Here is a 56457-nt window from a genome sequence, read left to right on the forward strand (position 1 = left end):
CTGCGGTCGCTCATAATTAACGCGGGGTGGAGCAGCCCGGTAGCTCGTCAGGCTCATAACCTGAAGGCCGCAGGTTCAAATCCTGCCCCCGCAACCAAACATACGACGATCATCAAAAACCCCGCGGCTCAAAGCCGCGGGGTTTTGTCGTTTCTAGAGCAGAAATGCTTGCTTCACAGAGTTTGCAGAGTGAGATCGATCGCATCGTGTCGATCGGACCCATCAATGCGATGCTTGTTGAGTTATGCCTCGTGAGCGCTTTAAAGCTTGTGCAATTATTATAGTTCTCACGGCCCGCATTCTGGTGCGTCTGGGCTCATGAACGGCCGGGTCCGTAACTGCGCCAAACACGTAGATCGCATCGCGTTCTGGTAGCCAGGTCGGTGACACAGGTAACCTTCAATTCGCCCGGTAGTCTTCAAACTCCCAGTAACCGTATCGCCCGAGCTTGAGAGCAATATCCTGCCAGTCCGTCCCCATAGTTCTTTCACATAAAGCTGAAATAAGCTTGGAAACCGCCTGATAATCGTATTCGGCGACGATCAGCATGTGACGAGCAAAAATCGATCCGTCCGTTAATAGTTCTCTAGAAATCCATTTTGGCGTACAAACCTGAAACCCAAACACGTCGCCAGCATCCTCACCTTCAGGTCCTATAGTCGCCTGGACGTAGTAGCCGAAGTCGTCTTCTTCGTCCGGCCAATAGGTTTGCGGATCGATATCTGAGGTCATCAAGCTTTTTAGTTGAGCGCGCATCGTTAATCCGTGAAGTTCTAGTGCCGATTGTATGTCCGCTTATTCAACCGAACCCAAGGGCAAAATTTGCCTGAGTCCTTTAGATTAGTTGCGAATGTGCTGCCGGTCCATGACATCGCTTAAGATCGCGTTGCTGAAAGCGATGAATGAGGATTGGGGTTCGCCCTCATTGGATGCTTGGCGCTTGCGCCCGAATATGCAGCATGGCTTGGACGCCTATCGCTGCGGAAGCGGGGGAGTCACTCTCAGTCACCAGCACGTCGTCGGCATGGCGCGCGTATAGCTTGATTGCTAAGTTCTACCGACGTTAATGACGCGTCCAGCGCAGTCGCCCAACATCATAGCCTAACGATCGTGCTCTGTTCGCCAACATCTTCCGAGTCTGTTCCGAAGGCTTTGCCGTGCGGGTCAAAATCCATAAGTATCGGCCTGAAGGTTCACCCACAATCGACCAGGAGTAGTCGGCGGCGTGATCGAGGACCCAGTAGTCGCCATAGAACGGACCGAAGAAAGAGACTTTCAGTTTGGCGTTGCCGCTGTTGGGGACGATCTTGGCACGGCCTTCTACCGCCTTCTTGGCGCCATCAGGGCTGTCTTTGCGGCAGGTGTTGATGACCTTGATCATTCCATCGTCCCGCAGGGAATACTGAGCGGTTACGCCCTCGCAATCGGTTTCGAAAGAGTTCTCATAGCGGGCGAGTTCGAACCAGTTGCCGAGATATCGGTTTAGTTGAACGGTTTTCGTCGGTTGAGGAACTGATGTGTTGCCGACCGGGCCGACTGTGCTGCAGGCAGCAAGGAAGCCACTGGCGATGAGGGGGAGGAATGATCTGAGTTTCATCGGCGGTTAATGTGGTTGCGCACCAATAGTTCCCGTGGCGGGGGAGACTGTTCAGGTCATTTGCTGAACGTCAGCCTGCTGGTAACCTTATGTATCCAATTCCCAAAGGATGCGCGACTGAGATGAGACATCCGAGATCGAGGGGCGTTCCCGATCAGCGGCCGAAGGGCGACTCTTGGATTTGAATGAGCCACGTTGCTGAGACATACCCCTGCCTGGGCGAACTTGTACGGTTTGGCCCCCGAGCGGTCGTTCTTACCTCCAGGACCTTATCCATCCTATCGGCTGATTTGCCGATATTGTCATATGCCCTCCTGCAGCACGTTATTCAGCAATACCCTTAGAGAAGCCCGGCGAATTGGTGCCGAAGAGGTTGAAGCGGGATTTGTCCATGCCTTCCTGCTTGTATCTCACCTTGGCACCGGCAAGGGCGGACTCGAATTCCTGTCCGGCCGCGAGTTTTGCGGTGAGGTCCTTCATCGGGGTCCGGTCGCCGGTCAGCATATGGATGACGGACAAGGCCCTCTCGCTCAGGATTTGGCGGGAGAGGGGAGAACCGAAGTTGAGCTTCAGTCGAAAATAGGTCCACCGACCATCCTTGTTGCCGCGGATCTGGATGAAGAGCGAAGGGGTGCGTCCCGTCTCTGGAAATTCCAGCAAGGAGTTACATTCCCAATCCCCGTTGGGCATCTGGGTGAAGGTGGGGGCTGCTTTTTGCGATAGATCCGCAAGCGCCTTGCAGCGAGTGGCGTCAAAATTTCGGACCGGAATTCGGCCCGCCTTTGCCACGATCTGCTGGAGTGGAGCGGGCTCCGTCACGCGCGCGGTTCGGGTATCGTCCATCGTTATGCCGACAAAGGATAAGAGGGCGACGACGAGCATTCTCAAAGGCTCCGATTGAAGGGGTGTGCGGCGGAAGGTGGCTGAGCGGACCGAGACTGCGACCGTTCAAGCTGGTCGCACTCTTTCAGCTACGCTTCCTGCGCTTTCGCTCCAAGTTTCGTCGCATGCCTTTGTCAAAAAACCAACAGGAGTTTGACGAACAGGCTCCACTCTCGCCTGATCCATCCCGATCAGGGGCTGATTGGCAGGTTCAACCAACGACAATAGGCCTTTTCACGCCAGCGCCATCACCCGTGATGGAGGGCTCGCTGCAAATCGCCGATGCGTTTGACGCGTTGTCTGCGGTTCGAGCCGTCATTGTATGAGAGGGACTGGAGCATGAACTCGGTCATGGCGACGAGCTGGAGCATGCTGTCACTGCCGTTCTGGTTCAGCGGGATTGTCAGGCAGATGTCGGCGCTTTCTGGACCCCACTCATAGAAGCGGGTGGTGATGAGGACCGTTTTGTATCCGCCGCGTTTTGCCATCTTGGCAAGGCGCTGAAGGGCGGGGAGATTGCCGCCGCAGTCGATCAGGATCAGGAGCGTGCTGTCCGGCTCTTCATCCATCAGTTCGATATAGGTCGAGCCGTCGCTTTGCAGATAGTGGACCCGCTCGCGACATTCGAGCAGCTTCATATAGAAGTAGCGGCACAGGCCGAAGCTTTCCGCCGATGAGGCGATAAAGACGTTCCGGCTGTCCTGAATGGCATCGAGTGCGGTCTTCCACACGGACTGACCGGCGAGATCGTAAACGGCCTGTACGGCCTGGATCTGTTGCATCATCAGACCCGAAAGCGGGGTCTGCCGTGGCTCCTGGCTCTCGGCTTGAACGGCCGGTGATGCGGTGACGCGCTCCCGCAGATGTTCGCGAATGTCGCTCAGCTGCCGGTAGCCGAGAGATCGAAGAAACCGGCCAACCGTCATCGGGCTCAAACCCAGCTTTTCTGCCAGCGTCGCAGCCGTCTCGAAGGGAAGCTCGTTCATATGCTCCATGAGATATTTCGCGATGCGCCGCTCCGCCGGCGTGCCGGACTTCATCAACCGGGACAGATCGATCAGTAGCTTTTCCAATAACGCCTCGTTACGTTTCTATCGGACGACGATACAGAGCTTGGCAGGTGGCTGGTGGTCGCACGTGCTTCGCGACACACTGTACCCGCTTCGAGGGCAGAATACTATTTCTTCCCCGTTGTTTTTCATAGTTTAGGCATGGCTGCTATTCAAGCAAAAGATGATAGCTCACCACCATTTGCGAAAGGCCCGATCGACGGCGTTCTTGTGGAAGAAATACAGCCGCCTTATCTGTGCACCGCAGGTAACGTTCAGAAGAGGAATGGTGGTTTGATTCTTGATGCAGCAAAACGCGCCTTTGAGAACCTGTTTGCTTCGCAGACGCGTTCCGTCTTCTGGAAGGTTCTCGGTCTTACCATTCTTGTTTTGATCGGTCTGTGGTTCGCGATCCGCAGCCTGTTCATCTGGCTTGCTTTGCCATGGCTCGATTCGCTTGTGCCCGGCATGCCGGATTGGGCCGGTTGGATGAGCGTTGTTCTGGCCATTCTTGCCGGCATCGGGTTAGCGCTGGCGCTGGCACTCTTGATATCACCGGTCACGGCGGTGATTGCCGGCCTGTTTCTCGACGATGTGGCGGAGGTGATCGAGAAACAGGATTATGCCGGGGAGCCTGCCGGCCGCGCCATGCCGCTTGGTGAAGCGGTGTTGTCTTCGATCAAGTTTTTCGGCGTGGTCATTCTTGGCAATGCCATCGCACTTCTCCTGCTTCTGGTGCCGGGCGTAAACCTCATCGCCTTCTTCATGGTCAATGGTTATCTTTTGGGGCGGGAGTTCTTCGAATTTGCGGCCATGCGCTTCCGCACGCCAGAGGAGGCGCGGGCCTTTCGCTCGAAACACGCATCGACCGTGTTCATGGCGGGCCTGGTGATCGCAGCGTTTCTGGCGGTGCCCTTCCTCAACCTGCTGACGCCGCTCTTTGCCGCATCCTTCATGGTGCATCTGCACAAGTCGATCAGCCGGAAAGACCCATCCTTCGTGCTGCAATCGACCGCTCCCCGCTCAGGCACCAACCAGCTGGGGCGGTAGCTCGACCAACGGGGCAGGAATGTCCCAGGTCTTTTCCGGCGACTTGCAGATGTCGGCAATGATACAGCGTTCGCATTCCGGCTTGCGGGCCTTGCAGCAATAGCGCCCATGCAGGATCAGCCAGTGGTGAGCGTGGAAGAGATAGGGTTCGGGAATGATCCTGACCAGCCGGTCTTCCACCTGGTCCGGGGTCTTGCCCGGTGCCAACAGGATGCGGTTGGCGATGCGAAAGACATGGGTGTCGACGGCCAGCGTCGGGATGCCGAACGCCATGGACATGACCACGTTGGCGGTCTTGCGGCCCACACCGGGCAGCATCATCAGCTCTTGGCGGGTTTTTGGCACCTCGCCACCAAAATTGTCGATCAGCATCTGCGACAGCGCGATGACGTTCTTGGCCTTGTTGCGATAAAGCCCAATGGTCTTGATGTAATCGATCAGCCGCTCTTCTCCGAGCGCCAGCATCTTTTGTGGCGTATCGGCAATTTCAAACAGCGCTCTCGTTGCCCGGTTGACGCCGACATCGGTGGCCTGGGCGGACAGTGCGACGGCCACGACGAGCGTGAAAGGATTGGAATGTTCCAGCTCGCCCTTCGGCTCCGGCCGCTGGATGGAAAAACGGCGGAAGATCTCGTTCAGCTCGTCTTGCGAGTAGGCGGTCTTCACGCGCTTTTGCCTGGGCTTCGCCGTCGAAATTGACTTTTTTGCTGTTTGGGTGCTGGATCGTTTCTTGTCGATTGTCATAACGGATCTACATGCGCGTTGATCAGCCGTATCGAGGAAGGCAGATGGAAATGCTCAACGATCAGCCGGTTTTTTCTGCCGAACTCATTCCCTATCGCTCGCTGGGGCGCAAGGGGTTTCGTGTCCTGCTCTTGATCTGCGCGCTCGTCGCAGTCCTCTATGGCGGCTTCTTCCTCGTCACCGGCGCGTGGCCGATCGGCTTCTTTCTGGGGCTCGATTTCCTGCTTCTCTACATTGCCTTTCGTGCAAACTATCGTGCCGCCAAGGTCAAGGAGCAGGTGGTGGTGTCTCGCACCAACCTCTCCATCCGTAAATTTTCGCAGAAGGGCGAGGTGGTTGAACATCGGTTCAACCCGTTCTGGGCGAGGTTTCGGGTGCGCCGTCACGAGGAATTCGGCATTCTTTCCATGCATGTGTCAGGCGAAGGCCGAGTGACGGATATCGGCTCCTTCCTCAACCCGGATGATCGAGAAAGCTTTGCCACGGCATTTCGCAATGCGCTGGCGACGGTGAAGCTCAAAATCTGATAGGTCTTGGCAAGAAACGGGTGGAGGCAGACGTCAGGTCGTGGTCTTCTGATCGCCAAGGAGACATGCCATGAATGCCAATATCATGCTGAAGGAAGATATCACGCCCGTCGGCGCCGACTACGAGACGGTGCGCCAGGTGATCGAGATACTGACGGTGGATTACCGCGACCAGCCGTCGCTGGAGGAGATTGCCGCCAGGCTGAACCAGTCCCCCACCCAGTTGCAGAAGACCTTTACGCGCTGGGCTGGATTGTCGCCTAAAGCCTTTTTGCAGGCCGTAACGCTGGATCACGCCAAACGCCTTCTGCGCGAGGAAAATCTACCGCTTCTGGAAACGGCGATCGAAGTCGGCATGTCGGGCCCGAGCCGCCTTCACGATCTCTTCGTCACCCATGAGGCCATGTCGCCCGGCGAGTGGAAGGTGAAGGGCAGCGGACTGCAGATCCGCTACGGCTTTCACCCGTCGCCATTCGGTCTGGCGCTGGTGATGATCACCGATCGTGGGCTGGCCGGCTGCGCCTTTGCCGATGCGGGTGAGGAGACGGAATGTTTCGAGGATATGGCGCGGCGCTGGCCGAACGCCATCTATGTGGAAGACAGCGCCGCGACAGCACCCTATGCCGAGCGGATTTTTGACCCTAGCCGCTGGAACAGCGACCAGCCGCTGCGCGTCGTGCTGCTGGGCACGGATTTCCAGGTGCGCGTCTGGCAAAGCCTGTTGAAGATCCCGATGGGCAAGGCCGTTACCTATTCGCATGTGGCGCAGGATATCGGCCAGCCGACGGCGTCTCGCGCCGTGGGGGCGGCGATCGGCGCCAACCCCATCTCTTTCGTCGTTCCCTGCCACCGTGCGCTTGGCAAGAGCGGCGCGCTGACCGGCTATCACTGGGGCATTACCCGCAAGCGAGCGATGCTGGGCTGGGAAACGGGGCGGGTTTGATCGCGGCTTTTGCCATGCTGTCGTGGATGTGCGATAACGCAGGGTGACGAGAACATCGATCGAGACAGAGATGAAAAGCACTATTCAGCTTCCGGACGATATCGACAAGCGTATCGAAAAGGTCTCTGCACAAACGAATCTAACACGCAGCCAGATCGTAGAGGAAGCGCTGTCTTTTGGACGGTCTCTTGCATGGCAGGAGCAGTGGGTTGCGGGTGTCAAAGCTGGGCTTGCCGAGGCGGACCGTGATGAGTTCGCGTCTGATGAAGAGATTGCCGCCGTTCTGAGCCGATACGATCAGGCCTGAACGTGATAGAGGTGGTTTGGACGAAACGTTATCTTCGTGAACTCTCGGAGATTGCTGATTATCTCGCCGAGCGAAATCCTGGCGCCGCTGCCCGCATTGTTCGAGACATTCACAGCAAAACCAAAACATTGCTCTCAAGCAATCCGTTTATCGGTCGACCCGGAGAGATCGACGATACGCGAGAGCTGGTTCTTCCTACATCAGGTTACATCGTTGCCTATCGTGTTCGCGACGAGAGGGTCGAGGTCCTTTTCGTACAGCATGGCGCAAAGGAATGGCCGCGGGACATCAGCTAGAAAGCTGTCACTTTGGAGCGTCCTTTGATCTACACATCGTGCTTTCCGAAAATCGAGTCCGATTTTCATGCCGATGCTGTAGCGTCTCCCGAACTCAACTCCATCAGTGCCCGCGCTGCCGCCTCGTCGGTGATCAGCGTGTTGCAGCCGATGCGTTTGATGGTGGCGCGGATGGCGGTGGCGCGGTGGGCGCCGCCGGAGGCGAGAACGATGTGTTTGGCCTTTTTCAGCGTATCGAGATCGATCGACATGGCGTGATTGTTGATCGGGTGATCGACGGAGCGGCCTTCGGCATCGATGAAGTTGAACATGGTGTCGCAGACGCAGCCCGCCGCGACCAGCTCATCGAGCGTCTGTTTGGAAATGAAACCTTCCGACAGCGATGTGGAGTGCGGACCGATATCGCCGCAGCTGACGATGGCGAGATCGAGATTTTCGGCAAGCGCATAAAGCGTGCTCAGCCCGCATTTTTCGATCAGCGCCCGCTTGGTTTCGATGGAATCAACCAGGAGCGGGGCGAGAAACATGTAGCATTCCGCTCCGAGCGCGCTTGCCAGCCGCCAAGTGTAATCGAGCGGGTTGGTCTGGTGGACGGCAACAATGCCGCCGAGCAGCGAGACGACCTTGCAGTTTTCGCGCCGCGGCGGGCGGAAGCTGGAGAGCGAAGCGGTCATGGTGCGGCCCCAGCCGACACCGATGGTGGCGTTGTCCGGCACGACTTCGGAGAGGAACTGGCCAAGCGCAAGACCCACGCCCTTGGCGATATCTCCTACCTTATCCGAACCCGTGGGAATGATCACCGCCTCGTCCAGGCCATAGGCCTTTTCCAGATCGATCGAAAGCGCGACGAAATCCTCGATGCCCTCATTGATCCAGATCTGCACGTCGGAGCGCTTCATCGCCTCATCGAGCAGGCGGATGACGGTGGAGCGGCTGATGCCGAGTTTTTCGGCGACATCCTTCTGCGTCATGCCCTGATTGTAATAGAGCCACGCGGCGCGAAGCCTCAGAGAGGGCGCTTCGGAAAAGGCCGTATGGGTTTCTCTACGCAGTTTTGCCACTGTCTTTTGCCGTATCCTGGTCTGAGTATGCTTGAAAGAGGAGCCTGTCGCTCAAGGGTGCCGGGGTTGAAGGAGAGACTTTAGGGAAAGGCGCGTTTGATCGCTGCATTTTTCCGCCTGACGCATTGCCAAGCGGAGAGTTACCTTCTGCTTGTCCGGCATGACGGGATATGCCGTTTCGAAAAGCCCGGTCAGCGGCGCCAAACGGGCGTCGCACCAACTTGCTTCCATGCCGTCCAAGGCCAGCGCCTCCAGGCTGCCCACAATGACCAGGCCAATGTTCGAATAGACCTGATCACGACCTGCCGCCGCCTTTCGATTGCTCGAGAGCTCGGGCATTTCTGAAAACATTTTCTTGGTGATTGTGACCGCTGCACGACTGGACCAGAGTGTGGCGTCCAGACAGGCGCCAAGCTCCCTCATATTGTCGGTGATTGTCTTCTGCGATCTCGCCGTGGCAGGATCTTCGTAGATATTCATGACGACGATGAGCGCGCGTGTGTAGCCCACCACCGTCTTGTACTCATGGGGGGAGAGTTCATCCAGCTTTTCCGCTTCACCTGGATTGCAAAGTGTATCGAGGATTTTCGAAACTGCTGGATTTGTGGGCTTCATGGCCTCCCGGGAGTGGCGATTGCGGTCGGCGAAAGCCTGCAGGCGTTGTGCGGCGTCCTGCATCTCCTGCAATCGCTTTTCTGACGGTGCGTTCGGTGAAACGCCATCCACCGCTTGCGATGGCACTGGCGCAAAATTGAACCTGACTTCACCTTGGATACCCATGGCGGCCAGTTGCGGTTGGCAGCGCAGGACTGCTCTCATCGCCGCATTGGCGAAGGCCTGATCGATCGCCCCACTGCCCTTTTCAATGATGACGGGCGTTTTATCGAGCGAGCCGTCAGCTTCAAATGTCGCGGCAATAACCACCGCACCGGTTGCCCCCGGCGGCGGGGTGAAACATGCCTCCACTGCGCGCTGAAACTCGGACGGGCTGACGGCCTTTTGCGTCTCCGCCTGCGCTGTCTGGAAGACAAAAGCGGCTGAGGCCATGGCTGCAAAGATCATGTAAAGTCGTTTGGCTATCATGTTTGCATCCAAATTCGTTCCATCACCCCGACGTTAGGCAGCGCATTGGCTTGATCCGGCAGTATTGCAGACATGAAACTTATGTCAATTGCGATGGGCAAATGTCTTGACTTCCTCCCGTAAGCTGCGCGATACTCCCCGCGAACACAGTTCCCTTGTCGCCGTCTGTACGCTCACCCGTGCGGAACGAAATTCGATAGCGATGGTTTCCGAGACATTCACAAGGATTACACGGCATGACTTCCAAGCTTGATCAACTTCGCGCCATCACCACCGTGGTTGCCGATACCGGTGACATCGAGGCGGTGGCCCGTCTGAAGCCGGTGGATTGCACCACCAACCCTTCCATCGTCCTGAAGGCGCTCGGCACGCCTGCCTTTGCCGATACGGTGAAGGAAGCGGTGGCCTGGGGTCGCAAGCAGGGCGGTGCTTCCGAAGGCGTGATTGCCGCGGTTGCCGACCGTCTGGCGATCTCCGTCGGTGCAGCCCTTGTCGATCTCGTGCCCGGTCGCATCTCGACCGAAGTGGACGCCGACCTCTCCTTCGATACGAAGGCTTCGATCGACAAGGCGCACAGCATCATTGCCGCCTACAAGGAGCGCGGCATTGAGCGCGAGCGCATCCTCATCAAGCTGGCCTCCACCTGGGAAGGCATCAAGGCGGCGGAAGTGCTGCAGGCGGAAGGCATCGACTGCAATCTGACGCTTCTCTTCTCGCAGGCCCAGGCGATTGCCTGCGCCGAAGCGAAGGCTTTCCTCATCTCGCCCTTCGTCGGTCGTATTCTCGACTGGTACAAGAAGTCGACCGGTGAGACCTACACCGCCGAGACCGATCCGGGTGTGCTTTCGGTGCGCCAGATCTACAATTACTACAAGGCCAACGGCATCTCGACCGTCGTCATGGGCGCGTCCTTCCGTAATGTCGGCGAAATCGAAGCGCTGGCCGGTTGCGACCGCCTGACGATCAGCCCCGCACTTCTGGAAGAGCTGGACAAGGACACCGGCACGCTGGAGCGCAAGCTGTCTCCTGATCACGCCAAGGCAGAGCCGCTTCAGTCGCTGGACGAAAAGTCCTTCCGCTGGCAGCTCAACGAAGACGCCATGGCGACGGAAAAGCTGTCCGAAGGCATCCGCCTGTTTGCCAAGGATCTGGTGTCGCTGCGCGAGATCGTCAGAAAGGAACTTGCTGCCGCCTGACGAAAAACGACCGGGAACCGATTTCGCGTCCGGTCGTTTTATTATCATAAGATCTCCAGTCTTGAAGCGCGGCTGTTCCCCCTGGCAGTCGCGCTTTTTCTTTGCGTGTTTGGCGTGGGCTGCTGTGACAGCTGGGCGAGCCAGCACTGCACTTGCCGCAACGGGTTGTGACGGTCAGCATTGGAGCCGTCGAGTGGCGGGGCGAGCATGTTCTCGATCTCATCTCGCGTGCCGATCAGGTGCTCTATAGGCAAAGATGTACTGTCGCGTGCGAGTGGTTGCCGTGCGTCAAGACGATGTGAGTCCAGCCTTCACGTAACGGATAGTTCAGGCGCCTTACTGACCGGCCACGACTTCTGAGATCGCCTTAGCCGTCTCGCGGATCAGCTCCAGACAGTCATCTTCTTTTGGCGCCGCTTCGTTGAGCGAGCCGATGAAGGGACAGGTGACGACGGCAAGCGCCGTGCCGTCGAGGGTCAGGATCGGGGCGGAAATGTTGCGCACGCCTGCGGTCTGCAGGCTGTTCATGCTCTCATAGCCCTGGGCCTTCACCTGTTGCAGCCGTTCGCGCAGGTTTGCAGGCAGTTCTTTTTCCTCACCGCGCAGTTGTTCGGCAATCATCAACTCTCGCTGTGTCTCGTTCTGAAAGGCCAGAAGAACGTGGCCGGAGCCGGTATTGAACAGGCTCATCTGCGCGCCGACGCGAATGGAGAGCGCCCAATAGGTGGAAGAGTCCTGCTGCGCGATGACGACGACCGAGCCACGATCATAGACCGCCAGATGACAGGCCTGCTGCGCTTTCGCCGAGAAATCCCGCATCATCGGGGCGGCGAAGGAGACGAGGCGTCTCACGGGCTGGTGGAAGTGGGCGAGCCCGAACATTTTCAAAGTGAGGGTAAAGCGGTCGCCATCCTGCCGCTGCACATAGCCGCGGCGGACCAGCCGATCCAGCATGCGATAGAACTCGTTGGGGCTCTTGCCGAGCGCCTTGGCGATCTCCACCTGGGTCAGCCCGCCATCGGTGCGCGCCAGAAGCTCGAGAATATCCAGCCCCTTGTCCAGCGCCGGTGCGCGGTATCTGTCGCTATCGTCTTCCGTCATCGGGCCTCTATTGATTGCAAGCTGGCTTGACGGTCTGTGAATACACCGTTTACATATGAATTGTCGATGCATATTTGAGACATTGCGCCCGAAGGCGCCGGAGGAGAGCCATCATGGGCCAGGATTTTTCAGGACAGACCGTTGTCATTACCGCAGCGGCGCAGGGGATTGGCCGGGCAACGGCGGAACGCTTCATCGCGCTTGGTGCGCGCGTTATCGCCACAGACATCAATGAAGCTGCTCTCGCAACCCTTGAAAATGCCGAGACCCGCGTTCTCAACGTTCTCGATGGCGCTGCCGTTCAGGCCTTTGCCGCCGAGATCGGCTCTGCGGATGTGCTCTTCAACTGCGCAGGCTTCGTGCATGCCGGCACCATCCTCGACTGCGAGGAAAAGGACTGGGATTTCTCCTTCGATCTCAACGCCAAGGCCATGTACCGCACCTGCCGCGCCTTTTTGCCCGGCATGTTGGAAAAGGGCAAGGGCGCCATCGTCAACATGTCGTCAGTGGCCTCCAGCGTCAAAGGCGTACCGAACCGGTTTGCCTATACGGCCTCGAAGGCGGCTGTCATTGGCCTGACGAAGTCCATCGCATCGGATTTCGTTACCAAGGGTGTTCGCTGCAATGCCATCTGCCCCGGCACCGTTGATAGCCCATCGCTGCATGAGCGCCTGCGCGCGACCGGCGATTACGAAAAGGCGCTCAGCGACTTCATCGCGCGCCAGCCCATGGGGCGCATCGCCAAGCCGGAAGAGATTGCAGCGCTGGTGACCTATCTGGCGTCGGACGAGGCCGGGTTCACCACGGGTCAGATCCATGTGATCGACGGTGGCTGGACGGCCTGACAGGGCCGCTTTTCAGCCCGCGCTGCGGCAGCGCAGTCACGTCCCGTCATCCCGCGGGTGACGGCGGAGGGACTTAAGCTTCTGTCGTCGACGTGGTCCGTCGTCGTTGCCAAGCAGGTCATCGATATGACCAAACAAAAACGGCCGGGGAGGCCCGACCGTTTCTGCATTCCAAGCTTCTGTAATCCTTAGAGGATCGCCTGACCCGCCATCACTGCCAGCACCAGGAAGATGAGGAAGACGACCACGGCGATGAAGAACAGGATCCGGGCAATGCCGGAGGCCGCCGCCGAAATGCCTGTAAAGCCGAAAACGCCGGCGATGATCGAGATCACGAAAAATATTAGAGCCCACTTCAGCATGGTCGGTCCTCTTGCGTCAGATTTGAAACGGGCAAACGCTTAAGGTCCTGGACCCACTCGTTTGTCTCTCAGTGTTTGTTCAGCCAAGCCCTTGGCGCACAATAATCTTCACGCGCGCGGGCATGCAGTAATGACGCAAAAGTGAGGGAAGAGGTTCCAGGGTACCGAAAATCTTTTTCGAGACCCGGCCCTTGCGATGGGTCACGCGGTCGCGGTGGCGGAGGTTTTCCTGGCTTTCATCGTCGTGCGGAGGAAGGCCAGGATGAAGATCCCGCTCATGATGAGCACGATGGTGGGCGCCGGTGCGCTGTCGATCAGGAAGCTCAGCCAGATGCCAAGGGTGGTAGAGAAGAGCGCCACGCAGACGGCGGCAATCAGCATGGCGGAGAAGCGCCGCGTAACAAGGAAGGCGATAGCGCCAGGTGCCACCAGCATGGCGACCGACAGGATGATGCCGATTGCCTGTAGCGCGCCGACGACGGTGAGCGACAGGACGGCAAGCAGGCCGTAATGCAGGATGCGGACCGGCAGGCCGATGGCCTTGGCGTGTTGCGGATCGAAGGCGTGCACCAGCAGATCCTTGCGCAGGATGGCGAGGAAGAGCGTGGCGGCAAGCGCAATCAGGCCGGTCTGGATGACATCGGCCATCGAAACGCCGAGCATATCGCCGAAGAGGATATGATCGAGATGCACGTCGCTCTGCACCTTTACGTAAAGCACCAGCCCCAGGCCGAACATGCCGGAAAAGACGATGCCAAGCACCGTGTCTTCCTTGATGCGGCTGTTTTCCTTCAGAAAACCGGTGCCGAGCGCGCAGATCATGCCAGCGATGAAGGCGCCGATGGAGAAGGGGATGTTGACGATATAGGCGATGACGACGCCGGGCAGCACCGCATGCGAGACCGCATCGCCCATCAGCGACCAGCCTTTCAACACCAGCAGACAGGAAAGCATGGCCATCGGCACGGCGATCATCAGCGTGATGATGAAGGCATATTGCATGAAGGGAAGCTGGAAGGGCAGGAGCGCCAGTTCGAGATATTCGCTCATGCGGGCTCCTCAAGGGCGGCGCGGGCCTTGGCGCGCGAGGCGAGATAGCCGTGTTTGGGCGCAAACAGGAAAGCGGTCAGGAAGATCAGCGTTTGTAGCACGACGATGATACCGCCGGTCGCGCCATCGAGGAAATAGCTCAGGTAAGCACCGAGGAAGCTCGTTGCGGCGCCGATGCCGAAGCTCGTGCCGATCAGCCGCTCGAAACGGTCCGTCAGCAGATAGGCGGTGGCGCCGGGCGTCACCACCATGGCGACGACCAGAAAGGCGCCGACGGTCTGCAGAGCTGCGACAGTGGAGGCGGCGAGCAGGGTGAAGAAGATGACCTTCAGCACGTCCGGCTTCAGACCGATGGTGCGGGCGTGGTTCTCATCGAAGAAGACGACCATGAAGTCCCGCCATTTCAGCGAGAGGACCAGCAAGCTGATGCCGCCGATCAGCGCCAGCTGGATGGTGTCTTCGGGGGTGATGGCGAGGATGTTGCCGAGAACGATGGTCTGAATGTTGATGGAGGTGGGCGAGAGCGACACCATGAAAAGGCCGAGACCAAAGAAGGAGGTGAAGATCAGGCCGATAATGGCGTCTTCCTTCAGCCTTGTCTTCTGGTTGAGAAACAGCATCGATGCCGCCGCAAGCCCGCCGGAGAAAAACGCGCCGAGTGCGAAAGGAAGACCCAGCATATAGGCGCCCGCGACGCCCGGCACGATGGCGTGGGAGAGGGCATCGCCGATCAGCGACCAGCCCTTCAGCATCAGATAGGCGGAGAGAAAGCCGCAGACGCCGCCGACCAGTGCGCTGACCCAGATGGCATTCAGCATGTAGGAGTAGGTGAAGGGCTCAAGCAGGGTGGAGATCATCGCTCCGTGTCCCCCACCTTCGCCGCATCGCCCCGCGTCTCATGGCCATTCTGGCCGTAGATGACGAAGGGGCGCTCGTCATCGGTGATCACTTTCAGATGCCGCGGGTCGGCATCGTCATGCAGGTCGGCGCCGCCCAGGATGAAGTGGCGAAGGCTTCCGCCAAAGGCCGCCTGAAGATTGGCTTCGGTGAAGGTGTCTTTCGTCTTGCCCGAGGCAAGCACCGTGCCCTTGACGAAGACGGCGCGGTCGCAGAAATCCGGCACGCTGCCGAGATTGTGGGTGGAGACCAGCATGATGCGGCCTTCGTCGCGCAGGGACTTTAAAAGCGCAATGATCTGCTCTTCGGTCGTCACGTCGACGCCGGTAAAGGGCTCGTCGAGCAGAATGACCTTGCCCTCCTGCGCCAGCGCGCGGGCGAGAAAGACGCGTTTCTTCTGCCCGCCGGAAAGCTCGCCGATCTGGCGCTTGCGGTAATCCAGCATGTTGACGCGTGCGAGCGCCTCTTCCACCATCAGGTGGTCGCGTTTGGTGGGAATGCGAAAGAAGTTCATGTGGCCGTAACGGCCCATCATCACCACATCCTCGACGAGAACGGGAAAGCTCCAATCCACCTCTTCGGCCTGCGGCACATAGGCGACGAGGTTCTTTTTCAGCGCGGTGGAAGCCGGCTCGCCGAAGATCGAGACGGTGCCGGCCGACAGCGGCACGAAGCCCATGATGGCCTTGAAGATGGTGGATTTGCCCGCACCATTGACGCCGACAAGGGCAGTGATAGTGCCTTTGGGGATCGAGAAGCTTGCGCGGCGCAATGCCGTGTGGCCGTTGCGATAGGTGACCGTCACATCATCGACGGTCAATCCATCCTGACCAGGCTTCGGCTTCGCAGCGCTTCTCGTTTTCCCCATCATCATTGGCTGAGACCCTTCACGATCGTGGCTGTTGTGGTGCGCAGAAGATCGAGATAGGTCGGCACGGGGCCGTTCGCCTCACTCAAAGAATCCACATAGAGAATGCCGCCATAGGCAGCGCCCGTTTCCTTCGCCACCTGCTTTGCTGGATCGGGCGACACGGTGCTTTCGCTGAAGATGACGTGGACATTGTTGGCGCGCATCGCGTCGATGACGCCGCGCACCTGCTGCGGTGTGCCCTGGCTATCGGCATTGACCGGCCAGAGGAACAGTTCCTTCAGGCCGAAATCGCGCGCCAGATAGGAGAAGGCCCCTTCGCTCGTCACCAGCCAGCGCTTGTTTTCCGGCAGTGCTGCGATGGCATCGCGCATCGGCTGGATTTCCTGTCGGATCTTGTCCGAATAGGCCTTGGCATTGGCGGCATAGACATCCGCGTGGTCGGGATCGATTTGCGTGAGCGCCTTGCGGATGTTCTCGACGTAGATCAGCGCATTGTCCGGCGACATCCAGGCATGCGGGTTGGGCTTGCCGCTATAGGCGCCGCCGCTGATCGAAATCGGCGTCACGCCATCACTGACAACGACATTCGGAACGCCGGAGAGATTGGCGAGAAACTTCTGAAACCAGAGTTCGAGGTTCAGCCCGTTCCACAAGACGAGGTTGGCATCGCGGGCTTTGAGAATATCGCGCGGGGTCGGCTGGTAGTTATGGATCTCGGCCCCGGGCTTGGTGATGCTCTCGACATCAGCGGCGTCGCCCGCAACGTTGCGGGCCATATCGGCAATGATTGTGAAGGTGGTGATCACCTTGGGCTTTTCCGCAGCAAAAGCGGAGAAGGGCAGGAAGGCTGCGGCGCAGAGAGCGATAAACGTCGAGCGGGTCAACTTCATGAGAACGATAAAACCTCTTTTGCGATTAATTCGCAATAGCAATGTGGGAGACATCGGAAAGATTGTCAATGCTATTGCAAATCATTCGCATTAAGAACGGCTGCAACTGGATATTGTTCCAAATTCTCCTGTGCAACGGTGTGCTGCGTGCCTGATTGCGCGCGCGGAGGCCTGCTGTCAGCGGCAAGCCCTTCCGGCGAAGTCTTTCTTTGTGCGATAGAGAGACACCGTCCGCCCATCAGTGAGGGATCGCCCGTTGCATGTCTTGCTTGGAAAAAGCGTCGGTAATCTTACAGCGTGTTTCGCCCGGTAGCCTGGGCAAGAGCGGGGTGATGAGCCTCGGCGATCCAGCCCAAAAAACGTCCGGAAACAAACGTTTTTCCTGCCTAATTAAGTCTTCTTCAATGAGAAGCCATCAAGATCAATGGCTGCACGGATGTGGTCTATCACCATCCGGCCTTTTCCACTCCGGTTGCGCAACGAGGCGCGACGGGAGACGAAGGCGTTAGACGAGGTTGTCTATGTCGGGACGTTTGACGTGAAAGCAGTGTTCAAAAGAATACGGTTTTCCCGCAAAGTGGTATTGATTGGCGGTGGCATCCTCCTTCTGGGTGGTGCCTCCGGCGTTGCTGCCATTGTCGTCGGCAGGGATCAGCTCTTCGGTAATTCGGAGGTCGTGCAGAACGGCCTGGAATGCAAGACGGCGCAGACAGTCAAGATCAAGAAGAACGGCTCGGTCTGGATCCGCAAATTCGTCCGCACGGAAGGTGGCGATGGCCCCGAGCGCATGAAGACGGCGCTGCGCGTGGCCAAGGCCATCTACGACAAGGACCATCCCGATCTCGTCCAGGTCTCGGTGCTGGATGCCAAGGGACCGCAGATGCGCGCCGACATGCGCGGCCGATCGATCGCGGCGCAGGCAATCTACATCGCCGATCCGAGCAAGCTGCCGGAAGGCGCTGCTTCTCAGAGTTATTCCGCCTATTACTATGATGGTGCTGCTGCCGATGACGGCCAGTTTTACGGATTGCGCATCGATCTTCCTGTCGAAGACGCCAAGGCGATGACCGCTTCGCTCACCGAATTTGCCGATTGCGTCGATCCGGTCGCGGCCACTGCCGGCGACGGACATGGCGCTCCGGCGGGTGGCCATGGCGCGCCTGCCGGTCACGGTGCCGAGGCTTCGGGCGGGCACGGCGAAAGCAAGGGATCGGATGGCCACGGCGCTGAAGGCGATGGACATGGCGGTGGCGACAAGCCCGCCGAAGGCGGCCACGATGCGCCTGCCAATGCCGATGGCGGTGGTCACGGTTCTGCCGAACCGCTTTTGACTTCGACGCCGGACAAGAGCGAAAGCATGTTCAGCTTCGGCTACATCAAGTCGCTGCTGTTCGGCAAGGGCGAGACGACGGCGGTTGCGGCCGAGCAGCCAGCGGCAGAAGGCCATGGTGAGCCGGCAGCGGCTGGCGACCATGGCAGCGCCCCGGCTTCAGACGGTGGGAATGAAGCGGCGGGTCACAGCGCCCCCGCCGTGGCGGAAGAGCCTGCCGCACAGGGCAGTGCAGTATCCGGCGCGGCGGCTGGTGGACACGATGCGCCTGCGGCCGAGGCGCCGGGACATGATGCTGCTGCTGGCAGCGACCACGCCGCAGAGGCTCCGAAGCCCGAGCACTGATTGGGTTGCTTTGTGCGAGATGAGCGGCTTAGTTACCGCCTCGTGCATGTGAGTATGTCGCCAGTTCTGCACCGTCGCGAGCAGGGGCATCGAAAGTTGCCACCGAAGGCATGAACCCTTCCACGTCCCTGTGCTGATCCTCGGATCAAGGACAGGTGAGGTAGGATGATAAGGCCGAACCAATAGCCGCTTATCTCGGACCGCCGCTCGTCGCGACGGTCCTTTGCAGTTCTTAAACCTCAGTCGGCCTTCTGGCGGCGGGCTGGGAAGAGGATGACGTCGCGGATGGATGGGGCGTTGGTGAGCAGCATGACCAGGCGGTCGACGCCGATGCCGAGGCCGCCAGCGGGGGGCATGCCCTGGTCGATGGCGTCGAGGAATTCGTCGTCCAGCTGCTTGTCCTTTTCGCCACGGGCATGGGCCTGTTCCAGCTGTTCCACCATGCGGCGGCGCTGTTCTTCGGGGTCGTTCAACTCGGAGAAGGCATTGCCCACTTCCCAGGCGTTGCAGTAGCTCTCGAAGCGCTCAACCAGACGCGGCTCGCCCGGCACTTCCTTGGCGAAGGGCGAGATGTCCTTGGGGAAATGGGTCACGTGGCTTGGCTGGATCAGCGTGCCTTCGACCTTTTCCTCGAAGATGAAGGCGAGGCATTCGCCCCAGGTCCAGTCCTTCTCGACTTCGAAGCCGGCGGCCTTGGCGGCAGCGCGGGCTTCCTCGTCGGTCTTGATCGCCAGGAAGTCGATGCCGGTTGCTTCCTTGACGGCATCGGGCATCGGCACGCGCTTGAACGGACCCTTGAAGGAAATTTTCTGGCCCTGGAAATCAAGCTCGGTGGTGCCGTGGATGGCAATGGCCAGTGTTTCGAACATGCGCTCCACGAGGCTCATAATGTCCTCATAGTCGGCATAGGCCCAGTAGCATTCCAGCATGGTGAATTCGGGATTGTGCCGTGTCGACACGCCCTCATTGCGGAAGTTGCGGTTGACCTCGAAGACCTTGTCAGAAAGGCCCGACACCAGCGTGCGCTTCAAGAACAGTTCCGGCGCGATGCGCAGATACATGTCCATCTTCAGCGTGTTGTGGAAGGTCTTGAACGGATCGGCGGTGGCGCCGCCATAGACCGTCTGCAGCATCGGGGTCTCGACTTCGAGGAAGCCTTCGGCCTCCATGAAGCGGCGGATGCCGGAAATGATCTTGGAGCGCTGCTGGAAGCGCAGCTTGGATTCCTCATTGGAGAGGATGTCGAGATGGCGCTTGCGATAGCGGATTTCGACGTCAGAAATACCGTTCCACTTCTCCGGCATCGGCAGAAGCGACTTGGTGAGCATGGTGATCTCTTCGGCATTGATCGTCAGCTCGCCGCGCTTGGTGCGGCGCACCTTGCCGGTAACGCCGATGATGTCGCCGATGTCGATCATCGGCAGCATCTCGCGGGCCGCTTCCGGCGTCGTATCCTTGTGGGAAAAGATCTGCACCTTGCCGGACGCATCATGGATATCCATGAACATGCCGGAATTGCGCGAGGAGTAGACGCGACCGGCAACCGTGACCGTATCGCCCGTTTCGACATCCGGCTCGATATCGGCATATTTTTCCGCAAGCTCGGCATTGGTCAGCGTGCGGTGGAAATGCGCCGGATAGACGTCGCCGATCTTGTCGCGCAAAAGCGCCAGCTTCTGGCGGCGCACTTCGGTGGCGTCGGAGGACAGGGCAGTCGTTTCGGTCGTCTTGGTGTCGGTCATGGTCTTGAAGCCTTTTTCGGGCGAGTTGTTCTTGTGTCTGTGGCGGCTAAGGCCGCGTTCTTCCGTATCGGTAGCGCTGAAAGGCTTAACCCCTCTCGGCGTCATCCTCGGGCTTGACCCGAGGATCTATGGCGTAGCGCTTGTCCACCCGTGGCCTTCGAGGCTTTGGCGTGGATCCTCGGGTCAAGCCCGAGGGTGACGGAGGGTGGGGTGGCGTTGCCGCCTACCCTGAGCCCCTCAGACCCGGCGCGACCTTATCGACCTTAGCCCGCAGCGCCAACCATCGTCGTGACGACGGTGATGGCGGCCTTCAGGCGCTGGCGCACGACGGAGCGGCCGAGCAGCGCCATGGAATCGAAGAGCGGCAGCGAGCGCGAGGAGCCGGACATGGCGACGAAAAGCGGCGGCGTGACGACGCGCAGCTTCTTGCCTGTGCGCTCGGCCACATCGCGCAGTTCCGCTTCGATGGCTTCGACGTTCCAGTCCGGCATCTTTTCCAGATCGGTAGCAACGGTCGTCAGGATCTCGAGGATCTCTTCCGGCTTGCTCTTCAGCCCGGCAAAGGAGGCCGGTGTCAGGCCCACGTCGCCAGAGAGAAGGAAGCCTGCGAGATTAGGCAGTTCGCCAAGCTTGGAGACACGGCTCTGGGAGAGCTTCAGGCCTTCGGTCAGGCGCTGGTTCTCCATCGCCCATTCCAGCGTGCGGGCAATGAATTCTTCCGGCGAAAGCTTTTCGCGCAGCCAGCGACCGTTCAGCCAGTCGAGCTTCTGAATGTCGAAGATCGCGCCGGCCTTGGAAAGCGCGTCCGGATCGAATTTCGCAGCCAGTTCGTCCATCGACAGCAGCTCTTCGCCTTCGGCGATCTGGATGAAGAACAGGCCAAGGAAGTTCATCAGCGCTTCCGGCAGATAGCCGAGCGCGGAATAGTAGGAGATCGAGGTCGGGTTCTTGCGCTTGGAAAGCTTCGACTTGTCGGCGTTGCGCATCAGGGAGAGATGCATGAACACCGGCTCCTGCCAGCCGAAATAGCGATAGAGCAGAATGTGCTTTGGCACCGATGCCAGCCACTCTTCGCCGCGCGCCACATGGGTGATCTTCATCAGATGGTCGTCGATGACGTTTGCCATGTGATAGGTCGGCATGCCGTCGGCCTTGATTAGCACCTGCATGTCGACCGATTCCCACGGGATCGAGACATCGCCATAGACGCCGTCATGGAAATCGCAGGAGCCTTCGGTCGGGATCTTCATGCGCACGACGGAAGGCTCGCCCGCAGCCATCTTGGCGGTGACTTCTTCCGCCTTCAGGTGAAGGCAAAGACCATCATAGCCCGGCGGCTTGCCGGCGGCGCGCTGTGCCTCGCGCATTTCTTCCAGGCGCTGCGGGGTGCAGAAACAGCGGAAGGCGTGGCCCTTGTCGAGCAGCTCCTCAGCGTAGGGCCAGTACATGTCCTTGCGCTCGGACTGGCGGTAGGGGCCGTAGGGGCCACCGACATCCGGGCCTTCCGACCAGGTCAGGCCGGTCCATTTCAGCGCTTCCAGAACCTTCTCTTCATATTCGCGCGTGGAGCGCGTGGCATCGGTATCTTCGATGCGCAGAATGAACTCGCCGCCGTGTTTCTTGGCGAAGAGATAGTTGAAGAGCGCGATATAGGCCGTGCCGACATGCGGCTCGCCGGTGGGGGAAGGGGCAATACGGACGCGGACGCCGGAAGTGGTCATTGAAATTCACTCGTCGTGACGTTGCAGCGACGCAAGGCTGAAATCAGCCTGTTGTCAGCGAAATTGACGTTGGATGCGGCAGGATTGGCAAAAACAGGCGTTGGATCAAGCGCCATTTCACACCATCCCATTGGGCATGGCTTAGGCCACATTCCGCCGCAGGCGTCAAGAAAAGACTGTTGTGCTGTCTTGCCGGTGGTGCCGGGGTCAGGCCCCTCAGGACACCGGCCAGACGTACAGCAGCATGGGAATGCTGACGATGACGATGATGAAGGAGAGCGGAAGGCCAAGGCGCGGATAATCGCTGAAACGGTAACCCCCCGGTCCCATGACAAGCGTGTTGCACTGGTGGCCGATGGGGGTGAGGAAGTCGCAACCGGCACCGATGGCGACGGCCATCAGGAAGGCTTCGGGTCGAAAGCCGAGCGTGGTGGCAAAGCCTGCTGCAATCGGCGCCATCACCAGAACGGTGGCGGCATTGTTCAGGAAGGGCGTCACCGCCATTGCGGTGAGCAGGATCATGCCAAGTGCGGCAAAGGGCGGAAGACCATGGGCGACGCTGCCAAGCCAGTGGGCAATCAACTCGCTGGCGCCTGTGGTTCTCAGGCTGTCGCTGACGGGAATGAGGGCGGCGAGCATGACCAGGATCGGGCCATCCACGGACTTGTAGACTTCCGTCAGCGGGATGGCGCCGACCACGATCATCAGGAAGGCAGCGGCGAAGAAGGCAACCGAGACCGGCACCAAGCCGCTGCCGGCGGCAATCATGGCGGCGGCGAGCACGATCAGCGGCATGAAGGCGCGGCGCTTGACGCCAAGCAGGATTTCGCGCTGGGCAAGCGGCAGCAGCGAAAACTCCTGCAGCATCAGCGGCACGTTCTTGCGGCTGCCCTGCAACAACAGCACGTCTCCCGCCTTCAGCGTCAGATCGCTCAGGCGTTCGCTGACACGCTGACCGCGCCGTGACACGGCAATCAGATTGACGCCGCGCGTATAGGAAAGCGCCAGTTCGCGTGCCGACATGCCGTTCAGGTGGGAATCGTTGCTGATGACGGCTTCCATGGAGATGAGATCGACGACCTTTTCGCCCTTGTCGGTGAGCGGCTTGCCCGAGAGTATGAGGTTTGCCTGCGACACCATCCGGTCGAGGCCTTCCGGGCTGCCTTCCAGCATCACGGTGTCGCCAGCCTTCAACGTCACATCGGGAAAGGGCGAGATGCGACGGGGGCCACGCAGAATGGTTCTGGCAATCACGTCCCCGTCGCCAAGACGCAGGAGTTCGCGCAGCGGCTTGTCGACGAGCACGCTGTCGGGCGAAAGTGTGGCTTCGGCGGTGTAGCTTGCCTGGTCGAGAATATCTTCCACAGAGGCCTGCTGCTTTGCCCGCACCGGCAGAAGACGATAGCCGACGGTGAGGAAGAGAATGCCGACGACCGTCAGCGCAAGGCCGACGGGGGTGAAATCGAACATGCTGAAGCTTTGGCCGGTCATCTCCTCGCGAAGGCGCGACACGACGATGTTGGGCGAGGTGCCGATCTGCGTCATCAAGCCGCCGAGAAGGGCGGAAAAGGCCATCGGCATCAGATAGAAAGAGACGGGGCTGCCGGACTTGCGGGCAAACTGGAAGGCGACCGGCATCATGATGGCGAGCGCGCCGATGTTCTTGATGAAGGCCGACATGATGGCAACGGTCACCATGAGAAAAGCCAGTTGCAGGCCCTTGGAGCGCATTTCCGGCAAATAGCGCTTGATGATGAAATCGACGATGCCGGAACGCGCCACAGCGGAACTGACGATCAGCGCGCTGCCGACGATGATGACGATATCGTCGGAGAAGCCAGAAAAGGCCTTGTCGAAGGGAACGACACCGACGGCAACAGCCACCAGAAGCGCGCTACAGGCCACCACGTCGTAGCGGAACCTGTCCCACATGAAGGCCACCATCATCCCGGCAATCACGGTGAAGGCCAGGATCTGCTCTGTGGTCATGCGGGGGTACTTTCAGGAGGGCATTGCCATTGGACAATGCGGGGATGACCCGGGAAGGGTGCATCAAGAACGCGGGCGCTGTGCCACTTGTTCCTGCCGGTTTTGCGGGTTTTGCGGGCGTGCGGTGAACGCGGCGCCGTGCATGCTGTATCCGGGCGTGCCCTTGGACAAGTCTTTGAGGTTGCTTGTCTCTCAGCCTTGAGGCGCGAGCGCCGTGTTCAGCCTTGAGTTTAAGCTGGAGCCCGCAGCGGGTGCGGGCTCCAGGGATGTCTTCACAGCATCAATGCAGGGTGCTGCTCTTCTTGCGCTTGGAATTGCGGGAGACGATGTTGAGCACTTCCACCAGCGCCGAAAACGCCATGGCGGCATAGACGTAGCCCTTCGGCACATGGAAGCCCATGCCTTCGGCAATCAGCGTCGTGCCGATCATCAGCAGGAAGGCGAGCGCCAGCATGACGACCGTCGGGTTGCGCTCGATGAAGTTGGCAAGCGGGGTTGCGGCGAGCAGCATGACGGTGACGGCAAAGACGACGGCAACGACCATGATCGGCACGTGAGGGGTCATGCCGACTGCGGTGATGATGCTGTCCACCGAGAAAACCAGGTCGAGAAGCAGGATCTGGACGATGGCAGACGAGAAGCTGGTGATGGCAACCTTGCCGCCAACCATGTCTTCCTTGTGATCGATCGGGTCCACGTTGTGGTGGATTTCCTTGGTGGCCTTCCAGACGAGGAAGAGACCGCCGACGATGAGAATGATGTCCTTCCAGGAGAAGGGCTGGCCGAAGACTTCGAAGACCGGCTCTGTGAGCTGCACGATCCAGGCGACGGTGCCGAGCAGTCCAAGACGCATGACGAGCGCCAGACCGATACCGATGCGCCGTGCCTTTTCCCGCTGGTTTTCCGGCAGCTTGTTGGTCAGGATCGAGATGAAGATCAGGTTGTCGATACCCAGCACCACCTCCATGACGATGAGGGTGACGAGCGCCACCCATGCGGTGGGATCTGACAAGAGAGGGACGATGGACTCCATCGGGCCGGACTTCCTTTCAACTGAAGGTTATTATTCGACGGTGATAACGCAGATAATGGGCAATCTATAACGAATAAGTTGCGACGCAAGCATGTCAAAAGCGCCGTCAGGAGAGGTTCCCGGCGGCGCTTTAGACTAACTCGGAAGGATGAATGGCTTCAGGCGGCTTTTGTTCCGTAAGCGGCCATGAAGACGCGGATGGCGCTGGAGATCACGCGCTCCAACTCTTCGTCGGGAACGGGGCCTTCGAGTTCACCAAACAGGCGATATTTAAAGAACGTGCCGGTGGAAAGTTCGATGAACTGGCGCGCGGCCAATTCCACATCGTCAACCTGGAGGCTGCCGTTTTCAATATGATGGCGGATGAACTCTTCCAGAACGATCCTGATATTGTTGGGCGCGGAACTGAAGAACCGTCGCGAAAGCTTGGGCATACGGTCGATGACGCCAAGCAGTGAGCGCATGGCAGGGATCATGTCAGTGCATACCAGACGGTTCGCAAAGGCCGTTCCAAACTGCCTCAGGCCATCGCGCACCTCTTCGGTCCCGGCCAGAATGTCGCGCATGGAGTCAGCAAATTCGCTGCGATGGCGGTCGATCAAAGCGGCGAACAACTCTTCCTTATTGGCGAAGTAAACGTAGATCGTCCCCTTGGAAACGCCAGCTTCCCGGGTAATATCGTTCATGCTGGCGGCGTCGAAGCCCTTTTGCTTGAACATGCGCCACGCGCCATCGAGGATCTGTTCACGCTTGGACGGGTCTTCACCCGCAGCAAAGCGCCCACCTGAAGCGGTGGTCGAACTTGCATCCTCGATTACCTTGTCTGTCATCGTCTTTCGTCCGATTGCGGTTAACCCCCGGTTCAACATATCGAACCGGGCGGTTCGATGCCACTTGATATGTGGTGTAAAAGCGATTATGTCAATCGAACCGAACGGTTCAGTTCAATTAATTTCGTATAACCAGGTGTCTACCATGTCGTCTCAAAAGAGTGGCGCTGTCCGGGCGATCAATACGTCGGAAGAAGCAGAAGTCCAGACCGCAGCTCAGGCTGAAGCCCGCACTGAAGAAAACCGTCCGGCAGAGGCCCCCAAGGCCGCAGCGCCCGTGCAGCCGCCGGTGCAGAAGAAGAAGGGCAAGTCCTTCCTTCTGCCGATCTTCGGTATTGCGCTTCTGGCCGGTGCCGCCTGGTATGGCTACGACTACTGGACGACCGGCCGCTTCATGGTGTCGACCGACGACGCCTATGTGCATGGCGATATTGCGGTCATATCTCCCAAGGTATCCGGCTATGTGGCGAAGGTGGATGTCGTCGCCAACCAGCAGGTAAAGGCGGGCGATCCGCTGGTGACGCTGGATGACGGCGATTATCGCCTGGCGCTGGAGCAGGCCGAGGCGCAGCTTGCCACTCAGCAGCTTTCGCTGAACCGCATCGACGCGCAGATCGCAGGCGGCGAGGCGGCTCTTGCCCAGGCCTCTGCCCAGAAGGGCGCGCTCGACGCAGCCCTGCAGGGTGCCGAGATCAACAACAAGCGTGCTACCGAGCTGCAGTCCAAGGATGTCGGCACCGCCGCATCCGCCGACAATGCCCGCATTTCGCTTGAGCAGGCCAAGGCCAATCTTGCTGCCGGTCAGGCGAATGTGGTTGCGGCCGAGGCCAATATCCAGCTCCTGAAGGCGCAGCGCAAAGAGGCCGAAGGCTCGATCAAGCAGCTGGAACTGGCGCGTGACAAGGCAGCCCGCGATCTTTCCTTCACCGTTCTTCGCGCGCCCTATGATGGCGTGATCGGCAATCTTTCGGTGCAGACGGGCGATCTCGTCTCTGCGGGCAAGCGCCTGGCATCGCTCGTGCCGATGAACGAGCTCTATGTCGATGCCAACTTCAAGGAAACGCAGCTCGCACGCGTCGTGCCCGGTTCCAAGGTGAAGGTGCATGTGGATGCGTTCGATGATGACGCCATCGAAGGCACGGTGCAGTCGATCTCGCCGGCATCCGGCTCGGTCTTCTCCATGCTGCCGCCGGAAAACGCCACGGGCAACTTCACCAAGGTGATCCAGCGCGTGCCGGTGCGTGTCGTTCTTTCCAAGGAAGATATCGACAAGCATCACCTGCGTGCGGGCCTGAGCGTCGTCGTCGATGTCGACACGCGCACGGCACCAAAGCCGGCCGACACCCAGGCAGCCCAGAACCAGTCCAAGTAACCGGCAGCCCGGATCAAGGTAGGGACAAGCATTATGGCGGCTACAGCCAGCATGAGCGGCGGCACCACGGCCGCCGTCGATCCGCCGATGGACCGCAGACGCCTGATCGCGTTCTTCGCCATGGTCTTCGGCATGTTCATGTCGATCCTCGACATTCAGATCGTTTCGGCCTCGCTTGCCGAAATCCAGGCCGGCCTCGGTGCCGGTTCGGATGAAATCGCCTGGGTGCAGACATCCTACCTGATTGCGGAAGTCATCATGATTCCGCTGTCTGGGACGCTGGCGCGCATCCTCTCCACACGCGTGCTGTTTGCCACCTGTGCGGCGGGCTTTACGCTCTCCAGTGCGCTTTGCGCGACCGCGACGAATATCGACCAGATGATCGTCTATCGTGCCATTCAGGGCTTTATCGGCGGCGGCATGATCCCGTCGGTCTTTGCCGCGGCCTTTACCATCTTCCCGCCCTCCAAGCGCCCGATCGTGTCGCCGATCATCGGCCTTGTCGCAACGCTTGCGCCCACCATCGGGCCGACGGTTGGCGGTTATCTCTCCAATGCCTTTTCCTGGCACTGGCTGTTCCTCGTCAACATCATTCCCGGCATCATCGTCACCATCGTGACCTGGACGTTCATCGACTTCGACAAGCCGGAGGCCTCGCTGTGGAAGAAGTTCGACTGGTGGGGTCTGATCTCCATGGGCGTCTTCCTCGGTTCGCTGGAATATGTGCTGGAAGAGGGCAACAATAACGACTGGTTCAATGACGAGAATATCGTCATTGCGGCGATTGCCATGACGATCGGTGCGGTGGTGTTCTTCTGGCGGGCCTTCAAGGTGGATTTCCCGGTGGTGGATCTGCGCGCCTTTGCCGACCGAAACTTCTCCATCGGCTCGCTGTTTTCCTTCGTCATGGGTATCGGCCTTTACGGCTTGACCTATCTCTATCCGCTCTATCTGGGGCGCGTGCGCGGCTATGATGCGCTGATGATCGGCGAGACGATGTTCGTTTCGGGTCTGACCATGTTCTTCACCGCACCGATTGCAGGGCGGCTTTCGGCCAAGCTCGATCCGCGGGTGATGATGGCGATCGGTTTCATCAGCTTTGCGGCGGGCACCTGGATCATGACGCATGTGACGGCCGACTGGGATTTCAACGAGCTTCTGATCCCGCAAATCCTGCGCGGTTTCGGCCTCATGATGTGCATGGTGCCGATCAACAACATCGCGCTCGGCACGCTTCCGCCCGCCCGCATCAAGAACGCATCCGGTCTCTTCAACCTCACGCGTAACTTGGGCGGTGCGGTCGGTCTTGCCATCATCAATACCGTGCTCAGCCAGCGCACCGACGACCACTATGTCCGCATTGCCGAGCATGTGAATTACGGCAATCCGGCAGCCCTCGACTGGCTGAACAATGTCGGCGGCAATTACGACTCCTACGGCCTCGACGGCGCGTCGGTGGCGATCAAGAAGCTTGTCGGCGTGGTGTCGCAGCAGGCGTGGATCCTGGCCTTTGCCGATGTGTTCCTGCTTTTGACCTTCCTGTTCACCGGGCTGATCTTCCTGACGGTGCTGATCAAAAAGCCGAAGGCGGCCCCGCCGCCCGATGCCGCCCACTGAGTTTCACCTATCCACCGCAGCGCATGTGGGGTCACCGGAAACGGTGGCCCCTTTTTGTTTGGGTTGGGAGTGTTTTCTTCGGGGACAATGACACGCCTTAGATGTTGTCGCGGGTCTGTCACGACGAGCGTTCCACACTCTGCCGTGATCCTCGGGCTTGACCCGAGGATCCATGGTTCCCAACAGTTTCAATGGCTTGTGGATCCTCGGGTCAAGCACGAGGATGACGCAGAGTGTATGGCGGGCTGCCTGCAACGAACCGAAACACAGCAGAACAAAGAACGCCGACCGCTCAAGCGACCAATCCGTAACCCATTCATGAGGTACGTACATCATTTTCTGATTTACGTACCTCAGAAACTCCTCTATGACGGTGCGCGGGAGGAAACATGAAGCCGACAGTTCACGATATTGCGTCAAAGGCCGGGGTCAGTCTCGCCACCGTCGACCGGGTGATCAACCTGCGTCCGGGCGTGCATCAGCTGACCCGCGCCAAGGTGGAGGCGGCGATTTCCGAGCTTGGCTATGTGCGCGATATCGCAGCCGCCAACCTCGCCAAGGGGCGCAGCTATGCGCTGGTCTTCATTCTTCCCAACAACGACAATTCCTTCATGGCGGGGCTTCGCAACGAGGTGAGGTGTGCGGCCTCGCGCTCCTATGTGGAGCGCACCTCGATCCGCATCATCGAGGTACCGCCCTTCGATGCGGCGGCACTCACCCAGGCGCTGGATGTGGCCCGGCTGGAAAAGCCTTCGGGCGTCGCCTTTGTCGCGATCGATTCCGAGGACGTGGTCGAGGCGACGGATCGTTTGGCTGACAGCGGTATTGCCGTCGTGACGTTGGTGTCGGATCTGACGGGCTCCAAGCGCGACCATTTCGCCGGTGTCGACAATGCCGCGGCAGGCCGCACGGCGGCAAGCCTGATGGGTCGCTTCCTGCCAAGAGAGACGGCAGAGATCGCGGTTCTGGCGGGCTCCATGCTGGTGAAGGATCACCGCGAGCGTCTGACCGGCTTCGAAGGTGTGATCGAGGCGGAGTTTCCGCATCTTTCCATCCGTCCGGTTCTGGAGGGGCGCGACGATGCCGAAAGGGTGGACGCGCTGGTCGCAGACACTCTGCGCGACAATCCGAGGCTTGCCGGGCTCTATAGCCTCGGTGCCGGCAATCGTGGTCTGATCCGGGCGCTGAAGGCCCATGATGGCTTCCGGCCGTGCGTCATTGCCCATGAGCTGAACGACACGACCGCGGCAGCACTTCGCGACGGCGTGCTGGATGCCGTGCTGAACCAGGATGCCGGCCACGAGGTGCGCAGCGCGATCCGCGTGCTGAAAGCCCGCGCCGATGGGCTTACCGTCATCGAGGCGCAGGAGCGTATCCGTATCGACATATTCCTGAGGGACAATCTCCCTTGAGCACTCTTTGTTTGAACCCGTTTCGGGCGCGGCCCGGCTTCAACTGTGCCAGCCCCATCACATCCCATCTTGGAGGACGATATGTATCTCGGTCTTGATCTTGGAACATCCGGCGTCAAGGCGCTGCTGATCGATGGCGATCAGACGGTCATCGGTTCGGCCAATGGCGCGCTGGACATTTCGCGTCCGCATCACGGCTGGTCGGAGCAGGATCCGGCCCACTGGATCAAGGCGACCGAAACGGCGATCGCCGGGCTGAAGGCGAAATTTCCCGCCGAGCTTTCGGCGGTCAAGGGCATCGGTCTTTCCGGCCAGATGCATGGCGCGACGCTGATCGATGCGAGTGGTGACGTTCTTCGCCCCTCGATCCTGTGGAACGATACGCGCTCTTACGCCGAAGCTGCGAAGCTCGATGCGGACCCCCGCTTTCGCCAGATTACCGGCAATATCGTCTTTCCGGGCTTCACCGCGCCGAAGCTCGTCTGGGTGAAGAACAACGAGCCGGAGATTTTTGCCAAGGTCGCTAAGGTGCTGCTGCCGAAGGATTATCTGCGCCTGTGGCTGACGGGCGAGTACATCTCGGAAATGTCGGACTCCGCCGGCACCTCCTGGCTGGATACGGGCGCGCGCAAGTGGTCGTCCGAGCTGCTGGCGGCTACCGATCTGGATGAGAAGCATATGCCGTCTCTGGTGGAGGGCACCGATGAGGCGGGCGTGCTTCGCTCCGAGCTTGCCTCCGCCTGGGGTATTTCCGGCAAGGTCGTCGTGGCCGGTGGCGCTGGCGACAATGCCGCATCCGCCTGCGGCATGGGCACGGTTGCCGAAGGCCATGCCTTTGTGTCTCTCGGCACCTCGGGCGTGCTCTTTGCTGCCAATGCCTCCTATCTGCCGAAGCCGGAGAGCGCGGTTCACGCCTTCTGCCACGCGCTGCCCAACACCTGGCACCAGATGGGCGTGATCCTGTCGGCCACCGATGCGCTCAACTGGTACTCCGGCATTGCCGGCAAATCCGCGTCCGAACTTTCCAGCGAGTTGGGCGACGACCTGCAAGCGCCAACCGGCGTCACCTTCGCGCCCTATCTCTCGGGCGAACGCACCCCGCACAATGACGCGGCCATTCGCGGCTCCTTCATCGGCCTTTCGCATGAAAGCGACCGCAAGGCGCTGACGCAGGCCGTACTTGAAGGCGTGACCTTTGCGATCCGCGACAATCTCGAGGCGCTGAAATCGGCTGGCACCTCGATCTCGCGCGTCACCGCCATCGGCGGCGGATCGCGTTCGCGCTATTGGCTGGCCTCGATTGCCACCTCGCTCGGCGTGCCGGTCGACATTCCGGCGGAAGGCGATTTCGGCGCGGCCTTTGGCGCCGCCCGTCTCGGCCTGATTGCGGCGACGGGGGCTGATCCGGTTGCCGTCTGCACGCAGCCGGAAACGGAAGAAACCATCGAGCCGGTGGCAGCGCTGTCAGGCGCCTATGAAGAGGCTTATGCGCGGTACCGCGCGCTCTATCCGGCGATCAAGCCGCTGTCGCATTAGGCGTAGAAAGGGGGGTGAACCACACCCTTCAACGCCGCTAACCACACACCACCAAGGGAGAAGCAACGATGAGCACTGGATTTTTCGGCGATATCGCCAAGGTCAAATATGAAGGCCCGGACAGCACCAATCCGCTGGCCTTCCGCCACTACAACCCCGATGAGATCGTCGCCGGCAAGCGCATGGAAGACCATCTGCGCTTTGCGGTCGCCTACTGGCATTCCTTTGCCTGGGAGGGCAGCGATCCCTTCGGCGGACGCACCTTCGACCGCCCATGGTTTGGCGATGACATGCAGAAGGCCAAGCTGAAGGCCGATGTGGCGTTCGAAATGTTCAGCCTGCTCGGCGCGCCCTATTACTGCTTCCACGATGCGGATGCGCGTCCGGAAGGCAAGACCTTTGCGGAAAGCACCAAGAACCTCAACGAGATCGTCGACTACCTGCAGAAGAAGCAGGAAGAGACCGGCGTCAAGCTTCTCTGGGGCACGGCGAACCTCTTCTCCAACCGCCGCTTCATGTCCGGCGCCTCCACCAATCCGGATCCGGATGTGTTTGCCTATTCGGCAGCCACCATCAAGACCTGCATGGACGCCACGATGAAGCTCGGCGGCGAGAACTATGTCCTGTGGGGCGGCCGCGAAGGTTACGAGACGCTGCTCAACACCGACCTCTCCAGAGAGTTCGACCAGATGGCGCGCATGCTGCACATGGTCGTGGAATACAAGTACAAGATCGGCTTCAAGGGCACGATCCTGGTCGAGCCGAAGCCGCAGGAGCCGACCAAGCACCAGTATGATTACGACGTCGCGACCGTCTATGGCTTCCTGAAGAAGTATGGCCTCGAAAACGAAGTGAAGATGAATATCGAGCAGGGCCACGCGATCCTTGCCGGCCACACTTTCGAGCATGAGCTGGCGCTTGCAAACACGCTCGGCATCTTCGGCTCCATCGATATGAACCGCAACGACTACCAGTCCGGTTGGGATACCGACCAGTTCCCCAACAACGTCCCGGAGATGGCGCTGGCCTATTACCAGGTCCTGCAGGCCGGCGGCTTCACCACCGGCGGCACCAACTTCGACTCCAAGCTGCGTCGCCAGTCGCTCGATCCGGAAGATCTGCTGATCGGCCATATCGGCGGCATGGATTGCTGCGCGCGTGGCCTGAAGGCTGCGGCGAAGATGGTGGAAGACGGCGCGCTCTCCAAGCCGCTTGCTGAGCGCTACGCCAAGTGGGACCAGCCGGAAGCCCAGAAGATGCTGCGCGGCGAAATGAAGCTGGACGAGATTGCGGCCAAGGTGGAGCGGGAAAACATCAACCCCGAGCCGAAATCCGGCCGCCAGGAATATCTCGAAAACGTTGTCAACCGCTACGTCTGAGGCGTTGTGCCGGTGAGAGCCGGCTGTTGCGATTGTTTCACCCCGGACGTGCGTTCGGGGTGAAGCCGTTGATGCGCTTTCTCCTCCTCATTCCTGTGCTTGTCACAGGAATCCAGCCGACGCGCGTCTGCGCGGCGAAAAGAGGCCCTTCCAGACCAAAGACTTGGTCTGACTGGATTCCTGTGACAAGCACAGGAATGAGGGTCGATTCTTCAGACCAACTCTTCCGCACGCGCCTCCAATAGCGCGAGGATCTCAAACCCGCACATCCCCCCGATAGACATTCGGCGTCGTCCCCGTCAGCCGTCCGAAAATCTTGCGAAAGGCGGCGGGGTCGGTGTAGCCGACGGACCAGGCGATGGATTCGATGGAGCCGTTGGTGGTTTCGAGCAGTTGCCGCGCCTTCATGATGCGGACATTCTGGTGATACTCGGTGAGCTTCAGTTTCGTGGCGCGGAAGAAGCGGCGTTGCAGGGTGCGCTCCGAGAGGTTCACGCCGTCTGCCAGTTCGCCAACGCTCTTTTGCAATTCCGGGGTGGCGTGGAACTGGTGCTGGATCTGCAGCACCTCGCGATCGCCATGGTCGAAGCGTGGCAGGAAGGCCTTGTAGCGAGCCTGGCTGGCGCGCGGCGGATCGACGATGAGAAAGCGGGCGGTCTCCAGCATCACCGTCTGGCCGAGAAGTTTTTCGACGAGCAGCAGGCCGAGATCGGCCCAGGCGAGAATGCCGCCTGCGGTGATCACGTCGCCGTCGTCGATGATCATGTTGTCGGGCGCTACATCGATGCCGGGAAAGCGCTCTGACAGCCTGTCGGCAAAGGCCCAGTGGGTGGTGGCGCGGCGTCCATTGATGAGGCCGGTTCCGGCCAGCACAAAAGCGCCGGCACAGACCGAGCAGACCGTCACGCCTTCGGCATGTTGCGCTGACAGCCACTGCGAGGCGGGCGTCATGCTCTGCATCTTCTCCGGCATGACGATGCTGGGCGGCGCGATGACGTAGCGCAGCGCATGGGGCTCGCCCGGATGCGAGTCCCAGATGCACGAGACCGTGTCGCTTTCCATCTTCCAATGGCTGATGCGGATGCCGGTTTCACCCGCGCGACCTTCCAGCGCCATCGCCCAGCTGGAGGCGAGGCTGAAGAGATCGGTCAGCCCGTAGATCGCAGCCAGCTGACAGTCGGGATAGATGAGTAGCGCAATTTCGATAGTGCTGATATTCGTATCGACGGTCTTCGGGACGTCCGTCTCGACACCTTTTTCCAGCATTTGCACCATTGTCACTTTTGCCTTCTATAAAGTCGTTTGCGCCACGTGTTTTGTGTAGAGCAAGGCGCTAGCTTGTTCAAGTCAACAGCAACCAGACAGGCACCGACAGGAGAGCGCGATGACGGAACCAGGGACAACCAATGACGCCAACCGCTTTTTCGTGTCGAGGCGCAGTGTCTTGATCGGAGGTGCCGCCCTTGCAGGCGCCGCACTCTCGCCACTCGATTTTTCATCCGCCTCTGCAGCAACCAATTCAGCACAAGGAGATATCAACATGGGTTACGTTACCACCAAAGACGGCGTGCAGATCTTCTACAAGGACTGGGGTCCAAAGGACGCGCAGCCGGTTGTCTTCCACCACGGCTGGCCGCTGTCTTCCGACGACTGGGACGCGCAGATGCTGTTCTTTCTTGCCAACGGCTACCGCGTCGTTGCCCATGACCGCCGTGGACATGGCCGCTCGGAGCAGGTGTCCGAAGGTCACGACATGGACCATTACGCCGCCGACGCCTTTGCCGTAGTCGAGGCGCTGGACCTGAAGAATGCCATCCATATCGGCCACTCCACCGGCGGTGGCGAAGTTGCCCGCTATGTGGCCAAGCATGGCGAACCGGCAGGGCGCGTTGCCAAGGCGGTTCTGGTCTCCGCCGTTCCGCCGCTGATGCTGAAGACCGAGGCCAATCCGGAAGGTCTGCCGATCGAAGTCTTCGACGGTTTCCGTTCCGCACTTGCCGCCAACCGCGCACAGTTCTTCCGTGATGTTCCGGCTGGCCCCTTCTATGGCTTCAATCGCGATGGTGCGACGGTGTATGAAGGCGTGATCCAGAATTGGTGGCGTCAGGGCATGATGGGCGGCGCGAAGGCCCATTACGATGGCATCAAGGCGTTTTCCGAAACCGACCAAACGGACGACCTGAAGGCGATTGGCGTTCCGACGCTGGTGCTGCATGGCGAAGACGACCAGATCGTTCCGATCGCAGACTCCGCTCAGAAGTCGATCAAGCTTCTGAAGAATGGTGAGTTGAAGACCTATCCGGGCTTCTCCCACGGCATGCTGACGGTAAACGCCGACGTGCTGAACGCCGATCTTCTGGCCTTCGCCAAGAAGTAAAAACCTAAACGAAGGGCCGCTGGCGGGGCAAATGCTCTGCCAGCGGCCCTTCGTCGTTTTAACGTTGGCGCATCACGAAACTGTGATGGTGACGAGCGCTGCAATTTCTGATGTTTAGCAGTCTCTTCCATTGGAGATTGCCCATGCCCGCATATGCCATTCTCGCCCTTGCTGTGATCAGCGAAGTCGTCGCGACCATGTCGCTCAAGGCATCGAAAGGGTTCACCGTCCTCGTCCCCTCCATCGCCGTCGTCATCGGCTATGGCGCTGCCTTCTTCTTCCTGTCGATGATCCTCGATCGCATTCCGGTGGGTGTGGCTTACGCCATCTGGGCCGGTGGCGGGATCCTCTTGACGGCGACACTTGGATGGTTCGTCTTCGGCCAGCGCGTAGATTTCTGGGGCTTTGTCGGCATGGCATTCATCCTCGCCGGTGTGCTCATCCTCAATCTGCTGTCGAAATCATCCGTGCATTGAGCGGCCACAAACGCTTGTAAATTCGCATGGTTACATTTCTGTGCCTTCTTGTGTGCGGCGCAACAGACCCTATCTGTATCTGCGTTTCAAAGGGCTTCAGACCGCGCATTGACGCGCATGGCTGGCCCGCCAAGGAGTTTCTATGCTGATCGATAAACTGAACTGGCGTTATGCCACGAAGAAGATGGACCCTGCCAAGGCTGTGTCCGAGGACAAGGTGGACCGCATCATCGAGGCGGCGCGTCTGGCTCCGACGTCAAGCGGCCTTCAGCCCTTCGAAATCATCGTCGTCACCAATCCTGAGGTTCGTGCCAAGATCCAGGAGATCGCCTGGAACCAGGCACAGATCACCGATGGTTCGCATCTCCTGGTGTTCGCCGCCTGGGACAATTACACCCCAGAGCGCATCAACCACATGTTTGACCTGACGAACGAAGAACGCGGCTTCAAGAACGAGGGCTGGGAAAAGTACCGCCAGTTCCTGCTTGGCATGTACCCGGATCGTGATCCGAAAGAAAACTTCGAGCACGCCGCCCGCCAGGCCTATATCGCCTTCGGCATGGCTGTGGCTCAAGCCGCCTTCGAAGGTGTGGATGCAACGCCGATGGAAGGTTTCGAGCCTGCCAAGCTGGACGATATTCTCGGCCTTCGCGAGAAGGGCCTGCGTTCGGTGACGATCCTGCCGCTCGGCTATCGTCAGGAAGAGGGCGACTGGCTGGCCAATCTGAAGAAGATCCGCCGCCCGCTGGATCAGTTCGTTACCAAGGTCGAGTGACGACAACCGTCGCTCTTCGGGCAGATTTTTCCGTCATTCGCGGATAATTGAAATATCCTGCCTATAAATCGGTATCGCATACGGGCATGTATGCGATACACAGATGGCCGAAACGTCCTAGCAACGGCGTGAAAGCCATCGTCTTCAGAAAGTCGACCATGCTCTCAGATGTCTTTCATTGTCGAATGTGCCGGATGGCGGCATGAACGGTTGTGGCCTGACGGGCCATCCGCCGGAATGAAGAGACAATTTCCTCAAGAGCAATGGCATGAATTCCGATATCAGTAAGGGCGCAGAGCGTCCGATCCCGACCTCGACAGCCGACCCGATGGTGGCCTTCGAGGCAGTGACGAAAACCTTTGGCGGCAATGGCAAAGAGCCGGCCTTCACCGCGCTTGCCGGCGTGGATTTCGTTGTCCCACGCGGCGGCATATCCGGCATCATCGGCCGCTCGGGTGCCGGCAAATCCACCATGATCCGGCTCGTCAACGGGCTGGAGCGGCCGACATCCGGCAAGGTGGTGGTGGATGGCGTCGATGTCGGCGCGCTCGACGAGGGCGGCCTGCGCTCGCTTCGCCGCTCCGTCGGCATGATCTTTCAGCACTTCAATTTGCTGTCGTCGCGCACCGCTTACGACAATGTGGCGCTGCCGCTCGAAATCTCCGGTGTCTCCAAGGACGATATCAAGCGCAAGGTCGGGCCGCTGCTCGATCTCGTCGGTCTTGGCGACAAGGCCAAGCGCTATCCGGCAGAACTCTCCGGCGGCCAGAAGCAGCGTGTCGGCATTGCCCGTGCGCTTGCCACCGAGCCGAAGCTGCTGCTTTCCGACGAGGCGACGTCTGCGCTCGACCCGGAAACGACGCAATCGATCTTGGAACTGTTGAAGCGCATCAATGCCGAGCTTGGCCTGACCGTGCTTCTCATCACCCATGAGATGGAGGTGGTGAAGACCATCGCCTCGCAGGTTGCCGTCATCGACAAGGGCCTGATCGTCGAGCAGGGCTCCACCTTCGATATCTTTACCCATCCGCACCACGAAACGACGCGCAGCCTGTTGTCGTCTGCCGTCGGCGTCAAGCTGCCGCATTGGGTGACGTCTGGCTTGAAGAGCGAGCCGGCTGCCGGCGACCGTATTCTGGTGCGTCTCGTCTTCTTCGGCGATACGGCGTTCCAGCCTTTGACCGCACGTCTCGTCGCCGAGATCGGCCCAGATGTGAATATTCTGGCGGGCACCATCGAGGAAATTGCCGGTGCGCCCTTCGGTTCGCTGGTCGTCTCCTATCCGGCAACGCCGGAGGTGCTGGCGCGGGCGAAACGCGTCTATGACGAAACGGGTCTGACGACGGAGGTGCTTGGCTATGTCGCCTGATATGCTGTTCAACATTCTCCTCAAGGGGCTTATCCAGACGCTGCATATGGTGGCGGTCTCCGGCATCGTCGGTTCCGTGCTTGGCCTGCCGATCGGCATCTTCCTTGCCACCAGTGGCAAGGGCGAGCTGTTCGAGGCACCGGTGACGAACCGCATTATCGGCTTCATCGTCAACGCCGCGCGCTCCACGCCCTTTATCATTCTTGTGGTGGCGATCATTCCCTTCACTCGTCTTGTTGCCGGAACCTCGATCGGCACAAATGCGGCCATCGTGCCGCTGACGGTGGCGACCGTTCCCTTCATTGCAAGGCTGGTGGAAGCGGCGATCCGCGAGGTGGACAAGGGGCTGATCGAGGCCGCGCGCGCCATGGGCGCGACACCGCTTCAGATCGTCACCAAGGTGCTTCTGGCCGAAGCCAAGCCCGGCATCACGCTGGCGCTCACACTCACGCTCGTCAGCCTCATCGGCTATTCGGCGATGGTTGGTGCCGTCGGCGGCGGTGGGCTGGGAGACCTCGGCATTCGCTATGGCTATCAGCGCTTCATGCCGGATGTGATGCTGGCGGTGGTCATCGTCCTCATCGTGCTGGTGCAACTGGTGCAGAGCGCCGGTGACGCGCTGGCCCGCAGCTTCGACAAGCGCAATCGCAAGAATTGAATTCAACTGCGCGGTTTTTCCCGCGCGCAGAGATAACAACGTCAAGGAGACACCCATGAAAAAGCTCATTATCGCTGCTTCTCTCGCAGCCCTCTTTGCCGGCAGCGCGCTGGCTGAAACCATCAAGGTCGGCGTGACCCCTGCCGAACATGCGCAGATCATGGAGCAGGTGAAGAAGGTTGCCGCGACCAAGGGCCTCGATATCGAAATCCTCGATTTCTCCGATTACGTCGTGCCGAACCAGGCGCTGGCCGATGGCGAGCTGCAGGCCAACTCCTTCCAGCACCAGCCTTATCTCGACAACCAGATTGCCGACCGCAAGTTCGATATCGTCAGCGTCGGCACCACCATCACCACGCCAATGGGTGTCTACTCCAAGAAGGTGAAGAGCCTGGACGAGCTGAAGGATGGCGCAACCGTCGGCATTCCGAACGACCCCACCAATGGTGGCCGCGCGCTTCTGGTGCTGGCCTCCAAGGGCGTGCTGAAGGTGAACGAGGCTGTCGGCCTCAAGGTCACGCCAGCCGACATCACCGAGAACCCGAAGAACATCCAGATCGTCGAACTCGACGCCGCACAACTGCCGCGTTCGCTGGATGATACCGATGCGTCGGTGATCAACACCAATTATGCAACCGCGGCCGGCCTCAACCCGAAGAAGGATGCAATCGCCATTGAAAGCGAAAAGTCTCCCTATGCGAATGTGATCGCGGTTCGCACGGAAGACAAGGACAAGCCCTGGGTAAAGACGCTGGTTGAATCCTATCACAGCCCGGAAGTGAAAAACTTCATCCTCGAGAAGTATAACGGCACCGTTATCCCTTCCTGGTAACAGGCTGTGCGGTTTTGCAATCTATAGATTGTAAATGGCGCGGTCGGTCTTGCGGCTGCGTGTAGAACTTTCGCCTCTTCCGCAATTGCGGGAGGGGCTTTTTCTTGCAAAAGTGGCAGAATTGTACGTTTCGTACAAAATTACCGCGTGTGTTTTTAATCTCTTCTGAATGTTTCCCCGGCACGATAGCGCTTGATAAGGGCAAGTTGCATTGAGTGTGGGGCAAGGCAGAATGAGGATGATCGGTAGGAGATCTGCGGTCGCAGGTGTTCTTTTTGCCTTTGCGCTCATTGTCACCCTGATCACCGCGCTCGTTCTCTCGGCGCTGACCAATGTGACCCAGATGGCCAACCGGCTGGATGAGGAGCGTTCTCTCCAGACTGCGCGCGGCGCGCTTTCCACCTTCCAGCATCAGCTGGGCGCGACACTGAATGACTACGCCGCCTGGGACGATGCCGCCCGTTTCGTCTATGCCGAAGATGGTGCCGGCTGGATCATCAGCAATTACGGCGACATGACCGTCAATAGCGAGCTCTTCGATACCGCCGTCGTTCTGGACGATCAGGAGGGCGTGCTGCTGGCCTATCAGAATGGCGCACCGGCACCCTGGAGCGTCGGCTCCTATTTCGGTGGTTCCATATCCGAAATGATCAACCGCATCCGCAATGCCGGACCGGAGGCCACCCCGGAAACGACCGGCTTCATCCGCACGCGTGACGGCATTGCCGCCGCGGGCGTGGCGCTGGTGCGCAAGAAATCCGGCGAGCTCGACCCCTCGCTTGGCAAGCGCTATCTGGTGTTCGTTCGCCATCTGACCGATGACAAGGTCGCCAAGCTCGGCCAGACCTATCTGGTCAATGGGCTGTCGCTCGAACCCGGCCTTGCAGCCACACCCTATTATGTCGATATCGTTGATCCGCATGGCGATATTCTTGGCAAGCTGACCTGGACCTCCACCATGCCGGGCGATGTCAGCCTCAACGAGGTGCGCCCGCGGGTGCTGACCGCCTTTTCCATTGTCGGCGTCTTTTTCCTGGTGCTCTTCATCTTCGGCCTTGCCGTCATCCGCAAGCTCAGACGTGAGGAAGCGGTCATGCGCGAAGAGCTTCTGGTCGATCGCTTGAGCGGGCTGCATAATCGTCCCGGCCTGTTTCGTGGCCTGAAGCGCATGACGGAAGCGGCGAACGCGGACGGCTCCTATGTGGAACTCATCTATCTTGATCTCGATGGCTTCAAGGATGTGAACGATTCCTTCGGCCACGAGGTGGGAGATCTGCTGATCAAGGCGGTGGCCGCGGCCCTCAAGGTTCTTGCGCCGAAGGGCGCCCTGCTGGCGCGCCTTGGCGGCGACGAATTCGCAATAGCGCTGCAGGGTCCGAACGCCCGCATTGAGGGGCGCATGTTCTGCGACGCACTGCTGGAGCTCGTCTCCGAACCCTTCATGCTGGGTGACCGCGTTGCCGCAATCGGCTGCAGCATCGGCACGGCCGTCTCCAAGGGTGGCGATATCAATGGCGAGGAACTGCTGCGGCGGGCGGATATGGCCATGTATGAGGCGAAGGAAGGGGGCGGCGGCCGCTACTTCGCCTATCAGGCCGATCTCGACGCGCGCCGTGAAGAGCGCAAGCAGCTGGAAGCCGATCTGAAATACGGCATCGACAACAACGAAATCCGCGTCGCCTTCCAGCCAGTCGTTTCTACGTTGAGCCGCCGTATCATCGGAGTGGAAGCGCTTGCCCGCTGGAACCGCCCAGGCTATGGCCCGGTTTCGCCGGATGTCTTCATTGCAGCGGCGGAATCAGGCGGGCTGATCGACAAGCTCGGCATGCAGGTCATGCGCACGGCGCTCAAGGAAGCGGCCGCATGGCCGGAGCTGAAGATCGCCATCAACATCTCGCCTGTCCAGTTCCGCAACCCAGCCTTCGCCGGACATGTGGTGCAGGTGCTGGACGAAACCGGCATTGCCCCGGAGCGGGTGATGCTGGAAATGACCGAAGGCTACTTCATTCATCATCCAGAGCGCGCCCAGGCCGTCATTGAAAAGCTGCAGCAGATCGGGCTCAGCATCGCGCTTGACGATTTCGGCTCGGGCTTTGCCAGCACCGGCTATCTGCGTCGCTTCGGTTTCGATCGGATGAAGATCGACAAGTCGCTGGTCGTGGCGCTGGAAGAGGGCGGCCGTTCACTCGAAATGCTCACCGCCACCGTGGCTCTCGCCCGCTCGCTTGGCATTCCGGTGACGGCAGAGGGTATCGAAACCGAGGACCAGGCCGTCATCCTGCAGATCTGCGGCTGCGACGAACTGCAGGGCTATCTCTTCTCCAAGCCGCTACCTGCCGCAGGCATTCACGAGTTGCTGGCGCAGCAAGATGCGCCGATGGAGCAGTTGAAGGCTTCGTAATCGAAAGCACAATGCGTCGATTCAAAAAGCATTCGTTGTGCGTCCAACAGGACGCACGGCGCTTTATCGCCCCAGATGCTTTTCGCCGCGCTTCTTGGCGATATCGATCTGCTTCTGGCGGTCGCGGAAGCGTTGGCGGTCTTCTTCGGTCCGATCATTGTAACAGCTCGGGCAGGAGACGCCTTCTTCGAAGAGCGGCGACAGCCGCACCTCCTCGGTGATCGGGTTGCGGCAGGCGTGGCAAAGCTGGTGATCGCCTTCGGCAAGGCCGTGGACCACAGAGACGCGCTCGTCGAAGACGAAGCAGGCGCCTTCCCACAGGCTCTCTTCTTCCGGCACCTCTTCCAGATATTTCAGAATGCCGCCCTTCAGGTGGAAGACATCTTCAAAGCCCTGTTCCTTCATGAAGGCCGTGGCCTTTTCGCAGCGAATGCCGCCTGTGCAATACATGGCGATCTTCGGCTTGTTGTGCAGGCCGGGATTGTTCTTCACCCAATCGGGAAATTCGCGAAACGTCTTGGTCTGCGGATCGACCGCGCCCTTGAAGAGGCCGATCGCCGTCTCATAGTCATTGCGGGTATCGATGACGATCGTATCCGGATCGGAGATCAGCGCGTTCCAGTCCTTCGGATCGACATAGGTGCCGACGATCCGGTTGGGATCGATATCCGGCACGCCCATGGTGACGATTTCCTTCTTCAGCTTCACCTTCATACGCACGAAGGGCATCTTCGACGCGCGGCTTTCCTTGTGCTCCAGGCTCGCAAATTCCGGCTGGGCGCGCAGGTAGGAGAGCACGGTCTGCACGCCTGCATCGGTTCCGGCAATCGTACCATTGATGCCCTCGGCTGCCAGAAGCAGCGTGCCCTTCACACCCTGTTCCTGGCAGAGCTTGAAGAGACTATCGCGCGTGCTCTCGAACCGCGGGAAGCGGGCGAAGTGGTACAGCGCTGCCACGAGGAAATCGCCAGCGGCACCGGAAAGGGTGGAACTGGAAGACGTCGCCTCGGCGGTGGCGTCCGGGCGGAAGGGTGTCGTGCTGTCGGTCATGGGCGCTGAAATACAGCCATCCGGACGTTGTTGCAATCCTGATTGCGTTGGATTTGCGCGGTCACAGTAGATGGTTGTGGCTTAGTCACCGCGCTTTAAAACTGCGCCAGCCTGCAAATTTCGTTTCATGGTCGCGATTCCGTTTGATGAAGCATTGAGGGTGCAGTTATCTGGTCCGCAGTGAATCACTAGCCCTAACCTAATGGCAAGCGCAGTGCAGGATTGTGAGTGTATCAAGCAGCTCTTAGTCCGAATGCATAATCTTGAGACAGTTAAGAGCAGCGATAATGAAATATGAGATGTATCGGTTTATAAACCAGCTGTTCACACGCTACTCTGGCGGACCTGAGGTGCTTGATGAAGCAATCCAGTCTCACCAGAAACTCAAGGAAATCGTTCAGAGCTTGTTCGTAGGCGAACGGGCGTCTAGCTTGCCTCAAGATCTCGTTGCAGCGATAGATCGAGTAATTGATCGTCTTAGACTTACGCATCCCAGCGGCGAGAAGTATTCAGCGGATGCTTTGTCGTTGGACGTCCTAAGTATCCTCGCTAAAAAGAACGATAGACTTTTCCTCCCATACATTGCTCCTCTGCTTGCAGGTTATCGCCGTTTTGCAGCGGACGCGGTCGGCGCTGCCCAGCCGCGCGTTCAGGAAGAATTGATGAGCCTGATAAGCTGGGAAACAATCCTTTCCGCACCAGAAGGCCTCCAGTCAATTATTGCGCCAAAGCTTCAGACGCTTGAGCAGGAGGCTGACAGAAAAGCACAAGAGCTATCGGCTGCGATGTCTGGGTACCAAAAAATTCGTGACAGCCAACAACTCTGTCAGGCGCAAGCTGCCGAAGCGATCGCTAAGGCAGAAAAGCAACTTACCGGCGCAGGCCACGCATTTGAGCAAAAGGCGACTGAATTCGAGGATCGTAACCAGGAAATCGATACCACTATCCGACAGCTTCGAGCTGACCTCGATGCTCAGGTTGCGAGATTTGGCACCGAGGCGGCTAGAAAACTATGGGGCGAACGCGAAAAGCAGAGCCGTTTTGCGCTCATCGCGTCTTCGATTGCGATATTTTGTCTGATTGCCGCGCCGATCCTCGGCGCCATCTGTTTCACGCCTGAAGTTCTGCATTACCTCGCGCAGATCGTCGCGGCATCGAGCCTGCCCACCACCGACGCGAACGGACAGGTTTTGCCCACGCCCAACGATACGCAGATCACAATCGCTGCCATCGGCAGGCTGGTCATCGTCACAGTTCCTGTCTTCCTCTACATCTGGGCCATTCGCCTGGTGGTGCGCTTCAACTCCCGGTCCCTGATGTTGCTGGATGACGCGAGGTTGAGGCTCACCATGCTCGACACCTTCTTCCATTTGATCGAGAAAGAAGGAGCCGTGAAAGAGGATCGCGCGCTTGTGCTAAATGCGCTCTTCCGTCCCGGCCCTGGACATGGCGATAATGTTGATCCGCCAAACTTCACGGAGCTTGTCACGAAGGCAATGGGCTCTACGCCCGGCAAGTGAAACTAGCCGGACCTTTGTGTTGAGCCAATTCATCGGGATGTCAGGCTCATGAGCGGGACTTCACCGGGCCGCGTGCTTCCACAAAAGCGCGACGATCTCCGCCTCGCGGGCGGCCGTCTCCGCAAAGACGTTGTCGGCGAGCGCGAGGCTTTCTTCACGCAGTGCCTGTTGACGGTCGATGATGGCGTCGAGCAGCAGGGCAAGCGTTTCGCCGCCTGCGAAGCTCTCGGGTTCGCGGTCGGCGAAGGCGGCGAGTACGGAGAGGTCGTGTTCGTGGCCGAGGAGTTTGACCAGTTGCTTGGCGTCCGCCCTTTTGGCGCGCATGGCGGACGGCCAGAGCTTTTGTAACAGCGCCAGATGCATCCAGTAGACCTGGCCGCTTTTGCGCAGGTCGTGAAAATACTCGTCATGGGCTTGCCCGTGGCAGAGACCCAAGGCGTCGAGCGCCTTGCGCCGCTGTTTTTCCCAGGTCTTGCGGATCATCTTCAGCGCGGTCTTTTCGCCATGCGAGAGCGACAGGGCCGAGAGTGCGTCCCTGCCGTCTTCGCAGGACTGGATGGCCGCTTCGATCCGCTTTGGCAGGTCGCCATCCTCGTGGGTTGCGGCATCACGGCGCCTGCTCAGCACATCATGGGCGGTTGCCAAGGCTTCGCGCTCGGCATCGGAGCGGGCGAAATCTTGAAGATAGGTGATGGTTTCCACCAAGGCTGCGGCATCGCGCGCGGCTGACAGGGAGCGGGCGGTATCGCGGAAGCGGGCGTTTTCCGTCTTGCGGAACTCCGGCGCCTCCTTTTCGAGGAAGCGGTAGAGCGCGCGAATGCGCTTGAATTTCTTGCGGGTATCATGCACCGCACGGTCCGTGCCGTCCGGCTGATCCTTCAAAAGCGCGATGGCGTCGTCGATGAGTTCTCGCCCGGTATGCTTGATCTCCTCGACGAAGGAGCGGGTGGGATCAATCCTGAAGGACATGGCACAGCTCCCCGCTCAAATCTTCCAAGGCCATATGCTGGTTGGAATAGCGCCTGTCGCCGGTGACTTCCGGGCCAAGCCATGCGGGAAGTGCCGGGCGGTCGGTTTCCTGCTTCATCTCGACTTCTGCAACGACGAGACCGCGATAGATCCCGTCGAAGACATCGACCTCCCAAACGAAGCCTTCGTGATCGACGGTATAGCGGGTCTTTTCGATGACGATGCCAAGCGCTGTGGTCATCAGTTCGCGGGCGTCTTCGACCGTGATGGGATATTCGTATTCGTCGCGCACAAGCGCACTGGTGCCGATCTTGATGGTGAGCCGGGCGTCGGCACCGTCCATGATCCTGACGCGGACCGAGCGGTCCTCCATGGAGGCGACATAGGCTTGCTGGAACGATTTCCGAGACGTCGTTTCTCGCTGCCACTCATCGCTGCGGACCAGAAACTTGCGTTCGATTTCTTTTGCCATTCAACACCCTGCGCTGTTTTGTCGGGACGGTAAACCAAGTAGTTGTCATGAAAAAGCAATAAATGAGAAATCGTTGGCTCGGCCTCGACACGGCGGAATGGTCGCGGTATTTGAAAGCGCAATTTCAATCGATACAAAAGCCGGAGATAACGCCATGGCCCAGGATTCCGAAAAGCTTCTTTCCATCCTGAAACTTCAACCTGTGGTGCCCGTGCTGATCGTGGACGATCTGGCCTCTGCCGTGCCGCTGGCCCGCGCGCTGGTGGAAGGCGGTCTGAAAGCCATCGAGATCACCATGCGCACGCCCGTCGCACTCGATGCCATCCGCGCCGTTGCCGCAGAGGTGGAAGGTGCGCATGTGGGCGCCGGCACCATCTTGAACGCCAAGGATTTCGATGCCGCCGCCAAGGCCGGCTCCACCTTCATCGTGAGCCCCGGCGTCAACAAGAGCGTTCTCGATGCGGCGGAAAGCTCCAACGTGCCGCTGCTTCCAGGTGCCGCCACTGCGAGCGAAGTCATGGTGCTGCGCGATGCAGGCTACAAGGTTCTGAAATTCTTCCCCGCCGAACAGGCCGGTGGCGCGCCTTACCTGAAGGCGCTTTCCTCTCCGCTTGCCGGCACCGTGTTCTGCCCGACCGGCAGCGTCTCGCTGAAGAACGCCAAGGATTACCTGTCGCTGCCGAACGTCGTCTGCGTCGGCGGCTCCTGGGTTGCGCCGAAGGAACTGATCGCAGCGGGTGATTGGGCGGGCATTACCAAGCTTGCAGCCGAAGCCGCAGCGCTTCGCGGCTGATCGCTTGTTCATGCCGTTCACGACGGCGTGAAGATCCCTGCCATTTGTAATCGGCCGTACACTCCCTATCTCCTGTTTCGACATTGACGCAAACAGGAGATTTTGATGTTCGACGCGAAAAAGCTTCTCGACCAGTTTTTGGGTTCGCAGGTGCCTGGGCTGTCAGGAAGCGTGCGGGACCGTGCAGGCCAGGCCGCAGAGATTGCGAAGAACAATCCGATGAAGGCCGGCGCACTGGCTGCGGCCATTTTCGGCACCAAGACGGGCCGCAAGCTTGCGGGCAATGCCGCCGCCGTCGGCGGTATCGCCGCCATCGCCGGTCTTGGCTATCTCGCCTACCGCAACTATCAGTCCGGCAAGTCGCCGCAGGCAGTGACCCAGCCGCAGCCGACGCAGGAGCTTTTGCCTCCGCCGGTCGATTCCCCGTTCCACCCCCAGTCTCCCGCGCTGTCCAACAGTTTCGCGCTGACGCTGGTGCAGGCGATGATTGCCGCTGCCAAGGCTGACGGCCATATCGACGCAGGCGAGCGCGCCCATATCATGGAGAAGGTCAAGGTCTCCGGTCTCGACCATGAGGCGGAAGCCTTCATCGAGAAAGAACTGGCCGATCCGCTCGATATCGACGCGCTGGTGGCTGCGGCAACGACCGAAGAGCAGAAGGTGGAAATCTACACCGCCTCGCGCCTTACCATCGAGCCGGATAGCCGGGCTGAGCGCGGCTATCTCGATCTTCTTGCCGGTCGTCTTGGCCTGCCGGATGCGCTGGTGGAGCATATCGAAGCGACCGTGTCGGCCGCCAAGGTCTGATCGATCAATTTATTCCATATCAGAGGCCGGTTGTCTTTGATGACCGGCTGACCTATTCCTGAGCGTCGCAACGCTCAGGAGGGAAGATGCGCGATCTCAGCCAGTTCAAAGGATGTCCAGCACCGCAGCCGGTGACGCTCGAAGGCCGGTTCGTGACCGCCGTTCCCTTTGATCGGGCGGCGCACCAGCAGGCGCTGTGGGATGCGCTTGGCGGGCTCGGCACCAATGAGCTGATCAAGTACTTCCCCAACGAGCCTTTTGCCGATGCGGCCGCCTTCAGCGACTGGATCGAGGGCATGGCAACGAGCTTGCAGTGGGTAACGCTGGTCTTCATCGAAAATGTAAGCAGCGACGTCATCGGCATGGCGACCTATATGCGACCCGATCCGAAGAATGGCGTGGTCGAGGTGGGCTCGGTTGCCCATGGGCCGAAGATGCAGCGCTCGCCACTTGCCACCGAAGCTCATTATCTGATGGCGCGGCACGTCTTCGACGATCTCGGTTACCGCCGTTACGAGTGGAAGTGCCACAATGAGAACGAGCCGTCCAAGACAACCGCCAAGCGCTACGGCTTCACCTTTGAAGGCGTCTTTCGCCAGCACATGATTTCCAAGGGCAAGAACCGCGATACCGCCTGGTTCTCGATCATCGACAGCGAGTGGCCGGTGATCCGTCAGGCCTTCGAGGCATGGCTTTCGCCGGAGAACTTCAATCAAGACGGAACGCAAAAGCGCAAGCTGGAAGACATCCGTGCCGATCTTCCCGCCGGGGCTACAGCATGAGCGGCAAGGATACGACATCGGCCGCCATTGCCGCCATCGCCATCATCCTCGGCTTCGGGTTTCTGTTCTACATCGTACCGACGGTGACGCTGTGGCTTGCCAACACCTATTCGGTGTGGCTGGCGGCAGCCTTCGATGTTGCGGCGGTGCTGGCCTTCTTCCTGGTATTCTGGCTCAGGGCGCGCCACCAGCGGCGGGGTTGACTGCCTAAAGCGATGGCAATCGCGCCTGCCCAAAAATTCTGCATTTGGCCTTTTCTTGCACCTTCTTTCGGCGCAATTCCAAATGATGTATAGCGGCGGCATTTAAGATGCTGCTCTGTATATTTTGGTGACTTCATGGACTGGAATGTGGCCGAAAGGCCGTTGGAATTGACCGTTTTTGCGCCGATTGCCCCGTCGCTTCCCGTCCGAGAGGATGAACCTTACGCCCGCGACGAGATGTTGCAGGAAATTTTTGAGCAGACGGCCAGGCGCTATCCGTCCAAACTTGCGCTTCGGCTTCTGGGAAACGATCCCGAATATAGCCGCCGGACTGAGCTGACCTACGGGCAACTGGCTGAGCGCGCCATTCGCTTTGCCCGCACGCTGCAGACCATGGGGGTAAGACGTGGCGACCGTGTCGTCATCTGCCTGCCGCGCGGGCTCGATCAGTATATGGCGATCCTCGGTACGCTCTGGGCCGGCGCCTGCTACGTGCCGGTGGACTGGACCTATCCGCAGGACCGTATCGACTTCATTGCCGAAGATAGCGGCGCCACGCTGATCGTGACCGATGCCGAACGTGCCGGTGCCATGCGGGTGCAGACTCTGGTGGTCAACGAGACGCTGGGCGATCTTGCGGCACAGGATGCGCTGCCGATCACGCGGGCCGAAATCGGCGCGTCTCCCGACGATCTCGCCTATATCATCTACACCTCCGGAACGACCGGTCGCCCCAAGGGCGTGATGATCTCGCATCGCAGCGCCTGCCATTTCCTGCGGGCCGAAGGCTCGATCCTGGCGATCGAGGACACCGACAAGGTGTTCGGCGGTTTCAGCGTTGCCTTCGACATGTCGATCGAGACCATGTGGAGCGCCTTTTCCGCCGGTGCCGAACTGTTGGTTGCCAACGAAGCGCTGCACAGAGCGGGCCCGGATGTGGCGATCACGCTGGCCGAGGAAAACGTCACCGTCTGGCACGTGGTGCCATCGCTCTTCACGCTGGTGGAAACCGAGCTTCCGACGCTGCGCATCGTCAATCTCGGCGGCGAGGCCTGCCCGCCGGATCTGGTGAACCGCTGGGCGCGCCCCGGCCTTCGCATCCTCAACACCTATGGCCCGACCGAAACGACGGTGACGGCCACATGGACGGAGGTCCAACCTGGCCGCCGCGTCACCATCGGCCGGCCATTGCCTGGCTATACCGCCTGGATCGTCGACGACAAGCTCTGGCCGGTGAATGCCGGCGCCGAAGGCGAGCTTGTGATCGGCGGGCCGGGGGTCAGTTCCGGCTATGTGAACCGTCCCGATCTCACCGCAGACAAATTCGTCATGACGCCCTTCGACGGGCCGGATGGGCTTCCCGCGCGGATCTATCGCTCCGGCGATCTCGTGCGGCTCGATGCCGTCGGCGATATCGAGTTCATGGGGCGCATCGATACGCAGGTGAAGATCCGCGGTTTCCGCGTCGAGCTTGCCGAGATCGAAGCGGTAATTGCCGAGGATTCTGCCGTGGCGCAGGCCGTGGTGCATCTCTTCCGCGATGATGACGGGTCCGAACTTCTGGCCGCCTTCCTTGTGGCGCGCGGCAGTGCGGTGATCGATATCGACGCTGCCCGCAAGCGCGTTGCTGACCGGTTGCCGAACTATATGCGGCCTGCCGCCTACCAGATACTCGATGCGCTGCCGACACTGCCCGCCTCCGGCAAGGTGGACCGCAAGGCGCTTCAGCGCCCGGTGGTGGTGGCCTCCTCGGATCGCGAAGCTATCGCACCGCAGACGCCGCTCGAAATCCAGCTTCATGCCATCTGGTCGGAGGCTTTCGCGCCCCAGAAGGTTTCCGTCGAAGACGACCTCTTCGAGGATCTGGGCGGCCATTCGCTGAAGGCCGCGCGCCTGGCGTCGGCCATGCGCAAGGCGCCCGGTCTTTCCGGTGTTTCTATCCAGGATCTCTACGCCGCGCCGACCATCCGCCGGCTCGCTGCGCGCCTGGGCGAGCACGTGATGGCCGAGAGCGCAGCACTCGAGCCCTTCCACCGTGTCAGCACGTTCCAGAAGCGCCTCTGCTGGACGCTGCAGACCATCGCGCTGGTGCCGATCTATGCGGTGGCCGGGCTGCAATGGTTTTTCCCCTATCTGGCCTATACCTATCTGGTCGAAGATTTCGGCCGCCTTTCGGCGCTGCTGTTGAGCGGCTTGAGCTTCATTCTCATTCCGCCGCTCGGCATGGTCTTTGCCATCCTCGTCAAATGGCTGGTGATCGGTCGCTACAAGGCGGGCGATTATCCGCTGTGGGGAAGCTATTATCTGCGCTGGTGGTTCGTGCGCCGCCTCTCCGATATCATCGCGACACCCTATCTCAGCGGCACGCCGATGATCCGCTTCTATTACCGGCTGCTGGGTGCCAGGATCGGTCGTCGTGCCTTTATCGGCACCGTTGCCATCGACACCGCCGACCTCGTCAGCATCGGCGATGATGCGATCGTCAGCGATTATGCCATGCTCGCCACCAGTTCGGTGGAGCGCGGCCTCTTGCGCCTCGGCTCGGTCAAGATCGGCCGCAGCGCCTCCATCGGCACCATGGCGGTGGTCGGGCGCAACTGCGTGGTGGGCGATGCCGCAGCGCTCGAGGATCTGTCTTCGCTGCCGATGAACCAGTCGATCCCGGCTGGCGAAAGCTGGAACGGCTCTCCGGCCAAATGCGCCGCCACGGGCCGCGTTGCCCGGCGTGATGACGAGGCGGGCTTCCTGCGCCGCTTTCTGGTCGGCGTTGGGCTTTTCATCGCCGCTGCCCTTCTTCCCGTGGTCGCCATCCTGCCGATTGCGCCCGGTCTGATCGCGATGATCGAAATCGACTGGAACACCGATGGCTATTCCTATCTGCTGATTTCGCCATTCCTGGCACTCACCTATATCGTGCTGATGTGCGTTCTGACCGTCTTCGCCAAGCGCCTGATCCTCGGGCCGGTGCGTCCGGGACGCTACTCGATCCATAGCTGGTTCTATCTGCGCTTCTGGTTCGTCCAGCAGGTGACGGACCTGGCGCTGGCGCTGCTTCACCCGATCTATGCCACCCTTTATGTGCTGCCCTGGTATCGCGCACTGGGTGTGCGGATCGGCAAGCGTGCCGAGATTTCCACCGCCGCAAAGATCGTGCCCGATCTCGTCGATATCGGGCCGGAGAGCTTCATTGCCGATGGCGTGGTCTTTGGTGCGGCACGCCATGAGCCGGGCATCATCGAGCTTGCGCATACCAGAATTGGCCGGCGTTCCTTCATCGGCAACTCCGCGGTGCTGCCGACCGGGGCCAAGATCGCCGATGGTACGCTGATCGGCGTGCTCTCCAAGCCGCCATCGGATGGCGGGGCCGAGAAGCCGGATGGCACATGGTTCGGTTCGCCGCCGATTTCGCTGCCCGTGCGCCAGGCCGTCGGCCTGTTCGATGAGGGCGCGCGCTTCAACCCGCGTCCACGGCTGGTCGCCATGCGCCTGTCGATCGAGGCGATCCGCGTGATCCTGCCGCTCACCCTGTTTCTCGCCTTCTTCAGCATCCTGTTCTCCATCGTCGGTGATATTCAGGATTACGATGACAGCCAGACGCTGATCGCGGCCGTCTTCCCCTTCCTCTATATCGGCTTCGCGCTGGCGTCTGGTCTCTCGGTCGTGGCGCTGAAGTGGCTGGTGATGGGCCGCTACAAGCCGACGACCAAGCCGCTGTGGAGCACCTTCGTCTGGCGCACCGAATTGGTGACGGCAACTTACGAGAACCTGGCGGTGCCGAACCTTCTGCAGCCCTTGCGCGGCACGCCGTGGATCTCGGCCTATCTGCGTCTGCTCGGCTGCAAGATCGGTCGCGACTGCTTCATCGACACGACCGATGTCACCGAGCATGATCTGGTGCGCATCGGCGACGAGGTGGCGCTAAACGAGTTCTCCGGTCTGCAGACCCATCTCTTCGAAGACAGGGTGATGAAGGTCAGCAGCGTCACGGTGGGCGACCGCGCGGTGATCGGCTCCTACGCCATCGTGCTCTACGACGCCGAAATCGGCGAAGATGCCCAGCTCGGCGACCTGTCCGTCGTGATGAAGGGCGAAACGCTGCCGGCGGGCACCTCTTGGGAAGGCTCTCCGGCGCAACCCGTGCGTAACGCATGAGCGAGATCGTCTGGCTTTCCGGCGCGGACGATCTGACGATAGCCACCGGTGAGGTGCCGGTGGTGTGGCACCTGCGCCTCGACGGGCCCGAGACGGAACGGTTGGCGGGCGGAGCAACGCTCTCCGCCGCCGATCTGCAGGATCTGGCATCCAAGCCGGAGGCGGGCATGCGGGCTCTGCGCCGACGCCTTTCAAAGCTCCTGCTGGCCCGGCTCTCTGGCCTGCACCCGGATGAGATCATCATCGGCAGAAGCGCACTCGGCGCGCCGCAGGTCCTCCATCCAGAGGGCTGGCACATAAGCCTCGCTGGCCGCTTCCCCCACTGCCTGATCGGCCTCAGCCGGATCCCCATCGGAGTGGATATCGAACCGCTTGATGCCGAACCGCCGCCGGAAGACAGCTTTACCCCAACCGAACGGCTCGCCCTTCAAGGGGCCACGGAAGGAACGCTCATCACCCGCTGGACGGCAAAAGAAGCCCACGCCAAATGCCTCGGCATCGCATCGCGTATCGATGCGGCCGAGATGGAGACGGCGGCTTTCGATGAGGGGGTGCGGGTTGTTTCAAGGGAAGGGGAAACACATGTGTGCGTGCGGGCGGAGGCAGGAACCGTGCAGGCGGTTGCCAGACTGCCCGATTCCGGTTGGCGATAGTCACCGAACCAGCGCGAAACTCTCTTAAGGCTGCGCCCGAACCACGACATTTCTGCCCTGGTCCTTTGCCGAGTACAATGCCGCGTCGGCGCGCAGGAGAAGCTCTTGCAGTCGCTCGGTCGGTCGGGCCTGGGCGACGCCGAAGCTGCCGGTGATGCGCCCTTTGGGCAAGGGCTCGACCACGCGACTTTCGACAGCGTGGCGCAAACGTTCTGCCACTGTTTCCGCCGCTGCGAGGTCGGCGCCGGGCAAGACGATGCAGAACTCTTCGCCGCCCATTCTTGCAGCGTAGTCGTAAGGGCGCAGGTGATCCTTCACGGCTTCGCCGATGGCCATCAGAACATTGTCGCCGGCATCGTGGCCGTATTCATCATTGATGCGCTTGAAGTGATCGAGATCGAAGAGGATGAGAGACACGGCTTCTTCGGGCCGTGCGGCCTTGGCGCGAATGATCGGCATCTGCTCCATCAGCGCGCGGCGGTTTCCCAGCCCGGTGAGAAAATCCGTAGTTGCCTGATGTTTCAATTGCTTGGTCAAAGTCTCGACCTGCAAGAGCGTCGCGCGCGCAATATCGGTCACCGTGCCGATCTCGTCAGGCGACTTTGGATAGAGCTTCAAAATCCCCTTGTCCTCCGGATACCGCTTCATGGCATCCGCCAGCAGGTTGAGAGGCCTGAGCAGCCGCCAGATCGCAAAAAGGCACAGCGACGTGCCGACCAAGGTAGCGACGAGAATGAGAAGGAGAACCGACAACATGCTGAGCTGAAAACCCATCGACAGATAGGCGACAAGCGCAATCAGCGGCACGTGGACGCTGACGAAGCAGACAAGAAAGGTTTTCGCGACAAAGGACGATTTGATCTTGGTCACGAGCACCTCAGGCTGCGGCTTGTATTAACGCTGCCTCATTTAGTGGCATAAACATGAGAATCCTAGACCATTTTCTGGTGGGCGACATTTCGCAGCGAGTGGCTTGCATCGACACGAGAGGCGCGTACGTCCTATTGAACGATCTCGTTCAGGATGTCAGTTTTGCAAGGCGCCGCTTGTCATGCGCCACCAGCAGAGAGCGATCTGAGCGCCGAGGACAGATAGCGTTCCGTCAGTTCGAATTTTCTCGCCTTTGCCAGATCGATCGCAGCGCCAATATGCAGTTCCAATCCTTCAGCCCCGGAACTTGCGTCGCTCTCCTGTTCGACAAGCACCACACCCGAATAGACCGAAGGCACGCCATCGAAGTCCTTGGCGCATGATCCCATGCTCAGGAGAGACTTCACCTTTCCATTGGCACAGTGAATCCGATAGGGCGACACGAACGGCGTGCCACCCAGGATGACATCATGGATACGGGCGGCAAGGCGCGGACGATCTTCCTCGACGATTTTTTCGAGTATGGACTCAACGGGAATACCCTCCGCGAGCTTGTCTTGATCAATCTCGTATATTCGCGCGAAAGCCACGTCAGCTGTCAGCAGGTTCGTTGCCAATGACCAGGAATAGAATCCCGCACCTTCCAACAGGCCTTTGATCAAACGTCTCTGCATCGTTTCCATAGTGACCCCACACATTCCCCGGCTCCTATTAAAACAATGAGATGGTCTTCGCCAATGGGTTGCGCAGGCAGTCTCCCGGATGTTGACGGTATAAATTCGATCACATTTGTGTGTTCGCTTCTGCTAAAGTAAGGCGACTGCCAATTGCTGACGGAAGGGGCCGTGATACTCTTACAAGAGAGCCAATCGAAAGTTCGGAGATGCCATGACGAAAGAGCCTGTGAAAGGTCCTGCTTCCTATTTTCCGTCCATTGAAGCCAAATACGGCCGCCCCATAGCGGAATGGAAAGACCTCATCAGAAGTCAAAGCGGCAAGAAGCACATGGAGCTGGTTTCCTGGCTGAAGCAGGAGTATGGCTTGGGCCATGGTCATGCGAATGCGCTGGTTGCGGATACGCTTCGAGAGTGATCTGAAACTTCGGTTAATTGACCCGACCAGGCGCAGGACGAAACACGCCATGTGGGTTTTGACCGTTTCGTGCTAAGAATATCCGGGTCGTCATACCCGGATGTGCCGAGCAAGCGGCATCCCAGTCCATACCAGGAGAGATTACCCCATGGCCCGAAAGAACAGGGATGAGCAGGAGTCGTGGGACGAGCCGAAGCCGGAGCCGGTGATCTGTGCGCTGTGCCAGCGCGTCATACCCGACGATCAGATGGACCAGCATCATCTCGTTCCCAAGAGCAAGGGCGGGAAGCAGACCGTGTCCCTGCACCGGATCTGCCACGACCAGATCCATTCGATCTTCACCGACGCCCAACTCGCCAAGAAGTTCTCCACGATCGAGGCCATTCTGGAGGAGCCTGCTGTGCAGACATTCGTCGCATGGGTGAAAAACAAGCCTCCGGGCTTTGCGGATTCCGCCAGGGGATCACGGCAGTCCTTCGGGCGAGGGCGCTAGTCTTAAAGCATGGTCCACGCAAAAGTGTGCAGCGGTTTTGCGATGACGACATGCGACAAAACAAGGACTTAAAAGCGTAGGGAGCGAATCTGAAAGATCGCGACACGCTTTAAAGCGCCGTGCATCCTATTGGACGCACAAAGGACGCTTGTCTTATGACGATCCTTGCCTCAGACGGATAGGTCGAAGATATCCGCCTCTTCCTGGGTCGCGAAGGTGAATGTCACCAGTTCGCTGTCGTCGCTCTGGCGGATGCCGATGGCCGTCACGATCAGCCGGGCGATCTCGTCCTGCGCTTCGCTTCCCGACCTCGATGACCCCACCGCCTTTTCGATGGCGGGGGCGAAGAGTTCGCTGATGACACCGAGGCGCATATTGTAGCGCATGATGATATCGCGGTCCTCGATGATCGCGGCCTGTTCTTCCTTCGGGATATCGGCATTGTCCATGGCGGTGATCGTCGCATTTGTTGCCAGCTTGATCGGGCCTTCGGCCAGCCAGCGATCGACCATCTCATCGAACTGGCGCATGCGCTGCGCGGGGATTGTCTTCTGTACCGTGATCGACATCTGCGTTCCTTTGTTCGCTGCCATGCTTGCTGCCCCACGCTTCCCGATCAGGGGTCGGCGATCGCCAGCATCAGATCTTTTGGGAGC

Annotated in this window: 54 protein-coding genes and 1 tRNA gene; 30 read left to right on the forward strand and 25 right to left on the reverse strand. The window is 59.7% G+C overall.

Annotated features, from left to right (window positions below; genetic code table 11):
- Positions 1-20: 20 nt before the first annotated feature.
- Positions 21-97 (forward strand) — tRNA-Met (locus tag PVA19_RS13670).
- Positions 98-399: 302 nt separating this feature from the next.
- On the opposite strand, the gene PVA19_RS13675 is transcribed toward PVA19_RS13670, so the two are convergent.
- The 4 genes from PVA19_RS13675 to PVA19_RS13690 form a co-directional block, all read right to left on the reverse strand.
- Positions 400-756, reverse strand: coding sequence for an immunity 8 family protein (locus PVA19_RS13675; RefSeq protein ID WP_274102955.1), 357 nt, complete (start codon positions 754-756; stop codon positions 400-402).
- Between the two features lie 307 nt (positions 757-1063).
- The gene (locus PVA19_RS13680) at positions 1064-1597 is read right to left on the reverse strand and encodes a lipocalin family protein (RefSeq protein ID WP_274102956.1); all 534 of its coding nucleotides are present in this window, start codon (positions 1595-1597) and stop codon (positions 1064-1066) included.
- Positions 1598-1921: 324 nt separating this feature from the next.
- A complete protein-coding gene (locus PVA19_RS13685; protein ID WP_274102957.1) occupies positions 1922-2479 on the reverse strand; it encodes a DUF6030 family protein in 558 nt (185 codons plus the stop codon).
- A gap of 248 nt (positions 2480-2727) precedes the next feature.
- Positions 2728-3552 (reverse strand): MurR/RpiR family transcriptional regulator, encoded by an 825-nt coding sequence (locus PVA19_RS13690; RefSeq protein WP_246666378.1) that lies wholly within the window; start codon positions 3550-3552, stop codon positions 2728-2730.
- Between the two features lie 270 nt (positions 3553-3822).
- On the opposite strand from PVA19_RS13690, the gene PVA19_RS13695 reads away from it, so the two are divergent.
- Positions 3823-4578, forward strand: a complete 756-nt coding sequence (locus PVA19_RS13695) for a sulfate transporter family protein (RefSeq protein ID WP_274102958.1) — start codon at positions 3823-3825, stop codon at positions 4576-4578.
- Here PVA19_RS13695 and nth read toward each other — a convergent pair.
- Positions 4552-5322, reverse strand: a complete 771-nt coding sequence (gene nth / locus PVA19_RS13700; protein ID WP_274102959.1) for an endonuclease III — start codon at positions 5320-5322, stop codon at positions 4552-4554. The genes PVA19_RS13695 and nth overlap by 27 nt on opposite strands.
- Before the next feature lie 44 nt (positions 5323-5366).
- On the opposite strand from nth, the gene PVA19_RS13705 reads away from it, so the two are divergent.
- From PVA19_RS13705 to PVA19_RS13720, 4 genes are all read left to right on the forward strand, one after another.
- The gene (locus tag PVA19_RS13705) at positions 5367-5849 is read left to right on the forward strand and encodes a DUF2244 domain-containing protein (RefSeq protein WP_274102960.1); all 483 of its coding nucleotides are present in this window, start codon (positions 5367-5369) and stop codon (positions 5847-5849) included.
- Positions 5850-5919: 70 nt separating this feature from the next.
- Complete coding sequence (locus PVA19_RS13710; protein ID WP_274102961.1) at positions 5920-6792, forward strand: bifunctional helix-turn-helix domain-containing protein/methylated-DNA--[protein]-cysteine S-methyltransferase; 873 nt, start codon at positions 5920-5922, stop codon at positions 6790-6792.
- 70 nt (positions 6793-6862) lie between these two features.
- Positions 6863-7099: a CopG family ribbon-helix-helix protein gene (locus PVA19_RS13715; RefSeq protein ID WP_062598970.1), complete on the forward strand. Its 237-nt coding sequence runs from the start codon at positions 6863-6865 to the stop codon at positions 7097-7099.
- Between the two features lie 11 nt (positions 7100-7110).
- Positions 7111-7395: a type II toxin-antitoxin system RelE/ParE family toxin gene (locus tag PVA19_RS13720; RefSeq protein ID WP_337993155.1), complete on the forward strand. Its 285-nt coding sequence runs from the start codon at positions 7111-7113 to the stop codon at positions 7393-7395.
- 65 nt (positions 7396-7460) lie between these two features.
- Here PVA19_RS13720 and PVA19_RS13725 read toward each other — a convergent pair whose 3' ends face one another.
- On the reverse strand, positions 7461-8456 hold the full coding sequence (locus tag PVA19_RS13725; RefSeq protein WP_111850495.1) for a sugar-binding transcriptional regulator: 996 nt from the start codon (positions 8454-8456) through the stop codon (positions 7461-7463).
- Positions 8457-8507: 51 nt separating this feature from the next.
- A complete protein-coding gene (locus tag PVA19_RS13730; protein ID WP_274102962.1) occupies positions 8508-9539 on the reverse strand; it encodes a hypothetical protein in 1032 nt (343 codons plus the stop codon).
- Between the two features lie 236 nt (positions 9540-9775).
- Between PVA19_RS13730 and tal the strand changes: the two genes are divergently transcribed.
- Complete coding sequence (tal, locus tag PVA19_RS13735) at positions 9776-10735, forward strand: transaldolase (RefSeq protein ID WP_274102963.1); 960 nt, start codon at positions 9776-9778, stop codon at positions 10733-10735.
- A gap of 336 nt (positions 10736-11071) precedes the next feature.
- Here tal and PVA19_RS13740 read toward each other — a convergent pair whose 3' ends face one another.
- Positions 11072-11836, reverse strand: a complete 765-nt coding sequence (locus PVA19_RS13740; RefSeq protein WP_062424983.1) for an IclR family transcriptional regulator — start codon at positions 11834-11836, stop codon at positions 11072-11074.
- Between the two features lie 113 nt (positions 11837-11949).
- Between PVA19_RS13740 and PVA19_RS13745 the strand changes: the two genes are divergently transcribed.
- Complete coding sequence (locus PVA19_RS13745; RefSeq protein WP_062439287.1) at positions 11950-12681, forward strand: SDR family oxidoreductase; 732 nt, start codon at positions 11950-11952, stop codon at positions 12679-12681.
- Between the two features lie 188 nt (positions 12682-12869).
- Here PVA19_RS13745 and PVA19_RS13750 read toward each other — a convergent pair whose 3' ends face one another.
- The 5 genes from PVA19_RS13750 to PVA19_RS13770 all read right to left on the reverse strand — a co-directional run bounded on the left by PVA19_RS13750 (position 12870) and on the right by PVA19_RS13770 (position 16751).
- Positions 12870-13043, reverse strand: a complete 174-nt coding sequence (locus PVA19_RS13750; RefSeq protein ID WP_082447294.1) for a DUF1328 domain-containing protein — start codon at positions 13041-13043, stop codon at positions 12870-12872.
- A gap of 201 nt (positions 13044-13244) precedes the next feature.
- A complete protein-coding gene (locus PVA19_RS13755; RefSeq protein WP_274102965.1) occupies positions 13245-14093 on the reverse strand; it encodes a metal ABC transporter permease in 849 nt (282 codons plus the stop codon).
- Positions 14090-14950 (reverse strand): metal ABC transporter permease, encoded by an 861-nt coding sequence (locus PVA19_RS13760; RefSeq protein WP_274102967.1) that lies wholly within the window; start codon positions 14948-14950, stop codon positions 14090-14092. Before PVA19_RS13760 ends, PVA19_RS13755 begins: the two co-directional genes overlap by 4 nt.
- On the reverse strand, positions 14947-15858 hold the full coding sequence (locus tag PVA19_RS13765; protein ID WP_440598599.1) for a manganese/iron ABC transporter ATP-binding protein: 912 nt from the start codon (positions 15856-15858) through the stop codon (positions 14947-14949). The genes PVA19_RS13760 and PVA19_RS13765 overlap by 4 nt, the downstream gene beginning before the upstream one ends.
- 2 nt (positions 15859-15860) lie before the next feature.
- On the reverse strand, positions 15861-16751 hold the full coding sequence (locus PVA19_RS13770) for a metal ABC transporter substrate-binding protein (protein WP_274102969.1): 891 nt from the start codon (positions 16749-16751) through the stop codon (positions 15861-15863).
- A 538-nt stretch (positions 16752-17289) separates the two neighbouring features.
- On the opposite strand from PVA19_RS13770, the gene PVA19_RS13775 reads away from it, so the two are divergent.
- Complete coding sequence (locus tag PVA19_RS13775; RefSeq protein WP_337993156.1) at positions 17290-18426, forward strand: hypothetical protein; 1137 nt, start codon at positions 17290-17292, stop codon at positions 18424-18426.
- A 239-nt stretch (positions 18427-18665) separates the two neighbouring features.
- Here PVA19_RS13775 and lysS read toward each other — a convergent pair whose 3' ends face one another.
- The 5 genes from lysS to PVA19_RS13800 all read right to left on the reverse strand — a co-directional run bounded on the left by lysS (position 18666) and on the right by PVA19_RS13800 (position 25741).
- Positions 18666-20168, reverse strand: a complete 1503-nt coding sequence (lysS, locus tag PVA19_RS13780) for a lysine--tRNA ligase (protein ID WP_062424978.1) — start codon at positions 20166-20168, stop codon at positions 18666-18668.
- 263 nt (positions 20169-20431) lie between these two features.
- On the reverse strand, positions 20432-21889 hold the full coding sequence (gene gltX / locus PVA19_RS13785; protein ID WP_153311618.1) for a glutamate--tRNA ligase: 1458 nt from the start codon (positions 21887-21889) through the stop codon (positions 20432-20434).
- A gap of 216 nt (positions 21890-22105) precedes the next feature.
- On the reverse strand, positions 22106-23878 hold the full coding sequence (locus PVA19_RS13790; RefSeq protein WP_111850502.1) for an SLC13 family permease: 1773 nt from the start codon (positions 23876-23878) through the stop codon (positions 22106-22108).
- Between the two features lie 280 nt (positions 23879-24158).
- Complete coding sequence (locus tag PVA19_RS13795) at positions 24159-24911, reverse strand: TerC family protein (protein WP_062424975.1); 753 nt, start codon at positions 24909-24911, stop codon at positions 24159-24161.
- Between the two features lie 158 nt (positions 24912-25069).
- The gene (locus PVA19_RS13800) at positions 25070-25741 is read right to left on the reverse strand and encodes a TetR/AcrR family transcriptional regulator (protein ID WP_062439304.1); all 672 of its coding nucleotides are present in this window, start codon (positions 25739-25741) and stop codon (positions 25070-25072) included.
- A gap of 145 nt (positions 25742-25886) precedes the next feature.
- Between PVA19_RS13800 and PVA19_RS13805 the strand changes: the two genes are divergently transcribed.
- The 5 genes from PVA19_RS13805 to xylA all read left to right on the forward strand — a co-directional run bounded on the left by PVA19_RS13805 (position 25887) and on the right by xylA (position 33057).
- Positions 25887-27113 carry an HlyD family secretion protein gene (locus PVA19_RS13805; protein ID WP_274102971.1) on the forward strand — a complete coding sequence of 409 codons (1227 nt, stop codon included), beginning with the start codon at positions 25887-25889 and terminating at the stop codon, positions 27111-27113.
- A gap of 33 nt (positions 27114-27146) precedes the next feature.
- Positions 27147-28730 (forward strand): DHA2 family efflux MFS transporter permease subunit, encoded by a 1584-nt coding sequence (locus tag PVA19_RS13810; RefSeq protein WP_062598958.1) that lies wholly within the window; start codon positions 27147-27149, stop codon positions 28728-28730.
- A gap of 389 nt (positions 28731-29119) precedes the next feature.
- Complete coding sequence (locus tag PVA19_RS13815; RefSeq protein ID WP_062426197.1) at positions 29120-30142, forward strand: LacI family DNA-binding transcriptional regulator; 1023 nt, start codon at positions 29120-29122, stop codon at positions 30140-30142.
- Positions 30143-30223: 81 nt separating this feature from the next.
- Entirely contained in the window at positions 30224-31678 is a 1455-nt protein-coding gene (gene xylB, locus PVA19_RS13820; protein WP_062426196.1) for a xylulokinase, read from the forward strand.
- A gap of 68 nt (positions 31679-31746) precedes the next feature.
- Positions 31747-33057, forward strand: coding sequence for a xylose isomerase (xylA, locus tag PVA19_RS13825; protein ID WP_113176467.1), 1311 nt, complete (start codon positions 31747-31749; stop codon positions 33055-33057).
- A gap of 255 nt (positions 33058-33312) precedes the next feature.
- Here the strand turns inward: xylA and PVA19_RS13830 are convergent, their stop codons facing one another.
- Positions 33313-34332 carry a GlxA family transcriptional regulator gene (locus tag PVA19_RS13830; protein WP_274103304.1) on the reverse strand — a complete coding sequence of 340 codons (1020 nt, stop codon included), beginning with the start codon at positions 34330-34332 and terminating at the stop codon, positions 33313-33315.
- A 265-nt stretch (positions 34333-34597) separates the two neighbouring features.
- On the opposite strand from PVA19_RS13830, the gene PVA19_RS13835 reads away from it, so the two are divergent.
- The 7 genes from PVA19_RS13835 to PVA19_RS13865 all read left to right on the forward strand — a co-directional run bounded on the left by PVA19_RS13835 (position 34598) and on the right by PVA19_RS13865 (position 41945).
- Positions 34598-35434, forward strand: a complete 837-nt coding sequence (locus tag PVA19_RS13835; RefSeq protein ID WP_337993157.1) for an alpha/beta fold hydrolase — start codon at positions 34598-34600, stop codon at positions 35432-35434.
- 143 nt (positions 35435-35577) lie between these two features.
- Positions 35578-35910, forward strand: a complete 333-nt coding sequence (locus PVA19_RS13840) for a DMT family transporter (RefSeq protein WP_062427774.1) — start codon at positions 35578-35580, stop codon at positions 35908-35910.
- Positions 35911-36052: 142 nt separating this feature from the next.
- On the forward strand, positions 36053-36685 hold the full coding sequence (locus PVA19_RS13845) for an NAD(P)H-dependent oxidoreductase (protein WP_274102973.1): 633 nt from the start codon (positions 36053-36055) through the stop codon (positions 36683-36685).
- Positions 36686-37013: 328 nt separating this feature from the next.
- Entirely contained in the window at positions 37014-38054 is a 1041-nt protein-coding gene (locus PVA19_RS13850) for a methionine ABC transporter ATP-binding protein (RefSeq protein WP_113180948.1), read from the forward strand.
- Positions 38044-38712: a methionine ABC transporter permease gene (locus tag PVA19_RS13855; RefSeq protein ID WP_113180931.1), complete on the forward strand. Its 669-nt coding sequence runs from the start codon at positions 38044-38046 to the stop codon at positions 38710-38712. Before PVA19_RS13850 ends, PVA19_RS13855 begins: the two co-directional genes overlap by 11 nt.
- Before the next feature lie 55 nt (positions 38713-38767).
- Positions 38768-39544, forward strand: coding sequence for a MetQ/NlpA family ABC transporter substrate-binding protein (locus tag PVA19_RS13860; RefSeq protein WP_112520894.1), 777 nt, complete (start codon positions 38768-38770; stop codon positions 39542-39544).
- A 238-nt stretch (positions 39545-39782) separates the two neighbouring features.
- The gene (locus tag PVA19_RS13865; protein WP_274102974.1) at positions 39783-41945 is read left to right on the forward strand and encodes a bifunctional diguanylate cyclase/phosphodiesterase; all 2163 of its coding nucleotides are present in this window, start codon (positions 39783-39785) and stop codon (positions 41943-41945) included.
- 63 nt (positions 41946-42008) lie between these two features.
- Here the strand turns inward: PVA19_RS13865 and trhO are convergent, their stop codons facing one another.
- The gene (trhO, locus tag PVA19_RS13870; RefSeq protein WP_274102975.1) at positions 42009-42995 is read right to left on the reverse strand and encodes an oxygen-dependent tRNA uridine(34) hydroxylase TrhO; all 987 of its coding nucleotides are present in this window, start codon (positions 42993-42995) and stop codon (positions 42009-42011) included.
- 287 nt (positions 42996-43282) lie between these two features.
- On the opposite strand from trhO, the gene PVA19_RS13875 reads away from it, so the two are divergent.
- Entirely contained in the window at positions 43283-44515 is a 1233-nt protein-coding gene (locus PVA19_RS13875; RefSeq protein WP_274102976.1) for a hypothetical protein, read from the forward strand.
- Between the two features lie 60 nt (positions 44516-44575).
- On the opposite strand, the gene PVA19_RS13880 is transcribed toward PVA19_RS13875, so the two are convergent.
- Both PVA19_RS13880 and PVA19_RS13885 read right to left on the reverse strand, forming a co-directional pair.
- Positions 44576-45484, reverse strand: a complete 909-nt coding sequence (locus PVA19_RS13880; protein ID WP_274102977.1) for a CHAD domain-containing protein — start codon at positions 45482-45484, stop codon at positions 44576-44578.
- Positions 45468-45956, reverse strand: a complete 489-nt coding sequence (locus PVA19_RS13885; protein ID WP_274102978.1) for a CYTH domain-containing protein — start codon at positions 45954-45956, stop codon at positions 45468-45470. Before PVA19_RS13885 ends, PVA19_RS13880 begins: the two co-directional genes overlap by 17 nt.
- A 154-nt stretch (positions 45957-46110) precedes the next feature.
- Between PVA19_RS13885 and PVA19_RS13890 the strand changes: the two genes are divergently transcribed.
- From PVA19_RS13890 to PVA19_RS13915, 6 genes are all read left to right on the forward strand, one after another.
- Positions 46111-46749: a 2-dehydro-3-deoxy-phosphogluconate aldolase gene (locus PVA19_RS13890; protein WP_062427961.1), complete on the forward strand. Its 639-nt coding sequence runs from the start codon at positions 46111-46113 to the stop codon at positions 46747-46749.
- A 105-nt stretch (positions 46750-46854) separates the two neighbouring features.
- Positions 46855-47556 (forward strand): tellurite resistance TerB family protein, encoded by a 702-nt coding sequence (locus tag PVA19_RS13895; RefSeq protein ID WP_062427782.1) that lies wholly within the window; start codon positions 46855-46857, stop codon positions 47554-47556.
- A gap of 86 nt (positions 47557-47642) precedes the next feature.
- A complete protein-coding gene (locus tag PVA19_RS13900) occupies positions 47643-48338 on the forward strand; it encodes a GNAT family N-acetyltransferase (RefSeq protein WP_274102979.1) in 696 nt (231 codons plus the stop codon).
- Positions 48335-48541, forward strand: coding sequence for a hypothetical protein (locus tag PVA19_RS13905; protein WP_274102980.1), 207 nt, complete (start codon positions 48335-48337; stop codon positions 48539-48541). The genes PVA19_RS13900 and PVA19_RS13905 overlap by 4 nt, the downstream gene beginning before the upstream one ends.
- Positions 48542-48676: 135 nt before the next feature.
- Positions 48677-52693 (forward strand): Pls/PosA family non-ribosomal peptide synthetase, encoded by a 4017-nt coding sequence (locus PVA19_RS13910; RefSeq protein WP_274102981.1) that lies wholly within the window; start codon positions 48677-48679, stop codon positions 52691-52693.
- Entirely contained in the window at positions 52690-53346 is a 657-nt protein-coding gene (locus PVA19_RS13915; protein ID WP_274102982.1) for a 4'-phosphopantetheinyl transferase family protein, read from the forward strand. The genes PVA19_RS13910 and PVA19_RS13915 overlap by 4 nt, the downstream gene beginning before the upstream one ends.
- Before the next feature lie 24 nt (positions 53347-53370).
- Here PVA19_RS13915 and PVA19_RS13920 read toward each other — a convergent pair whose 3' ends face one another.
- Positions 53371-54216, reverse strand: coding sequence for a diguanylate cyclase (locus PVA19_RS13920; RefSeq protein ID WP_274102983.1), 846 nt, complete (start codon positions 54214-54216; stop codon positions 53371-53373).
- 179 nt (positions 54217-54395) lie between these two features.
- Positions 54396-54914 carry a PAS domain-containing protein gene (locus tag PVA19_RS13925; RefSeq protein ID WP_274102984.1) on the reverse strand — a complete coding sequence of 173 codons (519 nt, stop codon included), beginning with the start codon at positions 54912-54914 and terminating at the stop codon, positions 54396-54398.
- Between the two features lie 190 nt (positions 54915-55104).
- On the opposite strand from PVA19_RS13925, the gene PVA19_RS13930 reads away from it, so the two are divergent.
- Positions 55105-55308 (forward strand): DUF4287 domain-containing protein, encoded by a 204-nt coding sequence (locus tag PVA19_RS13930; RefSeq protein WP_144621504.1) that lies wholly within the window; start codon positions 55105-55107, stop codon positions 55306-55308.
- 148 nt (positions 55309-55456) lie between these two features.
- Positions 55457-55801 (forward strand): HNH endonuclease, encoded by a 345-nt coding sequence (locus PVA19_RS13935; RefSeq protein ID WP_111849333.1) that lies wholly within the window; start codon positions 55457-55459, stop codon positions 55799-55801.
- A gap of 170 nt (positions 55802-55971) precedes the next feature.
- Here the strand turns inward: PVA19_RS13935 and PVA19_RS13940 are convergent, their stop codons facing one another.
- Complete coding sequence (locus PVA19_RS13940; protein WP_112956484.1) at positions 55972-56394, reverse strand: hypothetical protein; 423 nt, start codon at positions 56392-56394, stop codon at positions 55972-55974.
- Between the last annotated feature and the right edge of the window lie 63 nt (positions 56395-56457).

The sequence above is a fragment of the Agrobacterium sp. CNPSo 3708 genome (assembly GCF_028674915.1).
GTDB lineage: Bacteria > Pseudomonadota > Alphaproteobacteria > Rhizobiales > Rhizobiaceae > Agrobacterium > Agrobacterium cavarae.

Bases quoted from the DNA above. Each gene is read 5' to 3' on its own strand.
- PVA19_RS13675 (WP_274102955.1), bottom strand. From the start codon at position 756: ATGCGCGCTCAACTAAAAAGCTTGATGACCTCAGATATCGATCCGCAA.
- PVA19_RS13680 (WP_274102956.1), bottom strand. From the start codon at position 1,597: ATGAAACTCAGATCATTCCTCCCCCTCATCGCCAGTGGCTTCCTTGCT.
- PVA19_RS13685 (WP_274102957.1), bottom strand. From the start codon at position 2,479: ATGCTCGTCGTCGCCCTCTTATCCTTTGTCGGCATAACGATGGACGAT.
- nth (WP_274102959.1), bottom strand. From the start codon at position 5,322: ATGACAATCGACAAGAAACGATCCAGCACCCAAACAGCAAAAAAGTCA.
- PVA19_RS13705 (WP_274102960.1), top strand. From the start codon at position 5,367: ATGGAAATGCTCAACGATCAGCCGGTTTTTTCTGCCGAACTCATTCCC.
- PVA19_RS13710 (WP_274102961.1), top strand. From the start codon at position 5,920: ATGAATGCCAATATCATGCTGAAGGAAGATATCACGCCCGTCGGCGCC.
- PVA19_RS13715 (WP_062598970.1), top strand. From the start codon at position 6,863: ATGAAAAGCACTATTCAGCTTCCGGACGATATCGACAAGCGTATCGAA.
- PVA19_RS13730 (WP_274102962.1), bottom strand. From the start codon at position 9,539: ATGATAGCCAAACGACTTTACATGATCTTTGCAGCCATGGCCTCAGCC.
- tal (WP_274102963.1), top strand. From the start codon at position 9,776: ATGACTTCCAAGCTTGATCAACTTCGCGCCATCACCACCGTGGTTGCC.
- PVA19_RS13740 (WP_062424983.1), bottom strand. From the start codon at position 11,836: ATGACGGAAGACGATAGCGACAGATACCGCGCACCGGCGCTGGACAAG.
- PVA19_RS13745 (WP_062439287.1), top strand. From the start codon at position 11,950: ATGGGCCAGGATTTTTCAGGACAGACCGTTGTCATTACCGCAGCGGCG.
- PVA19_RS13750 (WP_082447294.1), bottom strand. From the start codon at position 13,043: ATGCTGAAGTGGGCTCTAATATTTTTCGTGATCTCGATCATCGCCGGC.
- PVA19_RS13755 (WP_274102965.1), bottom strand. From the start codon at position 14,093: ATGAGCGAATATCTCGAACTGGCGCTCCTGCCCTTCCAGCTTCCCTTC.
- PVA19_RS13760 (WP_274102967.1), bottom strand. From the start codon at position 14,950: ATGATCTCCACCCTGCTTGAGCCCTTCACCTACTCCTACATGCTGAAT.
- PVA19_RS13765 (WP_440598599.1), bottom strand. From the start codon at position 15,858: ATGGGGAAAACGAGAAGCGCTGCGAAGCCGAAGCCTGGTCAGGATGGA.
- PVA19_RS13770 (WP_274102969.1), bottom strand. From the start codon at position 16,751: ATGAAGTTGACCCGCTCGACGTTTATCGCTCTCTGCGCCGCAGCCTTC.
- lysS (WP_062424978.1), bottom strand. From the start codon at position 20,168: ATGACCGACACCAAGACGACCGAAACGACTGCCCTGTCCTCCGACGCC.
- gltX (WP_153311618.1), bottom strand. From the start codon at position 21,889: ATGACCACTTCCGGCGTCCGCGTCCGTATTGCCCCTTCCCCCACCGGC.
- PVA19_RS13790 (WP_111850502.1), bottom strand. From the start codon at position 23,878: ATGACCACAGAGCAGATCCTGGCCTTCACCGTGATTGCCGGGATGATG.
- PVA19_RS13795 (WP_062424975.1), bottom strand. From the start codon at position 24,911: ATGGAGTCCATCGTCCCTCTCTTGTCAGATCCCACCGCATGGGTGGCG.
- PVA19_RS13800 (WP_062439304.1), bottom strand. From the start codon at position 25,741: ATGACAGACAAGGTAATCGAGGATGCAAGTTCGACCACCGCTTCAGGT.
- PVA19_RS13805 (WP_274102971.1), top strand. From the start codon at position 25,887: ATGTCGTCTCAAAAGAGTGGCGCTGTCCGGGCGATCAATACGTCGGAA.
- PVA19_RS13810 (WP_062598958.1), top strand. From the start codon at position 27,147: ATGGCGGCTACAGCCAGCATGAGCGGCGGCACCACGGCCGCCGTCGAT.
- PVA19_RS13815 (WP_062426197.1), top strand. From the start codon at position 29,120: ATGAAGCCGACAGTTCACGATATTGCGTCAAAGGCCGGGGTCAGTCTC.
- xylB (WP_062426196.1), top strand. From the start codon at position 30,224: ATGTATCTCGGTCTTGATCTTGGAACATCCGGCGTCAAGGCGCTGCTG.
- xylA (WP_113176467.1), top strand. From the start codon at position 31,747: ATGAGCACTGGATTTTTCGGCGATATCGCCAAGGTCAAATATGAAGGC.
- PVA19_RS13830 (WP_274103304.1), bottom strand. From the start codon at position 34,332: ATGGTGCAAATGCTGGAAAAAGGTGTCGAGACGGACGTCCCGAAGACC.
- PVA19_RS13835 (WP_337993157.1), top strand. From the start codon at position 34,598: ATGGGTTACGTTACCACCAAAGACGGCGTGCAGATCTTCTACAAGGAC.
- PVA19_RS13840 (WP_062427774.1), top strand. From the start codon at position 35,578: ATGCCCGCATATGCCATTCTCGCCCTTGCTGTGATCAGCGAAGTCGTC.
- PVA19_RS13845 (WP_274102973.1), top strand. From the start codon at position 36,053: ATGCTGATCGATAAACTGAACTGGCGTTATGCCACGAAGAAGATGGAC.
- PVA19_RS13850 (WP_113180948.1), top strand. From the start codon at position 37,014: ATGGTGGCCTTCGAGGCAGTGACGAAAACCTTTGGCGGCAATGGCAAA.
- PVA19_RS13855 (WP_113180931.1), top strand. From the start codon at position 38,044: ATGTCGCCTGATATGCTGTTCAACATTCTCCTCAAGGGGCTTATCCAG.
- PVA19_RS13860 (WP_112520894.1), top strand. From the start codon at position 38,768: ATGAAAAAGCTCATTATCGCTGCTTCTCTCGCAGCCCTCTTTGCCGGC.
- PVA19_RS13865 (WP_274102974.1), top strand. From the start codon at position 39,783: ATGATCGGTAGGAGATCTGCGGTCGCAGGTGTTCTTTTTGCCTTTGCG.
- trhO (WP_274102975.1), bottom strand. From the start codon at position 42,995: ATGACCGACAGCACGACACCCTTCCGCCCGGACGCCACCGCCGAGGCG.
- PVA19_RS13875 (WP_274102976.1), top strand. From the start codon at position 43,283: ATGAAATATGAGATGTATCGGTTTATAAACCAGCTGTTCACACGCTAC.
- PVA19_RS13880 (WP_274102977.1), bottom strand. From the start codon at position 45,484: ATGTCCTTCAGGATTGATCCCACCCGCTCCTTCGTCGAGGAGATCAAG.
- PVA19_RS13885 (WP_274102978.1), bottom strand. From the start codon at position 45,956: ATGGCAAAAGAAATCGAACGCAAGTTTCTGGTCCGCAGCGATGAGTGG.
- PVA19_RS13890 (WP_062427961.1), top strand. From the start codon at position 46,111: ATGGCCCAGGATTCCGAAAAGCTTCTTTCCATCCTGAAACTTCAACCT.
- PVA19_RS13895 (WP_062427782.1), top strand. From the start codon at position 46,855: ATGTTCGACGCGAAAAAGCTTCTCGACCAGTTTTTGGGTTCGCAGGTG.
- PVA19_RS13900 (WP_274102979.1), top strand. From the start codon at position 47,643: ATGCGCGATCTCAGCCAGTTCAAAGGATGTCCAGCACCGCAGCCGGTG.
- PVA19_RS13905 (WP_274102980.1), top strand. From the start codon at position 48,335: ATGAGCGGCAAGGATACGACATCGGCCGCCATTGCCGCCATCGCCATC.
- PVA19_RS13910 (WP_274102981.1), top strand. From the start codon at position 48,677: ATGGACTGGAATGTGGCCGAAAGGCCGTTGGAATTGACCGTTTTTGCG.
- PVA19_RS13915 (WP_274102982.1), top strand. From the start codon at position 52,690: ATGAGCGAGATCGTCTGGCTTTCCGGCGCGGACGATCTGACGATAGCC.
- PVA19_RS13925 (WP_274102984.1), bottom strand. From the start codon at position 54,914: ATGTGTGGGGTCACTATGGAAACGATGCAGAGACGTTTGATCAAAGGC.
- PVA19_RS13930 (WP_144621504.1), top strand. From the start codon at position 55,105: ATGACGAAAGAGCCTGTGAAAGGTCCTGCTTCCTATTTTCCGTCCATT.
- PVA19_RS13935 (WP_111849333.1), top strand. From the start codon at position 55,457: ATGGCCCGAAAGAACAGGGATGAGCAGGAGTCGTGGGACGAGCCGAAG.
- PVA19_RS13940 (WP_112956484.1), bottom strand. From the start codon at position 56,394: ATGGCAGCGAACAAAGGAACGCAGATGTCGATCACGGTACAGAAGACA.